Source organism: Streptomyces sp. N35 (genome assembly GCF_016464295.1).
Lineage (GTDB): Bacteria > Actinomycetota > Actinomycetes > Streptomycetales > Streptomycetaceae > Streptomyces.
The window spans coordinates 2,936-60,606 of sequence record NZ_JAEIMH010000018.1; the positions used below are offsets into that span (position 1 = coordinate 2,936).

Here is a 57,671-nt window from a genome sequence, read left to right on the forward strand (position 1 = left end):
GGGCCCCCCCCCCCGCCCACACGCCGGGGGGAGCCCAGGGGGCCCCCGCCGGCCCCGGCCCGCGCGGGCGAAGCCCGAGGCCGGGACATGGGGGCGGTACGGGCAGGGGCCCGCGTTCCTGGAGTCGCTGGCGTCCGGCGGGGCGCCACGGGCCGTGTGGAACGCGCTGCCCGGGCCCCACTGGAGCGAGGAGCTCGCGCGGGCCGTCGCCGCCACGCTCGCCTCAGGACGTGGCGCGCTGGTCGTCGTACCCGACGGCAAGACCGCGAGCCGGGTGGATGCCGCGCTGACCGCGGTGCTCGGCGAGGGGCGGCATGCGCTGCTCACGGCGGACGCGGGGCCGCAGAAGCGGTACGCGGAGTGGCTGGCCGTGCGCCGCGGCTCGGTGCGGGCCGTGGTGGGCACGCGCGCCGCGATGTTCGCGCCGGTGCAGAACCTGGGCCTGGTGGCGATCTGGGACGACGGCGACGGCAACCACAGCGAGCTGCACGCGCCGCAGCCGCATGCCCGCGATGTGCTGCTGCTTCGGGCCGCCCACGACAAGTGCGCGTTTCTGCTGGGCAGTTGGAGCTGCACCGTGGAGGCGGCGCAGCTGGTCGAGAGCGGCTGGGCCAAGCCGCTGGTCGCCGACCGCGAGCAGGTGCGGATCGCCGCGCCCCTGGTGCGGACCGTCGGGGACGGGGACGTCGCGCGGGACGCTGCGGCCCGTGCGGCGCGGCTTCCGTCGCTCGCGTGGCAGATCGCCAAGGAGGGGCTCACGCGCGGACCCGTGCTCGTGCAGGTGCCCCGGCGGGGCTATGTGCCCCGCCTCGCGTGTGAACGGTGCCGGGAGCCGGCCCGCTGCAAGGAGTGCGCCGGGCCGCTCGAGGCGCAGGACACGGGGCCGCTGCACTGCGCGTGGTGCGGGCGGACCGAGGGCGAGTGGCACTGTCCCGAGTGCGGGTCGTTCAGGCTGCGGGCGCAGATCGTGGGAGCGCGGCGTACCGCCGAGGAGCTGGGGCGGGCCTTTCCCGCCGTGCCGGTGCGGACGTCGGGGCGCGAGCACATTCTGGAGTCCGTACCGGACCAGCCGTCCCTTGTCGTCTCGACGCCCGGCGCCGAGCCGGTCGCCGAGGGCGGTTACGCGGCGGCGCTGCTGCTCGACGGGTGGACCATGCTCGGGCGGCCCGATCTGCGGGCCGCCGAGGACGCGTTGCGCCGGTGGATCGGGGCCTCTTCGCTCGTACGGGGGCAGGGCGACGGCGGCACGGTCGTGGTCGTCGGCGAGCCGACGCAGCGCCCCGTACAGGCGCTGGTGCGGTGGGACCCGGTCGGGCATGCGGTGCGGGAGCTTGCCGAGCGGGCCGAGCTGGGCTTTCCGCCGGTCTCGCGGATGGCCGCGGTATCGGGGCGGCCCGAGGCGGTGGCGGAGTTTCTCGCGGGGGCCGAACTGCCCGCCGACGCCGAGGTATTGGGCCCCGTGCCGCTCCCGGTGACGGATCCGTCGCGGCCCAAGCGCACGGGGGCGGCCCCGGTGGGGGAGCAGTGGGAGCGGGCTCTGGTCCGGGTGCGCCCGGGGAGCGGTGCGGCCCTGGCCGCCGCCCTGAAGGCCGCTCAGGCCGGGCGGATGGCTCGCGGGGCCGGGGTTTCGGGCGGTGAGTCCGGGGTGCGGATCCGGATCGATCCGCCGGATATTGGGTGAGGGGTGGGTGGTTGGGCTGTCGGTGGTCGGTGGCTGGGCTGCTGGGCTGCTGGGGGTCGGCAAGCGGGGCCGGGGCCTGCGCCCGGGCGGCCGGCGGACGGGTCCAGCGGCGGGCGGCCGGGTAGCGAGGTAGGCGTACGGGCCACGGTCTGCGCCCGGGTGGCGGGGCAGATGGACGGCGCCAAGGGCTGCGCCCAGGTGGCGGGGGACGTCGGACGGGGCCAGGGTCTGCGGCAGGTGTAGGCGGGCGGGGCCAGTGTCTGCGGCCGGCGAGAGTGCAGGCAGGCCAGTGTCTGCGGCCGGCGAGAGTGCAGGCGGGCGGGGCAGGCTCTGCGGCGGTCAAAGTGCAGGCGGACCGGACCGGGGCCCGCGGGCCGCTGATGCCGGGACTGCCTAGCGTGCGCCGGGAGGCTTGCTGCCCGCGGCTTCCTGGGCGGCCATCACTTCATCACCGTGGGCGAAGGCCCAGGCGCCGACCGCGTCGATCGGCGCCAGCAAGGTCCGTCCAAGCGCGGTGAGTTCATACGCGACGTGCGGCGGTGCTCCGGGGTGTTCCCGCCGGTCGACAAGACCGTTGAACTGCAGCCGCCGCAAGGTCTCGGTGAGGACCTTCGAGCTGATCCCCCCGATCTGTTCCCGCAGCGCGACCGGACGCTTCGGGCCGTCGCGCAGGGCCCAGAGCACCACGGCGTTCCAGGTGTTGGCGAACAGGTCGAAGGCGAGCCGGGCGCGGCAGTCGGCGAGGAAGGCATCGGTGGTCACGTACCAAATGGTGCCCGAGCCGCTCTCTAGCGTCGGTACGGAAGGCCGAATACGGAAGGCCGAATCCGGTGGCGAGAGGGAATGTGTGATGAGAATCGGCGTGCTGGGGACGGGGAACATGGCGGACGCGCTCGCCACTCAATGGGCACGCGCCGGGCATGAACTCACCCTCGGGGGACGCGACCCGGCCAAGGCGCGGCGGCTTGCCGAGCGCATCGGAGGCGGCGCGCAGGGTGCCGGTCTGCGCGGGGCCGCCCAGTCCGGTGACGTGGTGCTTGCCGCGCTGCCCTTCGGCGCAGGGGCAGAGGTCGTACGGGCCGTGCGGGCGGAGTTGGCGGACAAGGTCCTCGTCGACTGCTCCAACCCGGTCGGCCCGGGCTTCCGGCTGCTCACGGAACGAGGGCCGTCAGCGGCACAGTTGCTGGCCGAGGCGGCGCCGGGAGCCCGTGTGGTCAAGGCTTTCAACCTGTGCCACGAGGACGTGTGGCGGATGCGGCCGCCGGTCTTCGACGGTCGCCCGCTGGCCGTACCGGTGTGCGGTGACGACGATGAGGCGCTCACGTCCGTACGCGAGTTGGTGCGGGACGTGGGCTGTGCACCCGTGGCCGGTGGCGGGCTCGAGCGGGCGGGTCTCCTGGAGGCGGCCGCGGCCCTGTTCATCGGGCTGTGGGTGGGGGAGGGGGCGGACGTCCAGGCGATCGCGCCGCCGCTGGCGTACGCGGCCGGATGAGAGCGTACGCGGCCGGATGAGGGCGTACGCGGCATGGTGATGGGCTGAGCGGTGGGCTGGCCCTGTGCGGCCGGCCGGATGACGCCCACACCTTCCGCAAGGCAGCCCTCCGCAAGGCAGCAGAAATGCCCCCGCTCCGGGCGCTGGGCGCCAGGAGCGGGGGCATCTCGGCTCGGCCTGCGGACAAGGCAGCAGTGTCGGGGTTCCGCTGCCGTGGCGTCAGCCCGTGGTTGCGCGGGCCCGGGAAGGCGCCCGGGCGGGGGTCCTCGCGCAGCACCGGGCCCGCGGGGGTCTCCCGCAGGACAGGGCTGCCCGCCGTCGGCTGGGTCGGCATGGAGCGGGCGGCGGGTACGGACGGCAGGCCCGCGCCGATGCCCACCGGACGTGCGCCGGTGTCCGTGGCGCGCTCGGCCTCGGCGGCGGCCTGTGCCGTGGCCCGCCGGGCTCCGTAACGGCGGTGCACCGCCTGCTTGGTGACCCCGAGCGCGGAGCCCACCGCGTCCCAGGAGAATCCGAGCGAGCGGTCGAAGTCCACCGCCGCCGTGACCAGGGTCTCGACGCTGTCGCGCAGCTCCTGGGCGAGGCGGACGGTGGGGGCGGGGGCACGCCCGTACACGACGAAGCCCGTGGAAGGACCGGAGCGGCGCGGGCGGTAGACGTTCCCCAACTGGGCGGTGAGGGTGCGCAGTGCGTCCACCTGCCGGCGGACCCGCTCGATGTCCCGCACCAGGAGGTGCAGGCTGGCCCGTGCCTGGGCGTCGTGGGTTGCGTGGTCGGCCATGAACAAGCCTCTCGAACCGGCGATGAAAAGGGTCGGGCCGCGCTCGCGGCCCCTGTCTGGTCAACTCTTTCTTGACCAACGCGTCAGCCTGGGATCTGGTCACGGTGGAGGGGCGTATGCGCATATGCGAGGGGCGCGCGGCTGTGCGCACGCCCCAGGGTGCCCGGCCGCGCCGCGCCACCGGGAGGCGGACACCGCACCCGGGGCGTACGCCGGACGCCCGCCGCCTCATAGACTGGTGCGCTGCTCTTCACGTCCCCGCTCGAGAGGCCCTCAGCCACCGATGAAGCTGGTCTTCGCAGGCACCCCCGAGGTCGCCGTTCCCGCTCTTGACGCCCTGATCGCCTCCGGACGGCACGAGGTGGCCGCCGTCGTCACCAGGCCGGACGCCCCCGCGGGGCGCGGCCGCCGGCTCGTCGCGAGTCCCGTCGCGGAGCGCGCCGAAGAGGCGGGCATCGAGGTGCTCAAGCCGAACCGGCCGCGTGACGAGGAGTTCCTCGCCCGGCTGCGCGAGATCGGCCCCGACTGCTGCCCGGTCGTGGCCTATGGCGCGCTGCTGCCCAAGGTGGCCCTGGACGTGCCCACGCGCGGCTGGGTCAATCTGCACTTCTCGCTGCTGCCCGCCTGGCGCGGTGCCGCGCCCGTGCAGCACGCGATCATGGCCGGGGATCAGATCACCGGTGCCTCGACCTTCCTGATCGAGGAGGGCCTGGATTCGGGCCCGGTGTTCGGCACGATCACCGAGGAGGTCCGGCCCACGGACACCAGCGGTGACCTGCTGACCCGGCTCGCCTTCGCAGGCTCCGGGCTGCTCGAGGCGACCATGGACGGCATCGAGGACGGCACCCTCGTGGCCGTGCCCCAGCCCGCCGACGGCATCTCGCTCGCGCCGAAGATCACTGTCGAGGACGCGCAGATCGACTGGGCCGCCCCCGCGATGCGGGTCGACCGCGTGGTCCGCGGCTGCACGCCCGCCCCCGGTGCCTGGACCGTCTTCCGCGGCGAGCGCCTCAAGCTGATCGCCGCCGCCCTCGTGCCCGAGCGCACGGACCTCGCGCCCGGCGCCCTCGAAGCCGGCAAGAACAACGTGTACGTCGGCACCGGCTCGCACGCCGTCGAGCTCCTGTGGGTCCAGCCGCAGGGCAAGAAGCCGATGAAGGCGGCGGACTGGGCGCGCGGCGTGCGCATCACGGCGGGGGAGCGCGTGGGCGCCTGACCTGTCGTATCGGCTCATGGCCCGGCTCCGCGCAACGGCGCCGGGCCGCGCCGTGGCCCCGCCCTTACGCTGGTAGGGCCTGTCCACCCGCTGCCTCGCAGGTCCGCACCGGCCGCGCCGGCCGACCTGCTCGTCGGGCCGGGGCCCGGGGGTTGTCCCCCTGGGAAAACACAGCATCCAGAATCCGGAGCACCTTTCGTGAACGACCAGCCCCGCCGTCACCCCCCGCGCAAGCACCGCAGGCCCCAGAAGGACCCGGTGCGCATCCTCGCGTTCGAGGCGCTGCGGGCGGTGGACGAGCGGGACGCGTACGCGAATCTCGTCCTGCCGCCGCTCCTTCGCAAGGCGCGCGAGAAGAACGCGGACTTCGACGCACGGGACGCCGCGCTCGCGACCGAGCTGGTGTACGGGACGCTGCGCCGGCAGGGCACGTACGACGCGATCATCGCGTCCTGCGTGGACCGGCCGCTGCGCGAGGTCGACCCGCCGGTGCTCGATGTGCTGAGCCTCGGCGCGCACCAGCTGCTCGGGACCCGTATCCCGACGCATGCCGCGGTGTCGGCGACGGTGGAGCTGGCGCGTGTCGTGCTCGGCGACGGGCGCGCGAAGTTCGTCAACGCCGTCCTCCGCAAGGTCGCCGCCGACGACCTCGACGGCTGGGTCGCCAGGGTCGCCCCGCCCTACGACGAGGATCCCGAGGACCACCTGGCGATCGTCCACTCGCATCCGCGCTGGGTGGTCGGCGCGCTGTGGGACGCGCTCGGCGGCGGCCGTGCGGGTATCGAGGACCTCCTCGAAGCCGACAACGAGCGGCCCGAGGTGACCCTCGTGGCGCGTCCCGGCCGCATCACCGGTACCGAACTGCTCGACGCGCTGCCCGCCGACTCCGCGCTGCCCGGCCGCTGGTCTCCGTACGCCGTACGGCTCACCGAAGGCGGCGAGCCGGGGGCGCTCGATCCCGTACGCGAAGGACGGGCCGGAGTGCAGGACGAGGGCAGCCAGTTGGTGGCCCTCGCGCTGGCCAACGCGCCCGTCGAAGGCTCCGACAAGCGCTGGCTCGACGGGTGCGCGGGGCCCGGCGGCAAGGCCGCGATGCTGGCCGGACTCGCGTCCGAGCGCGGCGCGTTCCTGCTCGCGTCGGAAAAGCAGCCGCACCGCGCCGGGCTCGTCGCCCAGGCGCTGGCCGGCAACCCCGGCCCGTACCAGGTCATCGCCGCGGACGGCACCCGTCCGCCGTGGCGTCCCGGCACCTTCGACCGGGTCCTGATGGACGTCCCCTGTACGGGACTCGGCGCCCTGCGCCGCCGCCCCGAGGCGCGCTGGCGCCGCCGTCCCGAGGACCTCGACGGCTTCGCCCCGCTCCAACGGGGGCTGCTGACCGAGGCGTTGGCGGCGGTCCGTGTCGGCGGCGTCGTCGGTTACGCGACGTGCTCGCCGCACATCGCGGAGACCCGCGCGGTCGTCGACGACGTGATGAAGCGCGTCCCGGGCACCGAACTCCTCGACGCCCGCTCGCTGTTGCCGGACGTCCCGGCCCTGGGCGAGGGCCCGGACATCCAGCTGTGGCCGCACCTGCACGGCACGGACGCGATGTATCTGGCGCTGATCCGGCGTACGGGCTGAGGTCGTGAGGTGGCCGGGGGCGTGAGCGCGCGGCTCACGCCCCCTGCGTTGTCAGTGGCGGCACCTACGTTGCCCGCATGGCGAACTCGTACACGACCTTGTGGACCAACGACCTGTGCCGTGAGCTCCAGCGCGAGGGCTACGCGGGGGAGCGGCTCTCCGTGCTCTTCGGCGGGCCGCATCAGTCGCTGCCCAGCTTTCGCAGCGCGGGCGTGCAGCCCGGCGACCGTATCCATCCGATACGGCTCTTCCGGCGGAAGCTGTACGTGCTCGGTGCTCTCGACGTCGCGCGGCTCATGCCGTACGAGGACACCGGGTCGCTTCTGGACGACGACGACTACGCCAAGGTGATGCGCTGGCGTCCGCTGAAGGCGGGCTGTGTCGGCGAAGTGGTGTTCGGGCCGCCGGGTGCGCCGTTGAGCTTCGGCACGGCGATACCCGGCGACCTCCTGGAGCGGCTGACGTACACCTCCAGGCGCGGCGAGCGCACGCTGCGCAACGTCGTGGACGGCGAGCTGCTGCACCACATCGGCGTGCACGGTGTCTATCGCCTGGCGCCGGCGTCGGCGCACGAACTCGACCGACTGGTGCGAGCTGCGGCCGACTTCACCGTGGCGGCCTGAACTCCCGGTGCGATGAGGTGCGTTGAGGTGCGATGAGCTGCGGTGTCGCGTGGACTCTCAGTCCCGCAGGGCCGGCTCCTCCTGAGCGACGGGGACAGGAGGGTCCTCGCGGGCCAGCCGGTGCGGCCACCACACCTTCGGGCCCACGTCCAGGAACAGGGACGTCACCAGGACCGACCGTACGACGAAGGTGTCCAGGAGGACGCCGAGGGCGACCGCGAAGCCGATCTCGGCGAAGGCCACCATCGGGAGCGTCGCCAGGGCCGCGAACGTGCCGGCCAGGACCAGGCCCGCCGAGGTGATGACCGCGCCGGTCGCGGACAGGCCCGTCAGAACGCCCGCACGGGTGCCCTTGCGCAGCGCTTCCTCGCGGATGCGGGTGGTCAGGAAGATGTTGTAGTCGATGCCGAGCGCCACCAGGAAGACGAAGACGAAGAGCGGGAAGTCCGTGGTCTCGCCCGCGTAGTCGAAGAGGTACCGGAAGGCGAGCGCGCTGATGCCCAGCGCCGCCGCGAAGGACAGGACGACCGTCGCGATCAGGATCAGCGGGGCGATCAGGGCCCGCAGCAGGACGATCAGGACCAGGAAGACGACGAGCAGGACCAGCGGGATGATCAGGATGTTGTCGTGCGTGGTCGCCTCGTCCATGTCCAACAGCGCCGCCGTGTTGCCGCCGACCTTCGCGTCCGCGTCCGGTACGGCGTGCACCGCGTCGCGGACGCGTTCCACCGTGTTCTTTGCCTCGGGGCTGTCGGACGGCGAGTCCATGGTGGCTTCGAGCAGGATGCGGCCCTCGTGTTCGGCCTTGGCGCCCGGCGCGGGCCGGACGGACTGAGCGACGACCCCGTCGGTGCCGGCGATCGCGCGGCCCACCGCCTCGCCCTGCCCGGCGGACGCCACGATGTACAGCGGGTCGCCTGATCCGGCCGCGAAGTGTTCCTCCAGGACGCGCTGGCCGACGATCGAACTCGGGGTGTCCGTGAACGCGTCCGCGTTGCTGAGGCCCTCGGCGCGCAGCTGCATCAGTCCGAGCGAGAACGCCGCGAGCACGACGGCCGTCGCGGCCCAGATCGCCCGGGGGCGTACGGCGATACGGCGGCCGATACGGGCCCACAGGCCGGTCTCGGTCGGTTCGGCGGTGTCGTAGTGCGGGATCACCGGCCAGAAGATCCACCGGCCGAAGATCACGAGCAGTGCGGGGAACAGCGTCAGCATGGCCAGCAGCGCGACGGCCACGCCGATCGCGGCGACCGGGCCGAGGCCGCTGGTCGAGTTCATGTCGGCGAAGAGCAGCACCAGCATGCCGAGCATCACGGTCGCGCCGGAGGCGAGCACGGCGGGCCCGGCGCGGTGCAGGGCAAGGGCCATGGCTTCATGGCGGTCGTCGTGCCGGTGGAGCTCCTCGCGGTAGCGGGCGACGAGCAGCAGTGCGTAGTCCGTGCCCGCGCCGAAGACGAGGACCGTGAGGATGCCCGCGCTCTGGCCGTTGACCGTGAGACCCGCGTTCTCGGCGAGGAGATAGACGATGGCCTGCGCCGTGAACAGCGCGCCCACGACGGACACGAGCGGGACGAGCAGCAGGGACGGGCTGCGGTACGTGATCAGGAGCATCACGATCACCACGCCCATCGCGGCGAACAGGAGCGTGGAATCGATGCCTTCGAAGGCCTCGGAGAAGTCGGCGGTGGTGCCGCCCGGGCCCGTCACATAGACCTCGAGACCGCCCGAGCCCTCGCCCGCGACCTCGCGGAGCTCGTCGACCGCCGGTGCGATCCGCTCCCAGCCCTTCTCGTCCATCGTGATGGGGACGAAGACCTGCGCGGCCGCCTTGTCGTCGGAGTCGACCGGGTCCTGGGTCTCCGCGCCGCGGATCCCGTGCGCGGTCAGCCCCTTGAACGCCGCCACATCGTCGGCGATCTTCGTCCGGTCGGCTTCGGTGAGCCCTCCCTCGCGTACGTAGAGGATCACCGTCGGCAGCTGCTCGGGCCGGAAGTCCTCGGAGAGCTGGAGGACTTGGGTGGATTCGGCGTCGCCCGGCAGCCAGGACGCGTTGTCGTTGTCCTGGGCGTCGGTGAGCTTCTGGGCCAGCGGGGACATCAGGACGATGGCCACCAGCCAGAGCACGACGACGACCCACTTCGAGCGTCGGCCGCACACGAGCCAGGCGACACCCCGTCGTTCGCCTGTGCCCTTCGGTACTTCCCGGATTCCCTTCGGAGCTTCCCCGGTGGTGCCCGCTGTCTCCGCGTCCGGCACGACGCACCCCCCAAATAGGTGCCCACCCCACATAACGACCACGGTCGCCGGGCGCCAGAATGGCACGTCCGTCCGTGATCCCGGGAGGAATTCGGGGCTACGGGTCCAAGGCCCCGTACCGCGGACAGCAACGCTCCTTGGGCATGGCAGTCTTGGGGCATGGCCGTTCAGATCAGTCCCAGCATCCTGTCCGCCGACTTCGCGCGCCTTGCCGACGAGGCGAAGGCCGTCGAAGGGGCCGACTGGCTCCATGTCGACGTCATGGACAACCACTTCGTCCCGAACCTCACGCTCGGCGTCCCGATCGTAGAGTCCCTGAGCCGTGCGACGGACACTCCGCTGGACTGCCACCTGATGATCGAGGACCCCGATCGCTGGGCGCCCCAGTACGTAGAAGCGGGGGCCTCCTCCGTCACGTTCCACGTCGAGGCAGCCGCGGCCCCTGTACGGCTGGCACGCGAGATCCGTGCCAAGGGCGCCCGCGCCTCGATGGCGCTGAAGCCGGCCACGCCCATCGAGCCGTACGAGGATCTGCTGCCCGAGCTGGACATGCTGCTGATCATGACCGTGGAGCCGGGCTTCGGCGGTCAGGCCTTCCTCGACATCATGCTGCCGAAGATCCGCCGCACCCGTGAGCTGATCGCGAAGCACGGTCTGGAGCTGTGGCTGCAGATCGACGGCGGGGTCGCCGAGTCCACGATCGAGCGGTGCGCCGAGGCCGGCGCGGACGTGTTCGTGGCAGGGTCGGCCGTGTACGGCAAGGAGGACCCGGCCGCCGCGGTGGCCGCTCTGCGCGCCAAGGCCGAGGGCGCCACCGCTTCGGCGGCCTGGGCCTGCGGTCACTGAATCGACGGGTATCGCCCGGACCATCAGGAGATGAACGGGCGGGTTCGGTGGCGAACGGGGCCCTTCAGGACTGATCAAGCACCGCCGGATCTGCAAGGATGAACGGCGAGTCGCCCAGTTGAACGTGTGAACAGCAGTGAGGAGATCGCCGTGACGGGCATGTCAGCGGGGAGGCCAGCCCTGCGGATGGGACCCGCTGAGCTGGTGCAGGCGGCGGCCATGGCCCGCCGCTTCTACCTGGAGGGCAAATCCAAGATCCAGATCGCGGAGGAGTTCGGCGTCAGCCGCTTCAAGGTCGCGAGGGTCCTGGAGACCGCTCTGGAGAGGGATCTCGTACGGATCGAGATCCGGGTTCCGGCGGAGCTGGACGCGGAGCGCTCCGACAAGCTGCGGGCCCGCTACGGCCTGCGGCACGCGGTCGTCGTCGAGTCGCCCGCCGAGTCGGAGGAGCAGTCGCCCGACCCGGAGAACCTCGGGGAGGTCGCCGCCGACCTGCTCGGTGAGCTGGTGAACGAGGGGGATGTGCTCGGTCTCGCCTGGGGCCGGTCCACCATCAACATGGCCGCCGCGCTCGACCGGCTGCCGCCGTGCACGGTGGTGCAGCTGACGGGTGTGTACGACGCCGGGACCGCCGAGCGGGGCTCCGTCGAGGCGGTCAGACGGGCCGCGCAGGTCTCCGGTGGTGACGCCCACCCGATCTACGCGCCGATGCTGCTGCCGGACGCGGCCACCGCCGCCGCGCTGCGCAACCAGACGGGGATCGCGCGGGCCTTCGAGTACTTCGACAAGGTCACCGTCGCGTGTGTGTCCATCGGCTCCTGGGAGCCGGGCATCTCCACGGTGCACGACATGCTCAGCGACGAGGAGCGCGCGCACTACGCGTCGCTCGGTGTCGCCGCCGAGATGTCCGCGCATCTCTTCGACGTCGACGGCCGCCGCGTGGGGCGTGACCTGGGAGAGCGCTGCATCACGGTCGAGGCCGACCGGCTGCGCCGTATCCCCGAGGTCGTGGCGATCGCGGGCGGTCAGCGCAAGGCCGCGGCCATCGACGCGGTGCTCCGCTCCGGCCTGGTGACCAGCCTGGTCACGGACACCGCCGCGGCCGACTACCTGCTGTCCGCGGGCTCCGCGCCCAAGCCCGCGCTCGACCGCGCGGACCCGGACGGCGAGTAGGCTCTGGGGCGCCGCGAGCGGGTCTTGAGGGCGGCACGAGCAGGTCTTGGGGCGCCGCGAGTGGATCGTGCGCTGCGTTGCGTTGCCAGGAGCGGATCCTGCGGCGCTACGCGTAGATTCTGCGGGCGTTCCCGGCGCCGACCAGGTCCCTGACCCGGTCGGGGGGGGGGCCCCGGCCGGCGCCCCGGGCCCCCCCCGCCCCCCCCCCCCCCCCCCGGCCGCAGGCCGGCGGGCCACCCGCCACGCGGAACAGGTGCGCGCCGACGAGATACAGCTCGGGCAGCCCGTAGGCGTCCGTCGAGAACAGCAGCTTCCCGAACGGTGTGAGCTCCAGCATCTCCGCGAGGACCGCCGTCGCACGTGCTCCGGTGTGGCTGAGGGTGAGCCCCAGGTCCGCGTACACGTGCGGATAGACCTGTGCCAGATAGCCCGCCTGCCGGTGGTACGGGTAGCAGTGCAGCAGCACGAGGGTGCACCTGGTCGGGCGTACCGCCTCGATGAACTCCGTGAGCAGCAGGGGATCCGCACGGTGCAGGCGCAGGTCGGGGTCGCCGAAGCCGGTGTGCAGCTGGAGCGGGCGGCCGGTGCGGGCCGCCGACCAGAGCAGATGCCGCAGGAGGACGGGGTCGGTGACCCGGGCCCCGCCCGTGGGCAGCCAGCGGGCGAGCGCGTCCTCGACGGCGCGGCGCCCGGGCGGCTCCGGCGGCAGGTCGAGGCCGTGCCGGTAGGCGACGACGGACTTGAATCCGGCCGCCGTGCGCGCCGCTTGCGTGATCCGTCCGTCCAGTACGGCCAGGAACTCCGCGGGGTCCTTCGCGGCCGCGGCGGTACGTTCCGCGAGGTGTTCGAGGCGCACGATCTCGCGTGCCGTCGCACCGCTCAGCCCGGCCAGCTCCTGCGGAGTGGTGAGGTCGCCGGGCAGGCCCGTGTCGACGTAGAACTCCGCGATGCCCGCGGCACCCAGGAACCGGCGCGCGACTTCCTCGGCGCCGAGCTTCGTCCGTTCCTGGAGATAGACGTCCGGGTCGCAGTGCGGGTCGAGTCCGAGCAGCGGTGGGCAGAACCGGCGGACGGCGAAGCCGAGTTGGGTGTCGAAGAAGCTGGTGCCGGGCGGGGCCGGGTCCGGGGATTCGGTCAGATACGCCTCGAAGCCGGCACGGGTGAGGTCCTCGCGGACGATTCCGTGGCAGTGGTGGTCGACGAGCTGCGGCATCAGTAGCGGTTCCTCGTCGCCTCGGCGAGCTCCTGCGCCGGTACCCCGTCGAAGAGTTTCGCCTCCGCCGTCCGTACGGCGATCACCGCATCGGACAGCGCGTCCCCCAGGGCCTCGCGCAGCACGGTGGAGGACGAGAAGGCGGCGACGGCCTCGGTGAGGGAGGTCGGCAGCCGGTCCTTGTCCTGGCGTACCGGGTCGCCGGACACCGGTGCGGGCAGGGCGAGTTGGGCGTCAAGACCGGCGAGGCCCGCGGCGATCACCGCGCCCACGACGAGATAGGGGTTGGCCGCCGGGTCGAAGCATTTGATCTCGGCGTTGGCGGCCCCGGGGAAGCCGGGCCGGCCCGGGGCGCTCGGATCGGCGGGCTCGCCTGTCGCGCTCGGATCACCTCGCTCACCCGGCTGTCCGGCGATGAACCGCAGCGCGGCCTCGCGGTTCTCCAGGCCCCAGCAGCGGTATGCGCCTGCCCACCGGGAGGGCCGCAGACGCAGATAGCTCGCGGGGGAGGGCGCGCCGAGGGCCAGCAGGCCGGGCAGCGCGTACAGGACGCCCGAGAGGAAGGCCTCGCACTGGGATGTCATCCCGAACGGGCCGCCGCCGTCGCCGCACAGATTCCGTCCGTCCCGCCACAGGCTCAGATGCAGATGGCGGCCGTTGCCGACGGAGTCCGCGTCGATGGCCGGCCCGAAGGACGCGGTGAGTCCGTGCCGCAGGGACACGGCGCGGATCGTCTCGCGTACGAGCACGGCCTCGTCCGCCGCGCCCACCGGATCCGTCGGCGCGAGCGAGACTTCGAACTGGCCCTGTGAGTACTCGGGATGCAGCTGCAGGACGTCGAGTCCCTGGGCGCGCAGGGCGGTGTGGAGGTCGTCGAGGTATGCGGCCAGTTCCACGACGCGCGCCATTCCGTAGGCCGGTCCGGTGCAGGCGGGGGCGCCGTCGCGCGAGACCACCCACTCCGTCTCGTATCCCATGCGCAGCTCGATGCCCTGCTCGGCGGCCCGGCGCACCATCCGCCGCGCGAACAGGCGTTGGCACGCCTCGTACGGGCGGCCGTCCTGGTGGTAGCGGTCGACCGGCGCCCAGGCCCAACCCGGCTGCCCCGCAAGGACGGTGAGCCGGTCCGGGTCGGGACGCAGCCGCAGGTCACCGTCGGGGCCGCCGATGTGCCGGCTTGTGGTCGCCGAGTCGTCCACGAGGTAGACGTCGAAGACCGGCGACATGCCGACCCCGTGCTCGGCGGCCTGGTGGAAGCGGGACAGCGGCACGGTCTTCACCCTGGTGATGCCCGCGACGTCCACCCAGGTCAGGGCCACGGCGTGGACGCCGGCCTGTTCGAGGTCCGCGTAGCGGACGGCGACTGGCTCGCCGACGCGCTCCGAGTGGGCGCCTTGCCGGCCGTACCCGTGGTCGGTCGGCCCGCCGTACTTCTCGGATCCGCCGTACTTCTCGGATCCGCCGTACTTCTCGGATCCGCCGTGCGCTGCGAACTCGTCCGGCCCGACGAGCTCGTCGTTGAGCGCGTTCGCGTGCCGCCAGGCCTCGTCCGGTGTCCATCCGCCCATGTCGCCGCCTCCCCCGTCAGCGCCGCAGCGCAAGCACCGCATCCACGGTGTCCGCCTCCGCGGCCGTCTTGTCCTCCCGGTACCGCACCACCCGGGCGAAGCGCAGTGTCACGCCTTCCGGGTAGCGGGTCGAACGCTGTACGCCGTCGAAGGCCACCTCGACCACCAGCTCGGGCCGCACCTTCACCGCCCAGCCGTCGTCCTCGACCGCCAGCTCCTGCAGCCGCTCGGTCTGCCAGGCGAGGACCGCGTCGGTGAGCCCCTTGAAGGTCTTGCCGAGCATCGCGAACGAACCGTCCGCACGTCGCGCCCCCAGATGCAGATTCGACAGCTTCCCCGTGCGCCGTCCGTGGCCCCACTCCGCTGCCAGCACCACGAGGTCGAGCGTGTGCACCGGCTTCACCTTCACCCAGGACGCCCCGCGCCGCCCGGCGCTGTACGGGGCGTCGAGGCCCTTGACGACCACGCCCTCGTGCCCGCGCGCCAGAGTCTCGTCCGCGAACGCCCGTGCCTCTTCCCGCAGTTGTACGTCGTCAGGGTCGGTCACCTCGTACCGGCGGACGCGCCGCGGCTCGGGCGAGATACGGACCAGCTCGGCGTGGCGATCGCGGGCGGGCAGATCGAGCAGATCGCGGCCGTCGACGCTCAGAAGGTCGAAGAACACGGGGAAGAGGGGCAACTCGGCCTGGGCGCCCGGGACGTCGAGCTTGGAGCCCACGCGGCCCGCGATGTCCTGGAAGGGCAGCGGGCGTCCCTCGGGGCCGAGTGCGATGACCTCGCCGTCCAGGACGGCCCGCGTGGCCGTCAACTCCTGAGCCGCCGCGACGACTTCGGGCAGCCGGTCGGTGATCTCGTCGAGCGTGCGGGTGAACACCCGTACGCTGTCGCCGTCGCGATGGACCTGGACCCGGATGCCGTCCAGCTTCTCCTCGACCGCGCAGGCGCCCACCATGTCGATCGCCTCGTCCACGTCCTTGGCGGTCTTGGCCAGCATCGGCAGGACCGGCCGGCCCACGTCGAGCCGGAAGGCGTCGAGTGCGGCCACACCGTCCGCGATCAGGGCCTGGGCGACCGTGTCGAGACGGCCCGCGAGCATCACGGCGCGGCGTACGGCAGCGGGCTTCGCGCCGTACGCGGCGGCGAGACCGTCCACGGCCAGGGCGTCGAGGGCGCCCTGGCGCAGCTCGCCGCCGATCAGGCCGAACAGGAACCGCTGCTCGTCCTCGGTGGCGGCGGTGAGCAGCTCGTGCAGCAGCCGTTTGCGCTCGGCCTGGGCGCCCTTGCCCGCGACGGCGGCGATGCGGTCGAAGGTGGCGTGCACTCCCTGCACGGTGAGGGTCGGGGTGGCGGCCGGTTCCCGCTTCTCGCGGAACGCCGTCCAGCCCACGTTGATCTTCCGCTGAGGCAGTCGCCCCGCGAGATACGAGACGACCAGCGGCGCCTCCTCGGGGGCCATCCGCCCGAACAGCTCGGCCAGCAGCGCGGTCTTCTCCTTGCGTGCGGCAGTGGCGGCGATCTCCCGTGAGGTCCTGGCCACGTCGGCGAGCAGCATGTCTTCATCGTGGACCACGGGCGCGGGGGACGCAGGGGTTTCGCCCCCGGACAGGGGTGGGCTGCCGGCCCACGGTCCCTCGGCCGCCGAACGGCGCACCGCAGCCAGGCGTGGCAGCATCGGCCGCATGTACCCCAGGCGCCGCCCCGCAGCCCTCCGTCTGCTCGTCGGTGCGTTGTGCGCGCTGCTCCTCGTGGGCTGCTCATCGGACACGGGCTCCGGGCCGGACACGGCCTCCCGGCAGTCCGCGACGCGTTCACAGCAGAACGAGGTCCCCGCCTGGGCCAAGGGCTTCCGTGCCGTCGCCGAGGCGTCCCTGCCCGCCGAGGCACGGCAGACGCTGCGCCTGATCGATGCCGGCGGCCCCTTCCCGTACGACAAGGACGGCGCGTACTTCGGCAACTACGAGCGGATCCTGCCGCGCCACAACCGCGGCTACTACCGCGAGTACACGGTCCGCACACCCCGCGCACGCGATCGCGGCGCGCGCCGTATCGTGACCGGCCGGGGCGGGGAGTTCTTCTACACGGACGATCACTACGACACGTTCAAGGCGGTCCTGCGATGACACGCGGCTCCAGCGCAACTGGTGGCGGGTTCGACGAGCCGGCCGGCGGTTCCGCCGGCCCGGGCGAGATGTCCGGTGTCCAGAGCGAGATGTCCGGCGGCCACAGCGGGGACCCCAGTGGCCGGAGCGGGGATCCGGGCGGTCCCGCGGGCTGTCCTCCAGGCCAGTGGGCCGGCCGGCCCGAGCCCCTGGCGGCGCTCGTCGAGTCGGCGCGCGGCTCAGCCGTCCCGCTCCACGTTCTCGACCTGTCCGGTGTCACGGACAGGTCCGCGTTCCTGGCCGTCTGCGCCCGGGCCCTGGCCTTTCCCTCCTGGTTCGGCCACAACTGGGACGCCCTGGCCGACTCCCTGAGCGATCTGGCCCCGGGCACGGTCGTGGTGGTCTCGGGCTGGCGCGCGTATGCCGAGGCGCGGCCCGGGGAGTGGGAGACGGCGCGGGAGATCCTCGCCGAGGCCGTACCCCTCACGGCCCTCCTCACGTTGGAGTGAAGCCGGTGCGGGTCCGCGAAGCCCTACGCTTCCCGGGACGACCGCACTCCGAGGAGCGATCACGTGCCCGACCATGTCCCGTCCTACCCGTACTCCGAAGCGACCAGCCCCGACCAGGCGCCAAGGACCCATGAACTGCTCAAGCCCGCGCTGTGGCTGCTCGGGACCTGGCGGGGGAGGGGGCGCGGCACCTACCCGACGCTCGCCGAGGACTTCACGTATGCGCAGGAAGTGACCTTCTCGCACGACGGCCGGCCCTTCCTGCGGTACGAGGCGAGGGCCTGGCTGATCGACGGGCAGGACGGGCCGCTGCGTCCCGCCGCCCGGGAGAGCGGCTGGTGGCGGGTGCAGCCGGACGGGCGGGTCGAGGCGCTGATCACGCAGCCCACCGGGATCACGGAGATCATGGTCGGCAGTGTCGGCGAAGGGCTCGCCGAACTCGCCTCGCACACCGTGGCGCTGACTCCCACGGCCAAGGAGGTGACCGCGACGCGTCGCCGCTACACCCTCACCGAGGGCGCGACCCTGGACTTCGTCCATGACCTCGCGGCCGTCGGGCAGCCGCTCCAGCATCACCTCGGAGCGCAGCTGAACCGGGCGGGCTGATCTCCGGTGATCGTGCGTCCGATGCCCACCGAGGTTCACGGTACTGACAACTGACGCCCCGTCAGTTACGGTCTGGCGCATGTTCTTCTCGCTGGGGCTCCCGACGCACAGGGTGGACGCAGGCGCCGATCTGATCGGCGCCGATGCCGTCATGGAGATGGCGCGCGCCGCCGAGGTCGCGGGTTTCGACGCGGTCTTCGTGACCGACCACCCTTTCCCCGGCGACGCCTGGCTCGCGCGCGGAGGGCACCACACCCTCGACCCGATGGTGACGCTGTCCTTCGCGGCCGCCGCGACCCGTGAACTGCGCCTGCACACCAACCTGTTCGTGCCCGCGTACCGCAATCCCTTCGTCTCGGCGAAGATGATCTCGACCCTGGACGCACTCTCCGGCGGCCGGGTCATCCTCGGGGTGGGGGCGGGCTACCTGGAGCCGGAGTTCGAGGCTCTGGGCGCGGACTTCGCCGAGCGCAACGACCGGCTCGACGAAGCGCTGCGCGCCATGCGGGCCGCGTGGACCGGGGAGCCGGTGCTCCTCGAAGGCTCCGGATACGCGGCCGCAGGCAACACCATGCTGCCCAGGCCCGCACAGGAGCGGATACCCGTGTGGATCGGCGGCAACAGCAGACGGGCGATCCGCCGCGTCGTGGACCTCGGCGACGGCTGGCTCCCCATGCCGGCCCCGGTCAAGGCCTCCAAGGCCCTGCGCACGCCCGGCATCGAGAACCTCGCCGACCTGCGGGACCGGCTCGACTACCTGCGGGAGTACGCGGAGTCGGTGGGCCGTACCGATCCGGTCGATGTCACGTTCATGCCGCGGGGGCTGAGCATGTTCTCCGGCGGGGCGCTCGATGCCGACGCGATCGTCGAGGATCTGGCCGAACAGGCCGAGGCCGGCGTCACCGGGGTCACGGTCGTGCTGCCCGCGGGGACGCGGGCGGAATTCCTGGAGCAGACAGCGTTGTTCGGTGAGCGCGTCGTCGCGAACGTGAAGTGAGGCCGGATTCCGTACGCGAAGGGAGCCCGGCGGGACTCGCAGCCGCCACCCGGCAGGGCTCACAGCGGGCCGAACAGCCAGTTTCCCGGGGCGTCACCGTCGTTGCTGGTGAAGTAGTCCTCGACGGCGGCTTGGACCTCCTCCGGCTCCAGCGTGCCGTTTCCGTCGGCGTCGAGCCGGTCGAAGGCGGCGTCGCTCGCCTCGTGCGGTGCGTCGAAGGCCACGCGGAGCATCAGCCGGTACTCGTCGCGGTCGATCAGCCCGTTGCCGTCGAGGTCGCACAGATCGAGCCAGGCGGTGACCATCGCCGAGAAGTCAGCGAGGAGTTCGGACCGGCGCGTGGCCACCGCGTGCCGGACCGCCCGGTCGTAGGTGGCCGCGTCGATACGGCCGTCCCCGTCCTCGTCGGCCCGGGCGAGATGGTGGTCCCAGATGGCGGCGAGGAGAGCGCGCAGCCGGTCGGTGCGCACGGTCTCGCCGGCCCGGCCGAATCCCTCGCGCAGCCGGTCGGCCAGCCGCGGCAGATCCTCCTCGGACATCAGTCCGTCGCCGTCTGCGTCCAGCATCGTGAACATGCGGTGCAGTTTGGCCGAGAGTACCGGGGCGGACGTTTCCATCGCGGTCATGTGAATCCTTCCGTCGAGGAGAGCTGTCGATTCAGCGTGCATTCCAGGTGTCTTTGGTTCCATCACTCGTGCGAGTGACCGGTGTGCTGATGTGCAACAGGTTCAACAGCGCCGCATTCCAGGTCGGTTGAACGGAGAAACGATTCTGGGCTTCTCTTGATGTATGCCCTACGCCACTCATGCGCGCCGCATCGCACCGGGCACGGTGCGGCGTGCCGAAACCGTCCAGCCCGGTATGAGCGGACCCAACGCACTGTTCGTCGGCAGAGTCGGCGACTGGACGTGGGAGACCGTGAGCGAGGTCTGCGACGTCGACGCCTTCCGCGCCCGGGACGCCGGCGGACGGCCCTCCTATCTGGCCTTCACGTATTACCGGGTGATGGCCACACCGGGGACGCACCCCGGATTACTGCAATTCGGCGACCGGCTCGACGTGGTGTCGCAGGTGTTCGGGGCCGGCGGGCAATCCGTACTCACCGTGCACCGTATTCACCCGGCTTCCCCGGGTGGCAGGCCGCTGGACGACGGGCCGCTCACTCCCGAGGAGATTTACGAGCGGCGCAGACCGGACTGTATTTACGTCGAGAACTTCAACAGCTGGATTTCCCGCGGGGATTCCGGCGCGAACACCGAACTCGTACGGTCCTGCCCGCCGGGTTTCGCTTTCCGGCATCTGCCCAAACTGTCCGCCCGGCACTCGCCGCGCACCGCTTTGCGTGCCGCGCGCCGCCTGCGCCGTGTCGGCGACCCCGAGGCTGAGGGCCGCATCCCGATCAGCCCGCCCCTGACCCATCTGCAGCCGGTCGACCTGACCCGCGACGTCAACGGCGCCGGACTGCTCTACTTCGCGTCCTACTTCTCGGTGGCCGATGCCGCGCTGCTCGGCCTGTGGCGCCATCTGGGGCGCAGTGACCGGCAGTTCCTCCACCGCGCGGTCACCGACGCACGGATGTGCTTCGTCGCCAACACCGACCCCGAGACCGTGCTCCGTACCCGTCTGCAGGCATGGAGCCCGGCCGGCGACCGCCGTGACGAACTCGTCGACATCGTCATCGAGGACGCCCGTGACGCCCGGCTGCTCGCCGTCTGCTCCCTGCGCCTGGCCACCCCGCCGCGCGCCACGTGACCCGGGCCGTCCGCCCCCGCTGCCCGACCCGCCACCCGTGACCCGAACGGCCATGTCCGCATGGCCACTTCACGAGAGCTGAGGACTCATGTCACCGATCGCACCCGGCACCAAGACCGCAGTGATGTTCCCCGGGCAGGGCGCCTACCTGCCCGGCTCCCTGTCCGATGTGCAGCGGGACGACCGCGCCGCGCAGGTGGTGGGGGAGGTGCTCGAAGAAGTCGACAAGGCGGCCGCGGCCGCGGGCACCGCCGCGGTGTCGCCGCTGCTCACCGAGCGCTCCGCGCCCGCCGTCGACACCCTCGTCCAGGGCGACCCCGAGCGCCTCCATCTCGCCATCTACGCGGCCTCCTTGGCCTCGTACAAAGTGCTGACCGGGCCGCTCGGCCTGTCGCCCGACGTGGTGTTCGGGCACAGCGTCGGCGAGTTGACCGCCCTGGTCGCCGGAGGTGCCCTGTCGATCGCCGACGGGGCGCGGCTGCTCGCGGCCCGCGACGCGGCGTTCCGGGACGCCCCGCCCGTGCCGGGCGGGATCTACCCCGTGCCGCGCGGCGCCGGGCGGCCCGCCCGCCTGGTCGAGGGCTGCGGCCTGGCCCGTACGCGGATCGCCGCCGACAACGCGCCCCGCCAGGCGGTCGTCTCGGGACCCGACGACGAGCTCGATGCCCTCGCGCGCGTGCTCGACGCCCTGGGCCTTCGGCACTTCCGGCTGCGCTCGGCCCACCCGTTCCACAGCCCGCTGCTGGCCCCTGTCGTGGCCCGGTTCCGGCCCGCCGTGTCCGAGGTGGAGGTGTCGGTGCCGCACCTTCCCGTGTACTCGCCCACGTGCGGCGGCTATTACCGCGACGTCGACGAGATCCGGGACGCGGTGGTGCACCATCTCGTCCAGCCCGTCGCGTTCCGTCAGGCTGTGACCACGCTGTACGGCGACGGCATCGACCGTTTCGTCGAGACGGGCCCCAAGTCGATCCTCGCGGACCTCGTCGCGCAGTGCCTGCCCGACGCGTCGGCCGTTGCGCCGTTGAGGTCACGCGTCGGATTCACCGGCCTGCGCGCCGCGTTGGCGGGGGACTCCTCAGGGCCGGTCCTGTCGGCCGTGGCCGACGCGGTCGGCGACGTGGCCGTGGAGGACGAGCCGGACGCGTCCGCGACCACGGTCAAGGCAGAGGTCACGAAGCCGAAGCCGAAGCCGAAGGCGGGCGGCTTGCCGGACCGCGGCACCCTCATCGAGGAACTACGCGCCCTGTACGCCGAGGAGTTGGAGTATCCCCTGGACGTCATGGCACCCGACGCCGACCTGGAGGCCGACCTCGCCGTCGACTCCGTCAAGCAGATCGAGCTGTTCTCGCGCGCCCTCGACCGCTACGGACTCCCGCAGCCCGAGGCCGCGCTCCGGGTGACCACGTACACGACGCTGGAACGGGTGGCCGGGCTGCTCGGCGACATCGCGGGCGGGCTGCGGTGACCGGGGTTCCCGGGCCGTTCGCCGGCCGTACCGTCCTGGTCACGGGAGGAGCACGCGGGGTCGGCCGGTACATCACCGAGGAGTTCGCCCGGCGCGGCGCGCATGTCATCGTCAACTGCTTTCACAGCGAACGCGCCGCACAGGGCCTGGTCGCCGACCTCGGCGCACGCGGCTTGTCCGCCGAAGTGATCAAGGCGTCCGCCGCCAAGGCCGACCATGTGGCGCGCATGATGGCTCAGGTGGAGCGCGAGCACGGCGGGCTCGACGTCCTGGTGAACAACGCGGCCCGCGGAGCGTTCGTCCCGCTCGCCGAGCTGGAGGAGGAGGACTGGCAGCGCGCGATCGACCTCAACCTCCATGCCGTACGGCACTGTTCGCTCGCCGCTCTGCCCCTGCTCGCCCGCCGCCCCGGAAGCAGCGTGGTCAACGTCTCCAGCCATGGCTCGCGGCATGTCGTACCGCACTACGGTCTGGTCGGTGCGACCAAGGCGGCCATGGAGAGCCTGAGCCGGTATCTCGCCGTGGAGTTCGCACCCCGTGGAGTGCGCGTGAATGTCGCCGGGTGCCAGGTGATGGACAACCGCGTGGGCGACATGTTCCCCGACTCCGACGCGATGAAGCGGGCCACGCTCGATGCGACCCCCTGGGGCCGGCTGCCCACCGAGACCGACCTCGCCCGCGCCGTAGTGCTTCTGGCCAGCCCCGAGGCGGGCTTCGTCACCGGCCAGACCCTGCTCGCCGACGGTGGTCTGGCCTGCGGGGCGGCGCTCCACGCGCCCCCGCCGGTACGAGAGGGGGAGGCCCTCGACGAGGTGTCACCCGTACCGAGCGAGAAGCCGGCAGACCCGCCACGCGAACTCGCCGTCTCCGTAAGGGAGTCCGTGCCGGCCATCGCCGTGGTCGGCACCGGCCTCCTCCTGCCCGAGGCCGACTCGCCCGACGCCTTCTGGGACGTGCTGCGGCGGGGCGAGCCCGTCTTCGCGGGCCAGGAGCGGCGCTATCCCATGGAGCACTTCCACTCGGCCGATCCCGCCGCGGACGACTCCACCTACACCTCGCTCGCCGGGATGATCGACCGGCCGAGGCTGCATCCGAGGGCCGCCGAGATCGACGGGGCCACCGAGGTCGAACAGTGGCTGCGGCATACGGTGCTGCAGGCGCTCGACGGACGGGCCGTCGCCCGGGATCGGCGCGTGGGCCTGTACTTCGCGGGCTGGCCCGACGGCACCCGCGAGCTGGAGGAGGGCGCGCTGCGCCGACTCCTGGAGAAGCAAGCCGAGTCGGCGGGGGTCGACCCGCAGGAGCTGCGCACCGCGTTCGCCCGGATGCTGCCCAACGCCGCCTCGCCGGAAGGCTTTCTGCCCGAGCGGCTGCTGCGCCGGGCCCTCACCGGACTCGTACCGGAAGAGGCCGACTACATGACAGTCGACGCGGCCTGCTCCTCGGGTCTGTACGCGATCGACCTGGCCGCCCGCGCCCTGCGCGCGGGGGAGAGCGACCTCGCCCTGGCCGGCGGCCTGTCCCTGTGCACGGTCCGGTATCTGATCCTGTTCTCCAAGGTGACCGGCCTGAGCCGCAGCGGTGAGGTACGTGCCTTCGACGAGAAGGCCGACGGGACCCTGTTCTCCGACGCCGTCGCCACCGTCGCGCTCAAACGTCTGGACGATGCCGAACGGGACGGCGACCCGGTGCTCGCCGTGCTCGACGGATTCGGTGCCTCGTCCGACGGCAAGGGCAAGGGGATCTACGCGCCCAACCCGCGCGGCCAGCGACTCGCCCTGTCCCGCGCCTACCCGGACGGCGCCGACGAGGTGTCCTGGGTGGTGGGCCACGCCACCGGCACACCGGCCGGCGACCGGGCCGAACTCGACGCCCTGTCCGCCGAGTTCGGGCGGGATGACGGCAATGAAGTGCTCTGTACCGGCAACAAGTCGGTGTTCGGGCACGGCGGCTGGACCAGCGGGCTCGTCTCGGTGGTGCACGCCGTGCAAGGCCTGCGCCACGGCGTCGTGCCGGCCCAGGCCCGCTACGACACCCCGGGCGCCGACGGCCTTCCGGCCGGGGTCGAGGTGCCGTGCCAGGACCAGCCGTTGCCGCCCGCGCGCCGGGTCGGCGTCTCCGCGTTCGGCTTCGGCGGAATCAACGCCCACCAAGTGCTCGCCGCCCCGTCCGGCCGCCCGCCCCGCACGTACACCCGCCCGGAGCGGGCGACCGAGCCCTTGGTGCTCGTCGGCTGGAGCGCGCTGCTGCCGGGCACGGCCGACTCGAACGCGGCCCTGGACGCCATGTCCGGCGCCGGACATCCCCCAACCTTCGGCGACGTCTACCCCACGCCGGACTTCTCCGCCGTACGCATGCCGCCGCGCAGCGCACGTGCCGTGGACCGTACACAGCTCATGGCGCTCCAGCTGGTGGACCGCCTCGCGGCCGAACACGGCCGGCTGTGGGAGCCGGTCGCCGCGTCGACCTGTGTCATCGCCGCGCACGCCGGACCCACCCGGCTCTCCCAGGAATTGTCCGTACGCTGCTTCGCCAGCGCGTTGGACAGCGCGTTCACGGACGCCACACCACGCGCCTCGCGCTGGTGGCGCGAGCACCGGAGCCGGCTCATGTCCCGGGTCGCGAAGGTCAGTGAGGACTCGCTGCCCGGGCTGCTGCCCAATGTGATCGCGGGGCGCGTCGCCAACCAGCACGATCTGCACGGACCGGCCTTCGCCACCGACCGGGGCCGGGCCTCCGGATGCAGCGCGCTCGGCGTCGCGCGACGCTATCTGAGGGACGGCGACTGCGCGTTGGCGCTCGTGCTCGGCGCCCACGGCAATACGCTGCCCGGCTCCGGTGTGCTGTTCGACCGGCCCGACGACCGCATGGCCGAAGGAGGCTTCCTCCTCGCCGTCACCACGGCCGACCGGGCCGAGGAACACGGCTGGCCGGTGCTCGCGCAGGTTCCGGAGTCACCGCGGTGGACCGCCGCGAACGAGGACTTCTGCTACGGGGGCGCCGACGATCTGGCCGTGCTGCTGCGCGGTCTGCTGCGGGCCGAATCCGCGGCGGATGCGGCGGCTGTGGCGGATGCGGCCGATGTGGCTGAGGCTGTGGCGGACGGTGTCGTATCGGAGGAGGTAGTGCCGGACAAGCAGGAGACGCAGCCGGGCAGTACGGCTCGTGTCGCCTCTGCCTCCGCCTCTGCCTCTGCCTCCGCACCGAGCTCTGCCTCCGTACGGAGTTCTGCCTCCGCACCGAGCTCTGCCTCCGCACCGAGCTCTGCCTCCGCACCGAGCTCCGCCGCCGCACGGAGCTCTGCCTTCGCACCGAGCTCCGCCGCCGCACCGCGCTCCGGCCCGGACCTCCTCAGGTTCGAGCTGACGGCCGAGCCGGCCGATGCCGCCACCGCGTCCGGTGGCGCCGTGCCCGCGCTGCCGGACGGCTGTCTCGTCATCGTGGACGACGCCGACGTGGCCGAGGCGCTCGGCCCGGCGGTACGGAACGCGGGCGCGACCCTCGCCGTCACCGACGACCGCGCTCCGAGGGAACTGCGGCTGGACGTCGACGTGGAATCCGTGGCCGCACTCGTCGAGCGTGCCGGGCACCCCGCGCATCTGCGGGTGTTCGCCTCGCCCGCGCGGACCGCCTGGCCCGGCCGGCCCGCGCCGGCCCTGATCGCGGCGCAGGAGGCCACGTTCCTCGCGCTGCAGCAGCTGGCGAAGATGCTGGAGCGCGGCGGTTCCGCCGTCGTCTGCCTGCTCGATCCGCAGCAGCGCGGAGTGGCGCATCCGCACGGTGCGCTGTTCACCGGCATGGTCAAGAGCGTGCTGTGGGATCTGCCCGGCGCATGGCTGCACGTCCTGACCACCGACGCCGAACCCGTCGCCACCTTGGAGCAGATCCGCGCCGCGGCACTGAACCGCCCGCAGATCCCGGTGAGTTATCTCCGGTACGGCGTACGGCACACGGAGACTCTGCGCCCGGGACCGCCCGACGTGGCCGGCCCCGAACCGCTCGACACGAACAGCGTCATCGTCGCGGTCGGCGGGGCGCGCGGCATCACGGCGAGCATCCTCGACCGTCTGGCGTCCCGGCACCGCTGCCACATCTGGCTGCTCGGCTCCAGCGATGTCGACGCCCTCACCCCTGAGATGCGTGCCGAGCCGGACGAGGAGTTCACGGCCCGCAGGCGGGGCTTCATCGCCGAACAGCTGCGCTCCGCGCGGAAGGTGACACCCCGCGAGGCCGTGCGGCGCTTCGACCGGCTCGCTTCGGCGCGGGAGGCGGTTCGCACCGTCGACCGGCTGCGTGCCCGGTGCGGGGCCGACACCGTGCACTATGTACGCGCCGACATCACCGACCCGGCGCAGGTGCGGGCCGCGGCCCGGCGGATCGCCGGGGCCCATGACCGCATCGACCTGCTCGTCAACGCGGCCGGACTGCACGAGGCGGGTGACTTCGCCACCAAATCCCTGGACGTGTTCCGCCGGATCCGGGATGTGAAACTGCTCGGCTACCACGCGCTGCGGGAGGCGTTCGACGGCGTGCCGGTGCGGCACTGGTGCAACTTCGGCTCCATCACCGGCGTCATCGGCCTGCCCGGTGAGATCGACTACGCGGCCGCCAACGACCTGCTCGGCGCCGCGGCACGGGCCGGCGGACACGACGCGGACCGCGAGGAGTTCACTGTCGCCTGGACCCTGTGGGGCCAGAGCGGCATGGCCACCCGGGCCTTGGTCGGCGACGCCGTCAAGCGCCGTGGCCATCTCTCGGCCGTCACCGACGACGAAGGCGCGGAACACTTCCGGCGGGTCCTGAGCCACTCCGGCCCCCGTCCGCCCGGCGTGGTACAACTCGGCGCGGCGGAACGGTCGTTCATGGCCTCGGCCATGCCGCGCCTCGCCACGGCGCCGTTCGCCGATGACCCACCCGGTGCCTACCTGGGCACACCGGTCCGGCGCGGAGTGGGCGCCGCCGAGTGGGAGCTCACCTTCGACGACCATCAGGCGCGTCTGGTCTCCGAACATCCGGTCACCGGCCTGCCCACCCTGCCCGGCACCTTGGTCCTCGCCCTGATCGCCGAGGCCGCGGCCCGGCTGGTCCCGGGCGCCAAGCCCGACGTCGTACGCGATGTGCGCTACCACCGGTTCGTACGGGTGCGTCCCGGCGGCCCCGTGCGCCACCGGGTGCGCGCCGAACTCACCGGCCCCGCCACCGTGTTGGTGACCATCACGTCGACGACCACGGCACCCGACGGGCGGGTGCTGCGCCGCGACGCCCTGCACACCCGCGCGTACGTGGACCTGAACAGCGCGCCCGCGGCGACCGCGCCCCCCGCGGCGGTCGGCGGTGAGCCCGCCCACGACCCGTACTACGAACCGGGCAGCCCGATTCCGCTGCGCGGCTCCTTCATCAACACCACCGACCACACCTCGAGTCCCGGCGGCGGCCGCAGCCTGTGGCTGCCGCGGACCGCCCCTGACGCACGGTTCTACGGACGTATGGCCCTGCCCGCGCTGCTCATCGACGCCCTGGCCCGCACCCATATGCTCCGCCCGGCCGGCACCCGCGAGGTGGCGATCAGCGCGCCGGTCGGGTTGGACCGTCTCGAGGTGTACCAGCACGGCAACGACCTCGACCTGCACCGTGCACACCCCGACGGCGTACGCCTGGTGGAGGACCGGAGCACCGGCCGCTATCACGCGCTGAGTTGTGACGGAGAGCCCATCCTGTCCTTCGAGGGCATGCGGATCTACAGCGTCGGCGCCGTCGACGTGCAGACGACCGCACCGCACAGCTCCGGCTGACCCGGGAACCGGCCGGACAACGGCAGTTCATGGACGGCGTACCGCGTCCCGCCCGCGACAAGGGCGCGTACGCCGTCCACCGCCCGGGCCCGCCGCAGCGCGTCGAGCAACGGCACCTGCGCCGTCTTCGCGTACGCCTCCTTCGCCGTCCACAGCCGCGTCAGCGCCCGCGCGTCCCGTCCGCACTCGTCCTCGTCGGCCACGAGCAGCGGGGCGATCGCGCGGGCCCGGCGCGTATCGAACACCGCCTCCACGTCGATCCCGCAGCGCACCCCGCGCGCCAGCGCAACCGCGGCCACGGCGCCGCACCCGCTGAGTGACACGCTCCACCCGTCGAGCGACGGCCGTCCGACCGCGTCGGTGTGCAGCGGCACGCTCTCGGGGGACATCCCGAGCACCTCGCCAAGGACCTGCCGTACCGCCGTACGGCGTTCCACGAACGCGATCCGGTCACCCCGCCGCACATAGCGCGCGGCCCGCGCCCGCTCTCCGGCGTCGAGCACATCGGGGCCCCGCACATGCCCCGTGCCCACGCCGGCGAACACCCGGATGCGCGCGTCCCCCGGTCCGTGACGCTCCCACAGCGGCGTCAACTCCATTGCCGGGCGGACGAACAGGTCGCTGTCTCGGCCTCGTACTGCAGCAGTCCCCGTACGGCGCGGTGGTCCTTGTACGGTGCGAGCGCCCGCAGGATCGCGCGTGAGGTGTCGCCGACCGTGCGCGAACGCAGCCCCGCCCGCGTGGTGAGGAACACCTGGCTCGCGGCGCAGGCCTCCTCCACCTGCCCGGACAGGAAGAGGAGCTGAGCACGCCTGCCCAGGGTGAGGGCCAGGGACCGCCGGTCGTGCGGGGCCCGTACGTCCGCCGAGCGCCGCAGCGCCCGCAGGGAGGGCGCCAGATGTCCCAGGCGCCGATGGGCCTCGGCACGCTGGAACACGAACGCGCTCACCGGGTAGGAGCGAAAGGGCCGCCCGTCGTCCTCGTCGTCGGCCGGCAGCAGCACCTCGGCCTGGTCGAGCGCGCGGAAAGCGGCCCGGTCCTCCTGCAGCGCGGCGTGCACCACGGCGAGTTGTGTCAGCGCGTAGGCCCGCACCGCCGCAGGGGCCCGGCCCGCGCTCGCGTCGACGGCCGCCCGCGCGGCCTGCAGTGCCGTGCCGCGATGGCCGATGACCAGCGCCTGGGCGGACAGGGCCCGCAGGCCGATCGCCCACGAGGTACGGTCCCCGGCCTCGTTGGCCAGCTCCAACGAGGTGGTGAACCCGTGTTGGGCGAGGCCGTGCGCCCCCATGTCGGCATGCATGAGGCCGAAGACGAACAGCAGTTGGCTGCCCACCTCGCGCAGTGCACGCTGGACATCGGGCGCCGCGGGCGCCCGCAGCCACACCTCGAGGGTGTGGGACAGATAGTCGCTGAGTGCGCTGCGCGCGTAGCTGCCGCCGTGGGTCTGCATCGCACGGACGAAGTGGCGAACCGCATCGCCGAGCAGCCCGACCTCCGCCTCGCCGATCCGCCGCGGCGCGCGGCACGGCTCGGCCGCGGAGGATCGGACCGTCAGCTCCCGCCACTTGGGGAGCTGGGCCAGATCCCGGTAGGGCAGGCCGTCTCCGTCGGGCAGCAGCAGCGGCCGCGCATCCGTGTCGCCCGACCGCTGCGCCGGTACGTGGGCGAATCCGAGAGCGTCCGGAGTGACCGTACGGCCCAGGCGCCGGGTGAACGCCTCGGCGACCAGCTCGGGCACGGGAGCCTTCGGCTGGGCCCCGGCGAGCCAGTGCGCGACCGAGGTCCGGTCGTATCCGTACCGCAGACCGACCTCGGCTCCCGCGGTGTTCACGGCTCGCGCGCAGGCCTCCTGGGTCCAGCCGGCCTCACTCAGTAATCCTCGCAAGCGATGGTTGGGCGCACGGCGGCGGACCATTCCTGTCTCCCGTCTGCGGGCCTGTCGACCGGACGGGCCGAGTATGCCCACGGCAAGATCGTCCAAGCGAGGGCGCCGGGTCGCTCACGGGTTCGAGGTCGTTCAACACGTTCAACGCCATGGACCGGATTTCGGCTTCCACGATCGGATCGTTCATCGCTGCTCCGTCCTGCTGCGTCGGGGACCTGACACGACAAGGCTCGTTGAGGACTGAGCAGTTCGCTATCGGGAAGGGCCGACCGGATTCAGCCGCCGGAACCGTCGCATCCGATTTCAACGTGTTCAACATCCGCGGCGCGGCAGCCCATGGCGGCTCCCTTCGAGGCCGTGTTCCACTCGAGGCAGCGGCGTTCTTCCCCTCTTCCCACGCCCAGTCCGTGCCGGCGGCTCTTCGGCTGCCTCATAGGCAAGGAGCTGTTCATGTCCGATCAGCAGTTCCGTGCTGCCCTCGAAGCGGCGTACCGCATCGGCGGCAAGGACCCCACCGACACCTTTCTCGCGGCGCTCGCGGAGCTGAGCCCCGCGCTCGGCCGCCACATCGTCACGTACATCTACGGCGATCTGCATCAGCGGCCCCAGTTCAGCACGGCGGAGCGCGAGTTGATGACGCTGGTGGTGCTGGCGACGCTGGGCGGTTGCGAACGGGAAATCGCCCTGCACGCCGGCGTCGGACTCGACGCCGGTCTCGCCGCTGACCAGATCGTCGAGGCCTTCGTGCACGTCGGCGCCTACGCGGGCACCCCGCGCGCGGTCAACGCCGTACTCGCCGTCCGCCGAACACTCGCCGAGCGCGGACTGCTGCCCGTGCCGGACCCGGCCGGCCCGCCGCTCTGAGGAGAGCCGACCCGCCCTTCCAGCAGAGAGAAGACGCGCCCGATGACCCCTCGCGCAGCCTTCCTGTTTCCCGGACAAGGTGCCTATCTGCCCGGGATCCTCACCCGGACAGCTCCCGAAGTACCGTCGGTCCAGGGAGTGTTGGAGGAGATCGACGAAGCCGCAGGCACCGATCCGGCGTCCGGTGTCACCCATCTCCTCACCGACACCGGCGCGCCCCCGCCCCCCGTGCCCCTCGCGCGGAGCCCTCTGCAACTCGACCTGGCCCTGTTCGCCGGTGCCCTGGCCGCGTACCACGTCATCCGCGCCATGGGCGTGCGGCCCGATGTGCTGGCCGGGCACAGCTTCGGGGAGCTCGCCGCGCTGACCGCGTCCGGAGCGCTGACGCTCCAGGACGCGACGCGGTTCATCGTCACGAGGGACGTGGCCTTCCGTAAGGCCGCCCCGCCGGCCGGCGGCATGCTCGCCGTGCCGCTCGACGGCCGGCGCACCGCCCATCTGGTCGGGCTCCTCGACGACCCCACGCTGACGCTGGCAGTGGAGAACGGCCCGGACGACTGCGTCGTGTCCGGGCCCGCCGACGCCCTGGCCCGAGCGGTCCGGGTGAGCCGGGCCCTGGGCATCGACACCGCTGAGGTCCCCGCCGCGTACCCCTTCCACAACCCGGTACTGCGCGACGTGGCGGACGAACTCGCCCACCGCACCGCCGAATGGACGGTCTCCGAACCCCGTACAGCCGTGTTCTCGGCCGCCCTCGGAGGCCGGATCACCACAGAGTCCGAGGTCCGGCTGCTCGCCGCCCAGCACCTCGTGCGCCCTGTCCTGTTCTACGACGGACTCCGGCAGCTGCACCGGGACGGCATCCGGACCTTTGTCGAGTGCGGACCCCGCACCCTGCTCACCCGGCTGGTCAAGGCGGCCCTGCCGCCGGGCGTGACGACGGTGGCGCCCCTGGACCGGCGCCGCACGCCGGCAGAGGTGGCCGCGGCCCTCGACGGGGCGTCGCTGCCCGCTGCGTGGCCGGCCGGCGGTGCCACATCATGACGGGCCTGTACGAGGGGCAGCCTGCCCACGCGCCGCCGGACACGGACCCGGTGGCGGTCGTCGGTATGGGCGTCGTCGTACCGGGCGCCGACAGCCCCGAAGCGCTGTGGCGTCAACTCCAGGCGCCATCACCCGTGTTCACGGAACCCGGCCCTCGCTTCGACCTCGCACAGTTCTGGTCCGACGACCCTGCCGCCGCCGACCGCAGTTACTCCCCGCTCGGCGGGTACCTGCACGATTTCGTACCGTCCCCCCAACTCGCCCCGTGGGCCCCGGGGGAGCGCGATCCGGCCGCGGTGTGGTTGCGGCATGTGCTGGTGCAGGCCCGTTCCGCACTGCCCTCCGCGCACCGCACGGACGGCGGAGCGGACGGCGGGCCACGCACCGGCGTGTACATCGGAGCCTGGCCCGGCGGGCTCCCCGGACCGGCCGAGACGCATGTCCTGGAAGCGACCGTCGCAGCCGTGGGCCGCGCGCTGGGCGCACAGGACGCGCAGGCCGTGCGGGCGGCGCTGTCCGCCCACTACCGGCATGCGCATCCGGACGGTGCACGGACGCGTCCGACAGCGATCGTCCGCAGCGCGCTGGAAGGGATCGTCGACGATCCCACCGAGCTCATGGTGGTGGACACCGCGTGCTCCTCCGCGCTGTACGCGATCGATCTGGGGACCAAGGCGCTCCTGTCAGGAGCCTGCGACGTGGCGTACTGCGGCGGTGTTCTCGCCCTGGCGCCGGCCAACGGCGTCTTCTTCGGCAAACTGCGCGGCCTGTCCCCGACCGGCCGCGTCCGCTCCATGGACCGGACGGCGGACGGCACCCTGTTCAGCGACGGCGCCGGCATGGTCGTCCTGAAAAGGCTGTCCCGCGCACGTGCGGACGGCGACCGGGTGCTCGCTCTCCTGGCCGGCTTCGGCGGGGCCACGGACGGCCGCGGCACCTCTGTCTTCGCGCCGAACCCGGCCGGTCAGCGGCGCGCCGTCGAACGCGCCCGCGCCGTCAACGCGCTGGGTCCGTACGACATCCGGTGGGTCATCGCGCACGCCACCGGCACCCCCGCCGGTGACCTGGCCGAGCTGCGGATGCTCTCCGCACTCGCACCCGCGGACGGTCACGTCTGCACCAGCAACAAAGGGGTCGTGGGCCACACCGGCTGGGCGGCCGGCGCAGTCTCGCTCATCCACGCGATCCTGGCGCTGCACCACCAGGAGATTCCCCCTCAGCACTCCTTCGGCGGCTTGCCGGACGCCGTCGCCGACGCCCGACTGACCATCCCGGATGAGCCGCTGACCTTTCGTCCCGGCCCACGTGACGCTCGTACGGTGGGTGTTTCGGCCTTCGGTTTCGGCGGGACGAACGGTCACCTCCTGGTCCGTGAACCACCCCCGGCCGACCGGCCCACGCCCCTGCGGCTGCGCTCGTCGTCGCCACGGAGCGATGATGCGGCCGTGCTCGTCGGATGGAGCGCTCTGCTTCCCGGCGCACCCGGCCGTCGCGAGGTCGAGGCGTGGCTGCGCGGAACGGGCAAGGCGCCCCAGACGGTCTTCCCCCGTCCGTACCCGCTGCCGGACTTCACCGCCGTGCGCATGCCGCCGAGGACGATGCGCGGCATCGACCCCTGTCATCTCATGGCGATCGAGTCGGCGAACCAGCTGGCCGCCGAGTACGGCGCACTCTGGGACGGCCTACGGGAACGTACGGGCGTCATCGGCGCATACACCGGCCTTCCCCTGTCCCTCGCCCGGCTGTCCCTGCGCTGCTACGCGGACGACACCCTCGCCGCCCTGGAACGGGCGGGCCTGCCGCCCCGGGTGCTCCGGGCGGCGCGTGAGTGGAGCGACGCGGTGCGGAGCACCGTGCCGCCGCCGAGCGAGGACAGTCAGGCGGGGGTGATGCCGGGCGTCATGGCCTCGCGGATCGCGGCGCACGTGGACCTGCACGGCCCTTCCCTGACCGTCGACGCGGGTCCCGACTCCGCCCGGGCCGCACTCCACGTGGCCGAGCGGCTGCTGGCCACCGGCGAACTGGAGCTCGCGCTCGTGTCCGCGGTCGCCCCGCAGCCCCTGTCGCTGCCCGCCGACGGGGCCCGCGGCCAGGCTGAAGGAGCGTTCCTCCTCGCCGTCACGTCGGCGCGTACCGCCCGCGCACACGGCTGGGACGCCCTGGCACGTGTGGATCGGGCACCGGAGCAGGGCGGACTCCCGGCCGGAGCGGAGGCCTACGAAGGGCTGGGCGCGGCCATCGCGCTGCTCGGCGCCGCCACGCACGTTGGCTGATCACACGAAGATCCCCGGCAACCCCTGGGTGATCCGCCCGGGCGGCGGATCGTTCAGGTCATGGGAGAATGAAGTACGTGCGTTTTGCCTCGGCACACCTGCTCGAGGTCCCCTCCGATCGACTGGGATGTTCTGCACGTGCGTTTCCTCAATGACATCAAGCCGCCGTACGACCTCACGTACGACGATGTGTTCATGGTGCCGAGCCGCTCCGCCGTCGGCTCCCGGCAGGGTGTGGACCTCTCGTCCCCGGACGGCACGGGCACCACGATTCCGCTGGTCGTCGCCAACATGACCGCGATCGCCGGGCGCCGTATGGCCGAGACCATCGCCCGCCGCGGCGGGCTCGTGGTCATCCCGCAGGACATTCCGATCGAGGTCGTCACCGACGTCATCTCCTGGGTCAAGACGCGCCACCACGTGCTCGACACCCCGATCATCCTGGCTCCGACCCAGACCGTCGCCGACGCCCTCGCGCTCCTCACCAAGCGCGCGCACAACGCCGGTGTCGTCGTCGACGAGGACAACAAGCCCATCGGTGTCGTCACCGACCAGGACCTGACCGGCGTGGACCGCTTCACCCAGCTGTCCGAGGTCATGTCCAAGGATCTGCTGCTCCTCGACGCGGACATCGACCCGCGCGAGGCCTTCAACAAGCTGGACAACGCCAACCGGCGCTACGCCCCGGCCGTGGACAAGGACGGCAAGCTCGCCGGCATCCTGACCCGCAAGGGCGCGCTGCGCGCGACCCTGTACTCGCCGGCCGTCGACGCCAAGGGCGGGCTGCGGATCGCCGCGGCCGTCGGCATCAACGGTGACGTCGCGGGCAAGGCCAAGCAGCTGCTCGACGCCGGTGCGGACACGCTCGTCATCGACACCGCGCACGGCCACCAGGAGTCGATGATCGAGGCGATCAAGAAGGTGCGGGCGCTCGACCCGCAGGTTCCGATCGTCGCGGGCAACATCGTCGCCGCCGAAGGCGTCAAGGACCTCATCGATGCCGGCGCCGACATCATCAAGGTCGGTGTCGGTCCCGGCGCCATGTGCACCACCCGCATGATGACCGGTGTGGGCCGCCCGCAGTTCTCCGCGGTGCTCGAGTGCGCCGCCGAGGCCAAGAAGTACGGCAAGCACGTCTGGGCCGACGGCGGCGTCCGTCACCCGCGTGACGTCGCCATGGCGCTGGCCGCCGGTGCGTCCAACGTCATGATCGGCTCCTGGTTCGCCGGTACGTACGAGTCGCCGGGCGACCTGCACGAGGACGCGCACGGCAAGCTCTACAAGGAGTCCTTCGGCATGGCCTCCGCGCGTGCCGTGAAGAACCGTACGTCCGAGGAGTCCGCCTACGACCGTGCCCGCAAGGCGCTGTTCGAAGAGGGCATCTCCACCTCGCGCATGTACCTGGACCCGCAGCGTCCGGGCGTCGAGGATCTGATCGACTCGATCATCGCCGGTGTCCGCTCCTCCTGCACCTACGCCGGTGCGGGCTCCCTCGCGGAGTTCGAGGAGAAGGCCGTCGTCGGCATCCAGTCGGCCGCCGGTTACGCGGAGGGCAAGCCGCTGCACGCCAGCTGGAGCTAGTCCGCGGGCTCCGGTCCGGTGGGAGCCCGACCCGTAGCACCTCTGTTCACGGGCCCGATCGTCTCCGTACGGTCAGGGCCGTGGTACGTCCAGCTCTCGCCGCAGGCCGCGCGCTCGCCGTGCTCGACTACTTCGCGGCGCACCCCGAACAGTCGTACACGCTGAGCGAGTTGAGCGACGCGCTCGACATCAACCTCGCCTCGCTGCTCTCCGTGCTCCAGGCGCTCACCGACGCCGGCTATCTCGCGCGCCATCCGCGGCGCAAGACGTACGGCCTCGGGATGTCGGTGGTGGCGGTGGGGCACGCGGCCCTGACCCGGCACCGGGTCGTCGACCGGGCCCGCGGCGAACTACGGTCCCTGGCCGCCGCGTCGGGTGCCCAGTACGTGGTCAGCGCGGTCGCGGGCGACAGCATCGTGATCCTGGCCGTCGAGGGGCGGGGGCGGGCGCCCGACGTGTGGGCGGGGATGCGGCTGCCGTTGCTGCCTCCGGTCGGCCAGGTGTTCCTCGCCTGGTCGGGCGCGGGTTCGGGGGAGATACGGCGCTGGCTCGACCGTACGTCCGTGGGCGCTCCGCTGACCGGCCATCTGGACACGGCGATGGCGGTGGTACGGGAGCGGGGCTGGTCCGCGAACCGTGACACCCTCGCGCGGCGGGCCCTGGGCGAGGCCCTGGCCCAGCTGGCGGACGCGCCGAGAAGTGAGGAACTACGCTCCCACGTGGCCCAGTTGGTGGTGTCGCTCGGCGACGACTACGAGCTGCTGACGGTGGAGCCGGGGGAGCGGTACCGGCTGACGACCCTGTCGGCGCCTGTCTTCGATCAGCACGGTGCGGTGGCGCTCGCGCTCACGGCGACCGGCCTGCCGGAAATCGACGGCGTACGGGTCCGTGAACTGGCCGGACAACTCACCGTGGTGGCGGGCGTGTTGGGTGCGGAGATCGGCGGGAGGCCACCGGTACTGTCGGCCGGGTGAAGATCATCGCCTGCCGCGCCGAGGACGTCGTACTCCTCGATGAGCACCTGCCGTCCGCCAGTGCCGACTCCCATCACTCCGCCCGCTTCGGGCGGCAGGAGGCGGGAGAGTCGACTTATCTGCTCGCCTGGCGGGACGAGATCCCGGCCGGGCATGCCGAGGTGCGCTGGAACGGGTGCGCGGCGCCGGAAGTGCGGACAGTGGTCGGCGCCTGCCCGGAGATCAACGGGCTTGCGGTGGCGGGGCACTTGAGGTCACAGGGCATCGGCAGCGCCCTCGTCCGCGCCGCCGAGGACCTGGCCCGCGAACGCGGCCTGCCCGCGATCGGTCTCGGTGTCGACGAGACCAATGCGCGGGCGGCGGCGCTGTACGAACGGCTCGGGTACCGGCCCGTCGTGCGGTACGTGGACCGCTGGGCCTATGTGGACCGGGGCGGGCTGCGGGTGGAGTGCGCGGATTCCTGCACGTTCCTGGTCAAGGATCTCCGGCCCTGAAAGGTTCGCGCTGACGTCCACCGTCGGGAGTTCCTCGCCGGTCAGGGTGCATCCGGGCAGCGGACCCTTGAGCGGCTCCGAACCGTCGAGGACGGAGCCGGCCCCATGGGATTCACCTGCCGGTACCGGGCGCCCACCCCCTCAGAGCCGCCGTGACCCCCTCCGCGATCAGCCGGTGCCCCTCATCGCCGGGATGGACGCCGTCGACGAGATGCTCCGCGCCGATCAGCCGCGCGCCCGGGAGTATCCGAAGGTGCTTGTCGGGCGTGTCCGTCACCGCGCGCTCCTGGGCGGCCCGAAGGCCGCTGAGGGTCGCGCCGAGGGCATTGGGGGAGTGCTCGGCGTCCGGGCGTACGACCGGCGAGACGACCAGGACCGGGACGTCCGGGTGGGCGGCCCGCACGAGGCCCAGGAACGCGCGCGTCGTCTCGTACAGGAGCTCGGCCGAACTCGGCGTACGGCTCCAGCAGTTGGTGCCGAAGGCCAGGGTGATCACAGCGGCGGGCAGGGAGGCGAGCTGCTGTGCCGAGGCGAGTTCACCGCGTGCGGCTCCCGCGTAGCCGAGGTTGACGGCGTCCAGGCCGAGCGCCCGTCCGACGCGGGCCGGCCAGGCGAGATGGGGGCGCGAGGTGGTCCAGCCCTCACTGATCGAGTCGCCGTGGACCAGCCAGCGCGGGCGGGCGGGAGCCGGACGCAGCGAACCGCCCACCGGGCGGATCTCGTGCACCACCGGCCGCAGCACCTCCGGCAGATGGAGCGTGAACTCCCCGTCCAGCGCGGCCTCCAGGCGTACGACCTGGTCCTGCCCCGCCTGCGCGGCGGCCTCCGCCACCACCTTCTCGCCGCTCAGCAGCGTGAACACGGGCGCGATGGCGCGATACGAGTCGGCGAGCAGCGGCGGCCCACCGGAGTACCCCACCTCCACCGCCGAGCAGCCCTGGGCCACGAACTCGCACCGCACCCCGGCCGGCACCGTCGCCCGCTCCCAGGTGTCCAGGGGCAGACGGTCCCGGTCGGCGGGATCCGCGCGTACGGGAGCGCCGTCCCCGGAGAGCCAACTCACCCCGCGCAGCCACTCGTTCACTTCGCACCGCCGATCGTCGGATACGGGAACTTCACGCCCACCCCGCCGTCCACCACCAGCGTCTGACCCGTGACGTACGAAGACAGCGGGGAGGCGAGGAAGAGCAGCGCGGAGGCGATGTCGGAGGTCTCGGCGACCCGGCCGAGCGGGGCGTTGGCCGCGTTGCGGGCGCGGCCCTCCGCCCCCAGCAGACCGGCCACGCGCGGGGTCCAGACGACGCCCGGCGCCACGGCGTTGACGCGGACACCGCGCGCGCCGTACTCCACCGCCGCCGAGCGGACCAGGGAGACAAGACCCGCCTTCGCCGCGCCGTACGCCGCGTGCAGCGGCGCCGCGGTCAGGCCGGAGACCGAGGCCACGAACGCCAGCGGTCCGCCGCCCGACGCGGCCACCGCCTCGGCCCCGTACTCGATGGCGAGCCGGGCGTGGCGCAGCACGATGTCGAAGTGCCAGTCCCACTCCTCGTCGTCCAGGTCCGCGAGCGCCTTGTAACGGGCCATGCCCACGATGTCCACGACACCGTGCACGGCTCCCAACTCCCTTATGGAATCGGCGAAGAGCTCACGGACGGCGTCCCGCCGGGTCACATCCGCCGTACAGGCGAGCGAGCCCGTCTCGGCCGCGACCGCCTCGGCCCGTTCCTTGTCGATGTCCACGCAGACCACGCGCGCGCCCGATGCGGTGAGCGCGTGCGCGGTCTGCCGTCCGATGCCGTTGCCCGCCCCGAGCAGGACGAAGCCACGGCCGTCCAGGCGCGAAAGCGCCGGATAGTCGGGAACGGGGGAGTCGTCGAGAGGACTCCCGGGCCCCGGGCCCGCCCCCGCGGTCGCTCCCGCCCCCGCGCTCGCCCCCGCGCTCGCTCCCGCCCCCGCGCTCGCCCCCGCGCTCGCCCCCGCACCGGCACCGGCGCCGGCGCCGCTCATGCCGGCCGCCCTGGCTGGTAGGCGGCGAGCTCCGGAATGACTTCCTTGCCCAGGATCTCGATGGTCCGCAAGATCTCCTGGTGCTCCAGGTAGCCCCACTGGACGTAGCAGATCAGCTGGTCGATACCGAGGTCCGCGTAGTGCTTGGCCTTGCGGATCACGGTCTCCGCGTCGCCGATCAGGATCATGTCGCCGTCGTTGAACTCCCGCACCGGGACGTTCCCTTCGAGGATCGGCGTCAGGAACGGGAAGGTCCGCTCGCGCTCCTCGGGCGAGAGATGGGGCAGCTCCCAGTCGAGCGTGAACTGGGCCAGGTTGCTGTACCACCAGGCCACCGAGTCCCAGACGCGCTGCGACGGCTTGTCCGCGACATGGACGAGGGTGTACGCGCTGACGCGGTTCGTCGTGACGTCCGTGAGCGGGGTGGGGTGCAGGGCCGCCTGGCGGTACGCCCCGACCTGCTGGGCCATCTTCTCCAGCGGCTGCATGATCGAGAACGAGAGCAGGCCCATCCCGGCCTGGCCCGCCACCTCCGCCGAACCCGCCGAGGTCGCCGCCATCCAGGCCGGCGGATGCGGATCCTGTACGGGCTTCGGCGTGACCATGCGGCGCGGGAACGAGAAGCGCGGGGAGTCGTAGGAGAAGTACTCCTCGCGCCACATCCCCGTGACGATCTCGATCGCCTCGCGCCAGTCCGCCCGCGACTGCTCGCGGTCCACGCCGAACGCCGTCTGCTCCATCGGCGTCGAGCGCCCGGTGCCCCACTCGACCCGGCCGCCGGACAGGATGTCGACCGCCGCGACCTTCTCGGCGATGCGCTGCGGGGGCGTGAACCCGAAGGGCGTCAGGGTCACGCCGAAGCCGAGGCGTATCCGCTCGGTCAGCGCCGCCAGGTGGCCGAGCAGCACCTCCGGCGCCGGACAGTGCGAGCGGCCCTCGCGGAAGTGGTGCTCGACCGCCCAGACGGTGCGGAAGCCCACCCGGTCCGCGAGGCGTATCTGCTCGACGGCCTCGCGGTAGGCGCGCTGCTCGGCCTCGCGCTGGCCGTAGGGGTGCGGCCCGTTCCAGGGCTTGGGCACATCGATCTCGTACAGGACATCCAGATCCATCCGGGCCACTCCTCCATCTTTTCGAGATGCCGGTTTTCGAAATGCCGAAAGATGCCGCGCTCGGGCGGCGAGGAGGATGAGCGAGCCCGGCGGATGTGTCAATGCTCACAGCGGCACGGGCTGTCGAGTGGCGGCGCGCAACGAACTGCCGTATTCCGGACGGAAACGCCGGAATCTTTCCCTCCGGTCGTCGATTCGCTGCGTTACGCAAGTGAATGCGTCACCCCGTATGGTCTTGCGGTCCCCCACAGCCCACCGAGGAGTCCCAAGGTGTCCGTCGCGCCGCCCCCTGCCACCGGCCAGTCCCTGATCGGCAGTCTGATGCGCCGTAAGCCGGTCGAGCGTCTGGTCGCCGAAGGAGGTCATGGCGAAGGCGGCGGACTGCGCCGCACCATGGGCATGTGGCAGCTGACGATGATCAGCATCGGTGCCACCCTCGGCACCGGCATCTTCGTGGTGCTCGGCGAGGCGGTGCCCAAGGCCGGCCCCGCCGTCACGCTGTCCTTCGTGATCGCCGGGCTGACGGCGCTGTTCTCGGCCCTCTCGTACGCCGAGCTGGCCGGCACCATCCCCGTCGCCGGCTCCTCGTACTCCTATGCGTACGCAACGCTGGGCGAAGTCATCGCCTGGATCTGCGGCTGGTGTCTGATCCTCGAGTACGGCGTCTCGATCGCGGCGGTGGCCGTCGGCTGGGGCGAGTACCTCAACGAATTCCTCGACGGCACCATCGGCGTGACGATCCCGGACGCGCTCGCCTCGCCGCCCGGCGACGGTGGCGTGATCAATCTGCCTTCGCTGATCCTCGTCCTGCTCGCGGGTGTCGTCCTGCTCGGCGGCTCCAAGGAGTCCGCCCGGGTCAACGCCATCATGGTCGGCGTGAAGATCGCGGCCCTGCTGCTCTTCTGCGCGGTCGGCCTGACCGGCTTCCAGTCCGGCAACTACGAGGACTTCATGCCGCTGGGCATGGCCGGTGTCAGCGGCGCTGCCGCGACCCTGTTCTTCTCGTACATCGGCTTCGACGCCGCCTCCACCGCCGGCGAGGAGGCGAAGAACCCCCAGCGCGATCTGCCCCGCGCGATCCTGCTCTCGCTCGGCATCGTCACCGCCCTGTACGTCCTGGTCGCCTTCGTGGCCATCGGCGCGCGGCCCTGGGAGGGCTTCACCGACACCGAGGCCACCCTCGCCGCGATCATGAACGAGGTCACCGGCCAGACCTTCTGGGGCACGGTCCTCGCGGGCGGAGCGGTGATCGCCATCGCGTCCGTCGTGCTCGCGGTGCTCTACGGACAGACCCGCATCCTCTTCGCGATGTCCCGCGACGGACTGGTCCCCAAGTCCTTCGCCAAGATCCACGCGCGCACCGGCGTCCCGCGGATCAACACGATCTGGGTCTCGCTGTTCTGCGGTGTGCTCGCCGCCGCCATCCCGCTCGGCGAACTGGCCGACGCCACCAGCATCGGCACGCTCTTCGCCTTCGCCCTGGTCAATGTCTCGGTCCTGGTGCTTCGCCGGACCCGGCCGAATCTCCACCGCACCTTCCGGGTGCCCTTCGCTCCGCTGTTCCCGCTGATCGGCTTCGGTCTGTGCGTGTGGATGATGGTGTCGCTGCGGGCCATCACCTGGACGGTGTTCGGCCTGTGGATGGCCGTCGGCCTCGCGATCTACTTCGCGTACGGCCGCAGCCGCTCGCGTCTGGCCGTGGAGGCGGCCGGCGCCCCTGCGACCGAGGAGAAGTGACCCGCCCGCCGTGCTGAACGAGCTCGATGAACGCATCGTCCACGCCCTGGCCGAGGACGCCCGGCGCTCCTTCGCCGACATCGGCCAGCTGGTCGGCCTGTCCGCGCCCGCGGTGAAGCGGCGGGTCGACCGGCTGCGGGCGAGCGGTGCGATCACCGGGTTCACGGTGCGGGTCGACCCGTCGGCGCTCGGCTGGCAGACCGAGGGCTTCGTCGAGATCTACTGCCGCAGCCAGACCTCTCCCGACGCGATCCGCGCGGGACTCGAGCGCTATCCGGAGATCGCCTCCGCGTCGACCGTGACGGGGGAGGCGGATGCGGTGGTGCAGATCTTCGCCGCCGATATGCGGCACTTCGAGCAGGTCCTCGAGAAGATCGCGGGGGAGCCGTTCGTGGAGCGCACGAAGTCGGTGCTCGTGCTGTCGCCGCTGCTGCGTCGGTACTCCTCGGGGGCGCCGCGGTAGGGGCGGCGGACTTCAGGTCGCCTCCGGTACGGGTGGGCACAGCTGGGGAAACTTGTGCGCAACGAATCGCCGCCAGAGCCCCCTTTCGCGCAACAAACAGCACGGCAATGCGCAATGGACGCGTCTTGTCGCGGTCCGGCGCGTGAACGTACCTTCAAGGCGTCCCCACAGCACCTTCCGTACCACCGAGGTCCGCCCATGCCGCCGTTGCGCACCGCCCTGCTCCAGAACTCCGGAACTCCCGGCGATGTGCAGGCCAATCTGGCGCTCCTCGCCGAGACCGCGGAGCGCGCCGCCGCCGTCGGCGCGGGTCTGCTGATCTGTCCGGAGATGTTCCTGACCGGGTACGCGATCGGCGAGGACGTCTCACGTCTCGCCGAGCCCGCCGACGGTCCCTGCGCGCAGACCGTCGCCGCGACCGCCGCCCGCCACGGCCTCGCGATCGTCTACGGCTACCCCGAACGCGACGGCGAGCACGTTTATAACGCCGCGCGCCTCGTCGGTCCGGACGGCACCGCGCTCGCCGACTACCGCAAGACCCATCTGTTCGGCGGCTTCGAGCAGCAGCACTTCACCGCGGGCGACAAAACCGTCGTGCAGGCCGAACTCGGCGGCCTGCGGGTCGGGATCATGATCTGTTACGACGTGGAGTTCCCCGAGAACGTCCGGGCGCACGCGCTCGCCGGCACGGACCTCCTCCTGGTGCCGACCGCGCAGATGCACCCCTTCCAGTTCGTCGCCGAATCGCTCGTACCGGTGCGGGCCTTCGAGAACCAGATGTACGTGGCGTATGTGAACAGGGCCGGCGCGGAAGGCGAGTTCGAGTTCGTGGGCCTGTCCACGCTCGTCGGTCCCGACGGCATCGCCCGCACCCGGGGCGGGCGCGGCCCGGAGCTCCTCTTCGCCGATGTGGACCCGGAGTTCCTCGCCGCCTCGCGCGCCGAGAACCCCTATCTGCGTGACCGGCGCCCGGGCCTCTACGGCTCCCTGATCTGACCCTGCCTCGCCTGCTCCGACCCCTGCCTCCCCTCTGCAGCACCCTTCCCCGCAAGGAGTCCGTACCCCATGACGTCCACGGTGCCCACCGCCGTCCAGCACACCTCGGCGACGCAGCCGCCGATCACGATGTTCGGTCCGGACTTCCCGTACGCGTACGACGACTTCCTCGCGCACCCGGCGGGTCTCGGCCAGATACCGGCGACCGAGCACGGACAGGAGGTCGCCGTCATAGGCGGCGGTCTGTCCGGCATCATCGCCGCGTACGAGCTGATGAAGATGGGCCTCAAGCCCGTCGTCTACGAGGCCGACCAGATCGGCGGACGGCTGCGCACGGTCGGGTTCGAGGGCTGCGACCCCGAACTCACCGCCGAGATGGGCGCGATGCGCTTCCCGCCCTCCTCGACCGCGCTGCAGCACTACATCGACCTGGTGGGCCTGGAGACGAAGCCGTTCCCCAACCCCCTTGCGGAGTCCACCCCTTCGACGGTCGTCGACCTCAAGGGCGAGTCGCACTACGCCACTTCGGTGGACGATCTGCCGCAGGTCTACCGGGACGTGATGAACGCCTGGAACGCCTGTCTGGAGGAGGGCGCCGACTTCTCCGCCATGAACCGCGCCCTGCGCGAGCGCGACATCCCCACGATCCGCAGGATCTGGGCGCAGCTGGTCGAGAAGCTCGACAACCAGACCTTCTACGGCTTCCTCTGCGACTCCGAGTCCTTCAAGTCCTTCCGGCACCGCGAGATCTTCGGCCAGGTCGGCTTCGGTACCGGCGGCTGGGACACCGACTTCCCCAACTCCATCCTGGAGATCCTGCGGGTCGTCTACACCGAGGCCGACGACCACCACCGCGGCATCGTCGGCGGCAGCCAGCAGCTGCCGCTCAGGCTCTGGGAGCGCACCCCCGAGAAGATCCTCCACTGGGGCTACGGGACCTCGCTGAGCTCCCTGCACGAGGGCGGCGAGCCGCGTCCCGCCGTGACCCGGCTGCACCGCACCGCCGGCAACCGGGTCACCGTGACGGACGCGAGCGGCGACATCCGTACCTACCGTGCCGCGGTCTTCACCGCGCAGTCCTGGATGCTGCTCTCGAAGATCGCCTGCGATGACTCGCTCTTCCCGATCGACCACTGGACGGCGATCGAGCGCACGCACTACATGGAGTCCTCGAAGCTGTTCGTGCCGGTCGACCGGCCGTTCTGGCTGGACAAGGCCGTCGACGGCCAAGGCAACGCGACGGGACGCGACGTCATGTCGATGACCCTCACCGACCGTATGACGCGCGGTACTTACCTGCTCGACAACGGCCCCGACAAGCCCGCCGTCATCTGCCTCTCGTACACCTGGTGCGACGACAGCCTCAAGTGGCTGCCGCTGTCCGCGAACGAGCGGATGGAGGTCATGCTGAAGTCGCTCGGCGAGATCTACCCGAACGTCGACATCCGCGGCCACATCATCGGCAACCCGGTCACCGTCTCCTGGGAGAACGAGCCCTACTTCATGGGCGCGTTCAAGGCCAACCTGCCGGGCCACTACCGCTATCAGCGGCGTCTGTTCACGCACTTCATGCAGGACCGCCTGCCGGACGACAAGCGCGGGCTCTTCCTGGCCGGCGACGACATCTCGTGGACGGCCGGCTGGGCCGAAGGCGCCGTACAGACCGCGCTCAACGCCGTGTGGGGCGTCATGCACCAGTTCGGCGGCGCCACCGACCCGGCCAACCCCGGGCCCGGCGACCTCTTCGACGAGATCGCGCCGGTGGAGCTGCCCGAGGACTGACCGGGTCCCGGCGAAGGATCAGATCCCGGACGCGGCCACGGCTTCGTACACCGCGGCCGCCCGGTCCTTCAGCTCCTCGCCGTCGCGGGCACCGTTCTGCAGATCGAAGAAGTAGGTGCCCGGGACGACCCGCGCATGCGCGGCGAGGTCCTCGACGAGCTGATCGAGGCTGCCCTGGAAAGGCTCGCGGTCGTCACCCTCGTACGGCTTGTCGAGAAGGCGGGCGTTGACGCGGACGGTCACGTCGACCGGCCGCTCGCGCCCGTGCTCGGCTGCCATGTCCCGCACCCCCTGCCAGGCCGCGGCCAGTTGGGGTGCGCCCATCGCGATCGGCATCCAGCCGTCCGCGCGCCGCACCAGGCGCCGCGTCGCGCGCGGGCTGAACGCCGGGAGGTGGACAGGGATGGGACGGACCGGTTTGGGGCCGACCTCGGACGGCACGATCTGCGTCAGCTCACCTTCGTAGGAGACCGGATCGGGGCCCCAGACGGCGGCGCATACATCGAGCAGCTCGTCGAGAACCTGTCCGCGCCGGGAGAACGGGGCGACGCCCTGGGCCGCGTACTCGTCATGTGCCCAGCCGGTGCCCAGGCCCGCCACCACCCGGCCGCCGCTCGCACGGTCCAGTGTGGCGAGCGCGCGGGCCAGTTCGAACGGGACGTGCAGCGGGGCGACCAGGACGCTGGTGCCCAGCTTTACGCGTTCGGTCACCGCGGCCGCGAGGCTGAGGGAGACCAGTGGTTCGGCGACCGAACGGTACGCGTCGGGCCAGGGCAGTCCTTCGATTCCGGCCAGGCCCTGCCGCATGGGTGTCGGGAACAGCACCCGCTCGAACACCCAGACACTCTCGTAACCGATGTCCTCCGCGGCCCGTGCCACCGCGGGGATGTCGCGGCCGATGTCGAACTGCTTCATCTGCGGGAGCGAAAGACCGAGCCGGATCGCCATACCTGACCTCCTGGTGGATGTGCCGCTCACAACGCGGCGGCCGTACCGCCTATTTCACCGGACGCCGTCGTCCGAGGTCAGCGCCACGGGGTCAGCAGACACCGCCCCACCAGACCGACACCCGCATCCATCCGCTGGGTGAACTCCTCGGCCAGCTCCGGCAGTTCACGCAGCCCCCACAGCACCCGTGCCGCCGACCATGCCGCGTCCCGCGCGCGCTCCAGACTCCAGGAGCCGAGCAGATGCGTCAGCGGATCGGCCACCTGGAGCAGATCGGGACCGGGCATCAGCTCCTCGCGGATGCGCTCCTCCAGCGCCACGAGGATCTCGCCGACACGGTCGAACTCGTCCTCGATCATGCGGGGTTCGCAGTCGAGGCTACGACAGGTGTCCACGACGGCCAGGGCGAGATCGTGGCCGATGTGCGCATTGATGCCCGAGAGCGCGAACTGCAGCGGTCGTACGCCGCGATGGCCCCGGTACTGGAACAGCGGCCGCCAGCACGCGGGTGGACGGCTGCCTTCCGCCGCGGCGTCGACGACGTCCAAGTAGCGTCCGGCGAAACGGATATCGAGCGTCTGTGCGGCTACGACGTCGGGGAACTCGCCACCGCGCAGACGCGTGTCGATCTCCTCGGTCACCGCCAGATACACCCGGTTGAAGACGGCCACGCCATCCGTCTGCGGCCACCGGGCGTCCAGGGCGCGCATCCGCGCCGCGACGGCCGTGACATGGGGGGTGTCTGCTGTGAACTGACCGGTCTGCGCCATGCACGCAGCGTCCCAGCCGTAGGCTGCGGGGAGGTCCGCCGGGCCGGGAGCTTCGCCGGATCGGGGGAACGGGGCGCCCGCGGGCCGGGTAAGGGAACAGAAATGGTGGGGGGAAGAGCGACGTGCAAGGCGTACGCGCGCAGCGCCGGGCCGAACGCGCCGAGCGCAGACGGACACATCTGCGCCATGGCATGGCCGCCGCGGCCTCGCTGGTCGTGGTGATCGGCACGGTCACCGGCGTGCTGGCCGACGGCGGGGGAACGGCGGACGAGGCCGGGCCCAAGGAGACCCGGGTGCCGAGGCTGGAGCCGCTGCCCGCGGTCCCCACACCTTCCGCGTCCGCGAGCCCGTCGAAGTCCCCGAAGCCGTCCACGTCGCCGTCGAAGAAGCCGCGAACGAAGGCACCCAAGGGGAAGGCGCAGTCCTCCGTGTCCAGCGGGCTCTATCTGCACGGCCAGTCCCAGGTGCTCGACTGGGTGCGGGCCAACCGTGACGACCCCCGCCGGCCCCAGATTGAGGCGCAGATAGCCGACCGTCCGGCCGCCGTCTGGTTCGCCGACTACAGCCCCGACACGATCACCTCCCGGGTACGGGCCGTGACCTCGGGCGCCTCGGCACGCGGCCAGGTGCCCACGGTGGTGGCGTACGGCATCCCGGACCGGGACTGCGGCGGGCACTCGCAGGGCGGGGCGCCCGATCTGGGGGCGTATGACGCGTGGATCCAGAAGTTCGCGGCGGGGCTCGGCTCATCCGACGTGATCGTGATACTCGAACCCGACTCGCTGGCCCAGTTCGAGTGTCTCGACGCGGGGCAGCGCAGTGCGCGCTTCGCCTCGCTGGCACGCGCGGGCCGCACCCTGAAGGCGGCCAATCCCCGGGCGCGGGTCTACTACGACGCGGGCCACTCCGGCTGGAACTCCGCGGCGAAACAGGCCTCCGCGCTGCGGCAGGCGGGCGCCGCCTCGGCGGCCTCGTCGGACGGCATCTTCACGAACGTCTCGAACTTCCACCGCACGGACGACGAAGTCGCCTACGCGCAGTCCGTCCTGAACGCGCTCGGCGGCCCGTCCGGTCTCGGCGCCGTGATCGACACCAGCCGCAATGGCAACGGACCGCCGCCCGCCGGCGAGTGGTGCGATCCGGCGGGCCGCAAACTCGGCCGCCCGCCGACGCTCTCCACCGGCCGGTCCCGGATCGACGCGTATCTCTGGATCAAGCTGCCGGGGGAGTCCGACGGCTGCAAGGGCAAACCCGGCACATTCACGCCGAGTTACGCGTACGACCTGGTGACCGGCGGCTGATCAGCTCTTCCGGTCCGCAGCTGATCAGCTCGTCCGGTCCGGAGCGGGGCTCTCGCCCTCGTACCGCGAAGTGCCCTCGTCGAGCAGCGGTTCGCGGCTCTCCTTCATGTACGCGGGGGCGAACGCCCGCAGTACGTGGTACCCGGTGATGACGACCAGCGTGCCCAGGGCGATCCCGCTGAGCTCGAAGGTGTCCGTGAACTTCAGGCTGACCCCGCCGGTGCCGATGATGATGCCCGCCGCGGCCGGCACGAGATTGAGCGGATTGCGCAGATCGACCCGGGAGTTGATCCAGATCTGCGCACCGAGCAGACCGATCATGCCGTAGAGGATCACGGTGATGCCGCCGAGCACACCGCCCGGGATCGCGGCGACGATCGCGCCGACCTTGGGGCACAGTCCGAAGAGCAGGGCGAAGAGCGCCGCGGCCCAGTAGGCGGCCGTCGAGTAGACGCGGGTCGCGGCCATGACGCCGATGTTCTCCGCGTACGTGGTGTTCGGCGGGCCGCCGACGGCGGTGGAGAGCATCGACGCGGCGCCGTCCGCGGAGATCGCGGTGCCCAGCTTGTCGTCGAGGTTGTCGCCGGTCATCTCGCCGACCGCCTTGACGTGCCCGGCGTTCTCGGCGATCAGGGCGATCACCACGGGCAGCGCCACAAGGATCGCGGACCATTCGAAGGACGGGCCGTGGAAGCTCGGCAGGCCGATCCAGTCCGCCTTGCCGACCGCCGACAGATCGAGCCGCCAATGGTCGGTGGGCGCGCCGCCGCCGACCACCGAGTTGATCTTCCCGAAGACTCGGTCGAAGCCCCAGGAGATCGCGTATCCGAAGATCAGGCCGAGGAAGATCGCGATACGGGCCCAGAAACCGCGCAGGCACACCACGGCCAAACCGGTGAACAGCATCGTCAGGAGGGCCACCCACTGGTCCTGCGGCCAGTACGTCGACGCGGTCACCGGCGCCAGGTTGAACCCGATCAGCATGACCACCGCGCCGGTCACCACCGGCGGCATCGCGGCATGGATGATCCGCGCCCCGAACTTCCGTACGGCGAGGCCCACCAGGAACAGTGCGGCACCCACCACGAGCACCGCTCCCGTGACCGTGGCGCTGCTGCCGCCCTGCGCCCGGATGACGGCCGCGACACCCACGAACGACAGCGAACAGCCCAGGTAGCTGGGCACCTTGCCGCGGGTCGCGAGCAGGAAGATGACCGTCGCGACACCCGACATCATGATCGCGAGGTTGGGGTCGAGACCCATCAGGACGGGCGCGACGAACGATGCCCCGAACATCGCCACCACATGCTGCGCACCCAGACCGAAGGTGCGCGGCCAGGTGAGCCGTTCGTCGGGGCGGACCACCGCGCCGGGCGCCGGGGTGCGCCCGTCGCCGTGCAGGGTCCAGCGGACGCCGAGATTCATGGTGGGTGGTCTCTTTCCTCGCGCGGAGCCGTGATGATCTCCGCAATGCTAAGGCGCCGCACATGTGTGCTCTTCTCGACGATGTGTCGGGAACGACGCAGGTGGCGGGGTGCGCGACCGTTCGCAACGACCGAACGAAGGAAACGTTGCGTAATTGGCTGGATCCGGTGAGTGGCGAAAATACTTTTCAGAGGTGTGGACCGCTGGGGCTGCTCGTCAGGGCGCCCTTGGCCCGCTTCGGCGCCTGAACGGATCTCGCCACCTTTCACAGGCTCCCCACATCTCCCACCCCCGGCACTCCACTATGTGATCCGACAGAGCGGGACACACAGGGGCGACTGCCACACCTGGCCTCCCGCAGTGGGAAAGGGACATGTCGTACGGGAGTCGGCACGCCCCTTCCGGGGAGGGATCCATTCCGCAATGAACCGCAAGCTGCGCAGAGCCGCACTCGCCCTGACCACGGCGTCGCTGGCCCTGGCAACCGTCACACCCCTCGAAGCCGCGGCCGCCGACCCCGTACCGCGCATCGATCTGAAGATCCTGGTCGTGAGCGACGGCGGCCCCGCGACGGCCGCGATCGCCGCCGAACTCGACGGCGCCGGCACGCCCTACACGCTCGTGGACCTCGGCCGCGCCGACCGTCCTGCCATCAATGCCGCCTTCCTTTCGGACACCGTCTCCGGGCGGCCCCGCGCCAAGTTCCAGGCGGTCGTGCTGCCGAACGACAACCCGTTCGGTGAGGGCTCGGCCGAGATGGCCGCGCTCGCCACGTACGAGAAGAAGTTCGCGATCCCGCAGGTCGACGCCTACACCTACGCCCGTCCCGAGGTGGGACTCGACTACCCGGTGAACGGTGGCTACAGCGGATCGCTGGACGGCGCGAAGGCACAGGTGACCGCCGCAGGCAAGGCCGGTCCTTTCGGCTATCTCGACGGCGCCGTGCCCTTCGAGGACAACTCGCCGACGGTGGGCGAGAGTTACGCCTTCGCGGCCAAGCCCCTCGCGGGCGCCGACTTCACCTCGTACGTCGAGGTGCCGCTGCCGCAGAGCCAGGAGCGCGGCACCATCGTCGGCGAGTACCGGCACGACGGCCGGCGCGAACTGGTCGTGTCCTTCGTCTACAACCAGCACCAGCAGCAGTACCGGCTGCTCGCGCGCGGCATCGTGGGGTGGATGACCCAGGGCGTCCATCTGGGCCTGAACCGCAACTACTTCGCCGTGCACGTCGACGACGTCTTCGGCGCCGACGACCGCTGGGACAGCGCGCTCAACTGCACCCCCGGCGACGTCGACTGCCAGCCGGGGCAGGGCGTACCGCGGCCGATCCGGATGACGGCCGACGACGCGCGGTACGCGGCCCAGTGGTCCACGGAGCGGAAGTTCACGCTCGACATGGTCTACAACGGCGGCGGCAGCGTCCGGTACAAGGCGGAGAACGGCGGCAGCGACCCCCTCGCCCAGCAGCTGCTCGCCGACAAGGCCCGCTACCGCTGGGTCAACCACACCTACGACCACCCCTATCTCGGGTGCGTACAGGACGTCTCCGTGGTGCCCTGGGTGTGCGCCAAGAACGCCGACGGCAGCGTCAAGTACGTGACCCGGTCGGTGATCGCCGCGCAGATCCGCGACAACCGGAACTGGGCGGTGAACGCCGGACTGTCGCTGCAGAGCGACGAGTTGGTGACCGGCGAGCACTCCGGCCTCAAGACGCTCCCGCAGCAGCCCGCGGACAATCCGAACCTCGCGGGCGCCCTCTCGGACACCGGCATCCGCAGCCTCGCGTCGGACAACTCGCGCGAACGGCAGCAGCGCACCCTCGGACCCGCCACGACCGTGCCGCGCTATCCGATGAACGTCTTCTACAACGCGGCCCGCGCCGCCGAGCAGATCGACGAGTACAACTGGATCTACACCCGCAAGGCGGACGGCGGCAGCGGCATCTGCGAAACCGCCGCCAACACCACCTGCCTGGAAGCGCCGTTGGACCCCGTCACCGGGTACACGGACTACATCGTGCCGCTGGAGACACGGATCGCGTTGTCCCACGCACTCGCCAACGACCCGCGCCCGCACTTCATCCACCAGTCGAACCTGGCCGAGGACCGCATCGCCTACCCGGTCCTGAACGCGATCATCGCCGCGTACGAAGGCCTCTACGCGGACAGCGCACCGCTGGTGAACCTGCGCCAGAAGGACATCGGCGCGGAACTGACCGAGCGCGCGGCCTGGGACACGGCCGTGCGGGCGGGCCGGATCACCGCCTACCGGATCGGCAACACCGTCACCGTGCAGGCCCCGGCCGGGGTGAAGACCACCGCGACCATGCCGGCCGGCACCCGGCAGAACCTGCTCCTTGGCACCGCCCCGTTCGGCACGGCCTACGCGGGCTCGCTGTCCGGACGCGTCTCACCGGCCCTGCTGCAGACCCAGATCACCCTCACCGTGCCGGGGACGGCGACCACCGCCCTGACCACGGAAGCGGCCCGGCCCGTGGCCGAACCGGCCGGTGAGCTGCCGGCGCCCAAGGGCGTCCGCCGGCACGTTCCGTACGGCGTGACGCGCTGACGACGCCGCCCGTGAGGGCGGCACCGCCTCTACGAACTGCCCGTACGACCTGTAGGAACCGGCCGTACGACCCGTACGACCTGTACGAACCGGCCGTACGACCCGTACGACCCGTACGAGTCGCTCGATCCGTTCCGACGCACCAGCGGTCCTGGTGCCGGGAGACCCGCCGCTCCCGGCACCGGCCGTATCGCACGCCTGCCGCAACGAGGCCGCCAGGCCCGTGGGCGACAGACCCCGGGGGAGCAGAACCATGCCACCGTCACACCTGCCGTACTCCGGTACGGCACGGGTCACCTTGCTGACCGAAGGCACCTATCCGCACAGCCATGGCGGCGTGAGCGTCTGGTGCGACCAACTCGTCCGCGGCATGCCGGACTTCGAGTTCCGCGTCACGGCCGTCACCGGCACGGGACGCGAGCCACTGCTGTGGGAGCTGCCCTCCCACGTAGCCGAGCCCGTCACCGTCCCGCTCTGGGGCCCCGCCCCCGCCGGACGGGCGCCGCGCGGGCGCCGGCTGCGACAGATCCTCTCCACGTACGAGCTGTTCCTGACCGCGCTGCTCGACCCGGCCGTCGAACGGTACTTCGGGCTCGCGCTCCACGGCCTGGCCGCGGTGGCCCGCGAGGGACGGCTCGGGCCCGCACTGCGCACCGAACAGGCCCTGCGGGTCCTGGCCGACGTCTGGAACCGGACGGACCTGCCCGTCTCCGCCGCACGGCCCACGCTGCACGACGCCCTCACCGCCACCGAACTCCTGGAGCACGCCCTGCGCCCGCTCGCCGCCGAGCCGCCCCGCGACGGGGTGGCGCACGCGGTCAGCGGGGGCCTCGCGGTGCTGCCCGGGCTGGTGGGCCGGCAGCTGTACGGAGTGCCGCTGCTCCTGACCGAGCACGGGGTGTACCAGCGCGAGCGCTACCTCGGCTATCGCAGCGGTGCCTATGCCTGGCCGGTGAAGTGCCTGATGCTCGGCTTCTTCCGGCTGCTGGCCGAGGAGTCCTACCGGGCCGCCGCGCTCATCACCCCGGGCAACCGCTACAACCGCCTGTGGGAGGGGCGCGGCGGGGCCGCACCCGGAGCGATCCGCACCGTCTACAACGGCGTGGACCCGGCGGCCTTCCCGCCCGCGGGCCCCGAGCCCGCCGTGCCCACGCTCAGCTGGGCCGGCCGGATCGACCCGATCAAGGACCTGGAGACACTGATCAGGTCCTTCGCGCTGGTACGGGCCGAACTCCCGCAGGCGCGGCTGCGGTTGTTCGGCGGCACCCCGCGGGGCTCGGAGGGATACCGGGAGAAGTGCACGGCGCTCGCCGCCGAGCTCGGACTCGGCGAATCCGTCTCGTTCGAGGGGCGCGTCGACGACATCCTGGAGGCCTACGCGGCCGGCAACGTGGTGATGCTGTCCAGCATCAGCGAGGGCTTCCCGTTCACCCTGATCGAGGCGATGTCCTGCGGCCGCGCCACCGTCTCCACCGATGTGGGCGGCGTACGCGAGGCCGTCGGCGACAGCGGACTCGTCGTCCCGCCGAGGGAGCCCGCCGCGATGGCGCGCGCGGCGCTCGAGCTGCTGCGCGATCCCGCGAGGCGGGCCGCGCTGGGGGAGAGCGCCCGGCTGCGGGTGATCGAGCAGTTCACGCTGCGCCGCACCATCGAGGCCTTCCGCGCCGTCTACCAGGAACTCGCCGCGCCGGACAGCGCGTGGAGCGCCGGCCAGGCCTCCGAAGGAGCCCTCGCGTGAGCGGCCCGCTGCGCCTGCTGCCCGGCGACGGGGACGATCTGCCGGCGCTGCCGCGCGAGCGCACCGGACCGGTCCGTCCCGCCTGGGCCGCCGATCCGGTCGACGAACTCGCCGAACGCCTCGTCGAGCAGATCGCCGTCGCCACCCACCCCGACGAGGTGGCCGCACTCCTCGAATCGGACGGCCTCACCGCCGAACGGGTCGAGCGGCAGTACGGACGGTCCGACCTGTTCGCCCTCGCCGAGGACCTCTACGACCGTGTGCCACGCCACCACCCCTCGCCGCCTGCCGGCACCGACCCATGGCGCGCGGACCCGTTGCGTTGCGCCGTGCGCGGACTCGTCTTCGCCCTGCCGGGGCTCGCCTACGTGCTCGCCGTCCCGCTGCGGCACGGGCGCCAGGACCTGACCGGGCTCGTCGCGGCCGCCCTCCTCGCCTGGGCCGTGAACCAGGGGCTCAGCCACCGCGCCCATCTGCGGCTCGCGACCGAGGGGCGGGCCGGCGCGGCGCGCACCCTGCGCGTCGGCGCACCGGCCGGCGCGCTGGTGAGCGCAGGACTCGGCACCGCCCTGTCCGGACCGACCCTCGCGGGCGCCTTCGCCGCGGGACAGTCCGTGTACCTGGCCGCGGCGAGCGCGCTGCTGGTCCTCGGGCGCGAACGGGCGCTGCTGCTCAGCCTGTTGCCCCTGGCGGCGGGTGCGGGAGCGACGCTCATATGGATGCTGCCGGTGGCCGCCGTCCTCGTGGTGCTGTTCGGCACCGTGGCACTGAGCGTCGGTGCCGCCTGGGGCGCCCTGCGTGCGGCGCTGCGCACCGGCGAGAAGACACCGTGCACCGTGCCGGTGTTCTCCTCCCTGCCGTACGGCCTGTTCGGGCTCGCGGCCGGCGTGCTCGTCGTCCTGGCCGGCGCGCTCGACGCCCTTACGGTCGTGGTGCTCACCCTCAGCATGGGCTTCGCCGAATGGGTGCTCTACCGCTACCGGTCGCTGACGGTGGCCGCGCTGCGGTCCACCACCGACCTGCGCGGATTCGCGCGCGGCTCCGGCCGGGCGCTCGCCCTGTGCCTGGGCGGGTACGTCGGCCTCCTCGGGTGCGCGGCACTGATCGCGGGGACCGGGCCCTTCGCCTTGATCGGCCTGGGCGCCGTGTTCTGGACGGCGCTGCTGCTGCAGGCGTTCTCCGTGTCCTGGTTCCCGGCCCTCGTCACGCTCGCCGCGGCAGGCACGCAGGCCGCGGCGTGGCACGTCGAACTCCCCGGCGCACCAGTGCAGTTGATAAGTACCGCCCTGGCCGCGGCCGTCCTGACGGTCGGCGCCCTCCGGCTGCTCGCCCGCCCCAGCGCCCACCGCTGAATCCAGCGTCCACCGCCGAATCCAGCGTCCACCGCCGAACCCGGCGCCGGGGCCCCGCACCGGCCGGGCGTCCGGACCACTATCCCGTACTCATCCCAGGAGCAACGACCGTGACCTCACCCGCACTTGTCGCCGTCACCGGCGCCGAAGGCTTCATCGGCTCGCACCTCACCGAAGCGCTCGTCGCCGCCGGGCACCGGGTCCGTGCGATGGCCCAGTACAACTCCTTCTCCTCGTACGGATGGCTGGAAACCCTCGCGCCCGACGTGCTCGACCAGGTCGACATCGTCCTCGGTGACGTCCGCGACCCCGGCTCGGTGCAAGCCCTCACCGAAGGCACCGAGGCCGTTTACCACTTGGCGGCGCTGATCGCGATCCCGTACTCCTACCAGGCGCCGCACAGCTACGTGGACACCAACGTCACCGGCACGCTCAACGTCCTGGAAGCGGTACGGCGCCAGGAGATCCCGCGCCTCGTGCACACCTCGACCAGCGAGACGTACGGCACCGCGCAGACCGTGCCGATCACCGAGGACCACCCCATCAACACCCAGTCCCCGTACGCCGCTTCGAAGGCGGGCGGCGACCGGCTCGCCGACAGCTACCACGCGAGCTTCGCCACCCCGGTCGTCACCCTGCGGCCGTTCAACACCTTCGGGCCGCGCCAGTCGATGCGCGCCGTGATCCCCACGGTCATCGGCCAGGTAGCCGCCGGGGCGGGGACCGTCACCCTGGGAGACCTGCGGCCCACCAGGGACTTCCTGTACGTGAAGGACACGGCGCAGGCGTTCCTCGCCGTGGGCACCGCGCCCGCCGAGCAGGTGGTCGGCCGCACCTTCAACGCCGGTACGGGCGAGGAGATCTCGGTCGGTGACCTCACCCGGCTCATCGGCAAGCTGATGGACACCGAACTCGACGTACGCGAGGACGCCGAGCGCATCCGGCCCGCGAACTCCGAGGTCATGCGCCTCGTCGCCGACGCCTCCCGGCTGCGCGCCGCCACCGGCTGGGAACCGGGCCACACCCTGCAGTCCGGGCTCGCAGACACCATCGACTTCTTCCGCGACCCCGCGCACCTCGCCCGCTACAAGACCGGCATCTACAACATCTGACCGCGCCGGGCCCCGACGGGGCGCGGCAGTCCACCACCAGCACGACCGACAGGGGGAGACCCATGCACGCAGTGATCCTCGCCGGGGGCAAGGGCGTCAGGCTGCGCCCGTACACCACCGCGCTGCCCAAACCGCTCGTCCCGATCGGCGACCAGCACGCAATCCTCGAGATCGTGCTCCGCCAGCTCGCCGCCGCCGGATTCACCAGCTGCACCGTGGCCATCGGCCACCTCGGGCACATCATCCGCGCCTACGTGGGCGACGGGAGCCAGTGGGGGCTGCGCATCGACTACGCGGCCGAGGACAGCCCGCTGGGCACCATGGGGCCGCTGCTGCCGATGCTCGACCAACTGCCCGAGCACTTCCTCGTGATGAACGGCGACATCCTCACCGACCTCGACTACGGGGACGTGCTCCACCGGCACGCCGCCTCCGGCGCACCGCTCACCGTCGCCACGTACGCCCGCAAGGTAGCCATCGACTTCGGCGTCCTGACCACGGAGTCCGGCCGGATCGTCTCCTTCGCCGAGAAGCCGAGCCTCGACTACCGGGTCTCCATGGGCGTGTACGGCCTGTCCCGGGCGACCCTCGCCGGGTACACGCCGGGCCTGCCGCTCGGCTTCGACGAGCTCGTGCTCGACCTGCTCGCCGCCCGGAGGCCGCCGCACGCCTACGAGTTCAGCGGCTACTGGCTGGACATCGGCCGCCCCGACGACTACGACCGGGCCAACGCGGAGTTCACCACGCACCGCGGTGTGCTCCTCAAGGGGGCGTGATCGCCGCCATGCGCGTACTCATCCTGGGCGCCGGGGGGTTCCTCGGCCGGCACACCGCCGAGCGGCTGCGCGCCCTGCCGGGTGTCCGGCTGCTCGTCGGGGGCCGCTCGCCGGACGCCGACGTGACACTCGACCTGACCGCCGACCCCGCACTCCTCACCGACGCCGTGTACGCCGCGGCGCCCGACGCGGTGGTCAACTGCGCGGGCCTCGTGGCCGGCAGTGCCGTCCGTCTGACCGACCTCAACGCGCGCGGGCCGGCCGCACTGTGCGAGGCCCTGCAGGAGGCGGCGCCCTCGGCGCGGCTCGTGCACTTCGGCTCCGCGGGGGAGTACGGGCCCACCGCGACGCGCGTACCGGTCGCGGAGGACGCGCCGACCAGGCCTCAGACGCCTTATGGCGCAACGAAGTTGGCAGGCACGGTGGCCGTGGCGGCCGCGGGCCTTGACGCCGTGGTGCTGCGGGTCTTCAACCCGGTCGGGCCGGGGGCGCCGACCGCGGGGCTGCCCGGCCGGCTGGCCGCCGAGCTCCTGCGGGCCGGACCCGGAGGAGCCGTACGCGTAGGTGATCTGTCCGCGTACCGGGACTTCGTGGACGCCCGGGACGTGGCCGAGGCCGTCGCGCTCGCCGTGTGCGCGCCGGGACCGCTGCCGGCCGTCCTGAACATCGGCAGCGGACGCGCGACCCCGGTGCGCGAGTTGGCCCACCGGTTCGTCGAGGTGTCCGGGCACTCGGGCCCGCTGGAGGAGACCGGCGACGGCTCGGCCCGTTCGGGCGCCG

Annotated in this window: 45 protein-coding genes and 1 pseudogene (1 of these 46 cut by a window edge); 31 read left to right on the forward strand and 15 right to left on the reverse strand. The window is 72.0% G+C overall.

The window, feature by feature from the left end; all coding sequences use genetic code 11:
* On the forward strand, positions 1-1,681 hold a 1,681-nt coding region (locus JAO81_RS12530), incomplete at its 5' end, for a primosome assembly protein PriA (protein WP_199547896.1).
* A 393-nt stretch (positions 1,682-2,074) separates the two neighbouring features.
* Here JAO81_RS12530 and JAO81_RS12535 read toward each other — a convergent pair.
* Positions 2,075-2,443: a helix-turn-helix domain-containing protein gene (locus JAO81_RS12535; protein ID WP_199547897.1), complete on the reverse strand. Its 369-nt coding sequence runs from the start codon at positions 2,441-2,443 to the stop codon at positions 2,075-2,077.
* 88 nt (positions 2,444-2,531) lie between these two features.
* On the opposite strand from JAO81_RS12535, the gene JAO81_RS12540 reads away from it, so the two are divergent.
* A complete protein-coding gene (locus tag JAO81_RS12540) occupies positions 2,532-3,173 on the forward strand; it encodes an NADPH-dependent F420 reductase (protein ID WP_199547898.1) in 642 nt (213 codons plus the stop codon).
* Between the two features lie 229 nt (positions 3,174-3,402).
* Here JAO81_RS12540 and JAO81_RS12545 read toward each other — a convergent pair.
* Positions 3,403-3,954, reverse strand: a pseudogene (locus JAO81_RS12545) (hypothetical protein); the annotation flags it as partial.
* 283 nt (positions 3,955-4,237) lie between these two features.
* Here JAO81_RS12545 and fmt point away from each other — a divergent pair.
* From fmt to JAO81_RS12560, 3 genes are all read left to right on the forward strand, one after another.
* Positions 4,238-5,170 (forward strand): methionyl-tRNA formyltransferase, encoded by a 933-nt coding sequence (fmt, locus tag JAO81_RS12550; RefSeq protein ID WP_199547899.1) that lies wholly within the window; start codon positions 4,238-4,240, stop codon positions 5,168-5,170.
* Between the two features lie 198 nt (positions 5,171-5,368).
* On the forward strand, positions 5,369-6,793 hold the full coding sequence (locus tag JAO81_RS12555) for an RsmB/NOP family class I SAM-dependent RNA methyltransferase (RefSeq protein WP_199547900.1): 1,425 nt from the start codon (positions 5,369-5,371) through the stop codon (positions 6,791-6,793).
* Between the two features lie 77 nt (positions 6,794-6,870).
* The gene (locus JAO81_RS12560; RefSeq protein WP_233415278.1) at positions 6,871-7,416 is read left to right on the forward strand and encodes a hypothetical protein; all 546 of its coding nucleotides are present in this window, start codon (positions 6,871-6,873) and stop codon (positions 7,414-7,416) included.
* Between the two features lie 57 nt (positions 7,417-7,473).
* Here the strand turns inward: JAO81_RS12560 and JAO81_RS12565 are convergent, their stop codons facing one another.
* Positions 7,474-9,705: an MMPL family transporter gene (locus JAO81_RS12565; protein WP_199547901.1), complete on the reverse strand. Its 2,232-nt coding sequence runs from the start codon at positions 9,703-9,705 to the stop codon at positions 7,474-7,476.
* A gap of 126 nt (positions 9,706-9,831) precedes the next feature.
* Here JAO81_RS12565 and rpe point away from each other — a divergent pair, with 126 nt between their 5' ends.
* Complete coding sequence (gene rpe, locus JAO81_RS12570; protein WP_199547902.1) at positions 9,832-10,518, forward strand: ribulose-phosphate 3-epimerase; 687 nt, start codon at positions 9,832-9,834, stop codon at positions 10,516-10,518.
* Positions 10,519-10,644: 126 nt separating this feature from the next.
* Positions 10,645-11,691, forward strand: a complete 1,047-nt coding sequence (locus JAO81_RS12575; protein ID WP_199547903.1) for a sugar-binding transcriptional regulator — start codon at positions 10,645-10,647, stop codon at positions 11,689-11,691.
* Between the two features lie 106 nt (positions 11,692-11,797).
* Here the strand turns inward: JAO81_RS12575 and JAO81_RS12580 are convergent, their stop codons facing one another.
* Genes JAO81_RS12580 through JAO81_RS12590 form a run of 3 tightly spaced genes read right to left on the reverse strand, consistent with a single transcriptional unit; the run spans position 11,798 to position 16,024 of the window.
* Positions 11,798-12,904, reverse strand: a complete 1,107-nt coding sequence (locus JAO81_RS12580) for an amidohydrolase family protein (protein ID WP_199547904.1) — start codon at positions 12,902-12,904, stop codon at positions 11,798-11,800.
* Positions 12,904-14,472: a glutamine synthetase family protein gene (locus tag JAO81_RS12585; RefSeq protein ID WP_199547905.1), complete on the reverse strand. Its 1,569-nt coding sequence runs from the start codon at positions 14,470-14,472 to the stop codon at positions 12,904-12,906. Before JAO81_RS12585 ends, JAO81_RS12580 begins: the two co-directional genes overlap by 1 nt.
* Positions 14,473-14,488: 16 nt before the next feature.
* Positions 14,489-16,024 carry an ATP-dependent DNA ligase gene (locus JAO81_RS12590; protein ID WP_199547906.1) on the reverse strand — a complete coding sequence of 512 codons (1,536 nt, stop codon included), beginning with the start codon at positions 16,022-16,024 and terminating at the stop codon, positions 14,489-14,491.
* A 127-nt stretch (positions 16,025-16,151) separates the two neighbouring features.
* Between JAO81_RS12590 and JAO81_RS12595 the strand changes: the two genes are divergently transcribed.
* From JAO81_RS12595 to JAO81_RS12610, 4 genes are all read left to right on the forward strand, one after another.
* A complete protein-coding gene (locus JAO81_RS12595) occupies positions 16,152-16,592 on the forward strand; it encodes a ribonuclease domain-containing protein (protein ID WP_199547907.1) in 441 nt (146 codons plus the stop codon).
* Entirely contained in the window at positions 16,589-17,080 is a 492-nt protein-coding gene (locus JAO81_RS12600) for a barstar family protein (protein ID WP_233415280.1), read from the forward strand. Before JAO81_RS12595 ends, JAO81_RS12600 begins: the two co-directional genes overlap by 4 nt.
* Before the next feature lie 63 nt (positions 17,081-17,143).
* Positions 17,144-17,686: an FABP family protein gene (locus JAO81_RS12605; RefSeq protein ID WP_199547908.1), complete on the forward strand. Its 543-nt coding sequence runs from the start codon at positions 17,144-17,146 to the stop codon at positions 17,684-17,686.
* 79 nt (positions 17,687-17,765) lie between these two features.
* Positions 17,766-18,683 (forward strand): LLM class F420-dependent oxidoreductase, encoded by a 918-nt coding sequence (locus tag JAO81_RS12610; RefSeq protein WP_199547909.1) that lies wholly within the window; start codon positions 17,766-17,768, stop codon positions 18,681-18,683.
* Positions 18,684-18,742: 59 nt separating this feature from the next.
* Here JAO81_RS12610 and JAO81_RS12615 read toward each other — a convergent pair whose 3' ends face one another.
* Entirely contained in the window at positions 18,743-19,309 is a 567-nt protein-coding gene (locus tag JAO81_RS12615) for an EF-hand domain-containing protein (RefSeq protein ID WP_199547910.1), read from the reverse strand.
* Positions 19,310-19,472: 163 nt separating this feature from the next.
* Here JAO81_RS12615 and JAO81_RS12620 point away from each other — a divergent pair, with 163 nt between their 5' ends.
* The 3 genes from JAO81_RS12620 to JAO81_RS12630 all read left to right on the forward strand — a co-directional run bounded on the left by JAO81_RS12620 (position 19,473) and on the right by JAO81_RS12630 (position 27,692).
* On the forward strand, positions 19,473-20,435 hold the full coding sequence (locus JAO81_RS12620) for an LnmK family bifunctional acyltransferase/decarboxylase (RefSeq protein WP_199547911.1): 963 nt from the start codon (positions 19,473-19,475) through the stop codon (positions 20,433-20,435).
* An 88-nt stretch (positions 20,436-20,523) separates the two neighbouring features.
* Positions 20,524-21,900: an acyltransferase domain-containing protein gene (locus tag JAO81_RS12625; RefSeq protein ID WP_199547912.1), complete on the forward strand. Its 1,377-nt coding sequence runs from the start codon at positions 20,524-20,526 to the stop codon at positions 21,898-21,900.
* A complete protein-coding gene (locus JAO81_RS12630) occupies positions 21,897-27,692 on the forward strand; it encodes an SDR family oxidoreductase (RefSeq protein ID WP_199547913.1) in 5,796 nt (1,931 codons plus the stop codon). The genes JAO81_RS12625 and JAO81_RS12630 overlap by 4 nt, the downstream gene beginning before the upstream one ends.
* On the opposite strand, the gene JAO81_RS12635 is transcribed toward JAO81_RS12630, so the two are convergent.
* Both JAO81_RS12635 and JAO81_RS12640 read right to left on the reverse strand, forming a co-directional pair.
* Positions 27,638-28,291, reverse strand: a complete 654-nt coding sequence (locus JAO81_RS12635; RefSeq protein ID WP_199547914.1) for a 4'-phosphopantetheinyl transferase superfamily protein — start codon at positions 28,289-28,291, stop codon at positions 27,638-27,640. The two genes, JAO81_RS12630 and JAO81_RS12635, sit on opposite strands and share 55 nt — an antisense overlap.
* Positions 28,282-29,523: a hypothetical protein gene (locus tag JAO81_RS12640; protein ID WP_199547915.1), complete on the reverse strand. Its 1,242-nt coding sequence runs from the start codon at positions 29,521-29,523 to the stop codon at positions 28,282-28,284. Before JAO81_RS12640 ends, JAO81_RS12635 begins: the two co-directional genes overlap by 10 nt.
* 504 nt (positions 29,524-30,027) lie before the next feature.
* Between JAO81_RS12640 and JAO81_RS12645 the strand changes: the two genes are divergently transcribed.
* From JAO81_RS12645 to JAO81_RS12670, 6 genes are all read left to right on the forward strand, one after another.
* On the forward strand, positions 30,028-30,441 hold the full coding sequence (locus JAO81_RS12645; RefSeq protein WP_199547916.1) for a carboxymuconolactone decarboxylase family protein: 414 nt from the start codon (positions 30,028-30,030) through the stop codon (positions 30,439-30,441).
* A 42-nt stretch (positions 30,442-30,483) separates the two neighbouring features.
* Positions 30,484-31,485, forward strand: a complete 1,002-nt coding sequence (locus JAO81_RS12650; protein WP_199547917.1) for an ACP S-malonyltransferase — start codon at positions 30,484-30,486, stop codon at positions 31,483-31,485.
* Positions 31,482-33,758, forward strand: coding sequence for a beta-ketoacyl synthase N-terminal-like domain-containing protein (locus JAO81_RS12655; RefSeq protein ID WP_199547918.1), 2,277 nt, complete (start codon positions 31,482-31,484; stop codon positions 33,756-33,758). Before JAO81_RS12650 ends, JAO81_RS12655 begins: the two co-directional genes overlap by 4 nt.
* A 138-nt stretch (positions 33,759-33,896) precedes the next feature.
* Positions 33,897-35,339 (forward strand): GuaB1 family IMP dehydrogenase-related protein, encoded by a 1,443-nt coding sequence (locus JAO81_RS12660; protein WP_199547919.1) that lies wholly within the window; start codon positions 33,897-33,899, stop codon positions 35,337-35,339.
* Between the two features lie 80 nt (positions 35,340-35,419).
* Entirely contained in the window at positions 35,420-36,313 is an 894-nt protein-coding gene (locus JAO81_RS12665) for an IclR family transcriptional regulator (protein WP_199547920.1), read from the forward strand.
* Positions 36,310-36,807, forward strand: a complete 498-nt coding sequence (locus JAO81_RS12670; protein ID WP_199547921.1) for a GNAT family N-acetyltransferase — start codon at positions 36,310-36,312, stop codon at positions 36,805-36,807. Before JAO81_RS12665 ends, JAO81_RS12670 begins: the two co-directional genes overlap by 4 nt.
* A gap of 112 nt (positions 36,808-36,919) precedes the next feature.
* Here the strand turns inward: JAO81_RS12670 and JAO81_RS12675 are convergent, their stop codons facing one another.
* From JAO81_RS12675 to JAO81_RS12685, 3 genes are read right to left on the reverse strand one after another with little or no spacing between them, the layout of a single operon-like run.
* Positions 36,920-37,891: a GDSL-type esterase/lipase family protein gene (locus tag JAO81_RS12675; RefSeq protein WP_199547922.1), complete on the reverse strand. Its 972-nt coding sequence runs from the start codon at positions 37,889-37,891 to the stop codon at positions 36,920-36,922.
* A complete protein-coding gene (locus tag JAO81_RS12680) occupies positions 37,888-38,814 on the reverse strand; it encodes an SDR family NAD(P)-dependent oxidoreductase (protein WP_199547923.1) in 927 nt (308 codons plus the stop codon). The genes JAO81_RS12675 and JAO81_RS12680 overlap by 4 nt, the downstream gene beginning before the upstream one ends.
* On the reverse strand, positions 38,811-39,923 hold the full coding sequence (locus JAO81_RS12685; RefSeq protein ID WP_199547924.1) for an LLM class flavin-dependent oxidoreductase: 1,113 nt from the start codon (positions 39,921-39,923) through the stop codon (positions 38,811-38,813). The genes JAO81_RS12680 and JAO81_RS12685 overlap by 4 nt, the downstream gene beginning before the upstream one ends.
* 321 nt (positions 39,924-40,244) lie before the next feature.
* Here JAO81_RS12685 and JAO81_RS12690 point away from each other — a divergent pair, with 321 nt between their 5' ends.
* From JAO81_RS12690 to JAO81_RS12705, 4 genes are all read left to right on the forward strand, one after another.
* Entirely contained in the window at positions 40,245-41,660 is a 1,416-nt protein-coding gene (locus JAO81_RS12690; RefSeq protein ID WP_199547975.1) for an amino acid permease, read from the forward strand.
* 10 nt (positions 41,661-41,670) lie between these two features.
* Complete coding sequence (locus JAO81_RS12695; RefSeq protein WP_199547925.1) at positions 41,671-42,123, forward strand: Lrp/AsnC family transcriptional regulator; 453 nt, start codon at positions 41,671-41,673, stop codon at positions 42,121-42,123.
* A 198-nt stretch (positions 42,124-42,321) separates the two neighbouring features.
* Positions 42,322-43,119 carry a carbon-nitrogen hydrolase family protein gene (locus JAO81_RS12700; protein ID WP_199547926.1) on the forward strand — a complete coding sequence of 266 codons (798 nt, stop codon included), beginning with the start codon at positions 42,322-42,324 and terminating at the stop codon, positions 43,117-43,119.
* A 69-nt stretch (positions 43,120-43,188) separates the two neighbouring features.
* The gene (locus JAO81_RS12705) at positions 43,189-44,901 is read left to right on the forward strand and encodes an NAD(P)/FAD-dependent oxidoreductase (RefSeq protein WP_199547927.1); all 1,713 of its coding nucleotides are present in this window, start codon (positions 43,189-43,191) and stop codon (positions 44,899-44,901) included.
* An 18-nt stretch (positions 44,902-44,919) separates the two neighbouring features.
* Here the strand turns inward: JAO81_RS12705 and JAO81_RS12710 are convergent, their stop codons facing one another.
* Positions 44,920-45,849, reverse strand: coding sequence for an LLM class F420-dependent oxidoreductase (locus JAO81_RS12710; protein WP_199547928.1), 930 nt, complete (start codon positions 45,847-45,849; stop codon positions 44,920-44,922).
* 77 nt (positions 45,850-45,926) lie between these two features.
* Entirely contained in the window at positions 45,927-46,619 is a 693-nt protein-coding gene (locus tag JAO81_RS12715; protein WP_199547929.1) for a DUF5995 family protein, read from the reverse strand.
* A gap of 191 nt (positions 46,620-46,810) precedes the next feature.
* Between JAO81_RS12715 and JAO81_RS12720 the strand changes: the two genes are divergently transcribed.
* Entirely contained in the window at positions 46,811-47,920 is a 1,110-nt protein-coding gene (locus JAO81_RS12720) for a glycoside hydrolase family 6 protein (RefSeq protein WP_199547976.1), read from the forward strand.
* A gap of 24 nt (positions 47,921-47,944) precedes the next feature.
* Here the strand turns inward: JAO81_RS12720 and JAO81_RS12725 are convergent, their stop codons facing one another.
* Positions 47,945-49,345, reverse strand: coding sequence for a uracil-xanthine permease family protein (locus JAO81_RS12725; protein ID WP_199547930.1), 1,401 nt, complete (start codon positions 49,343-49,345; stop codon positions 47,945-47,947).
* Positions 49,346-49,768: 423 nt separating this feature from the next.
* Here JAO81_RS12725 and JAO81_RS12730 point away from each other — a divergent pair, with 423 nt between their 5' ends.
* The 6 genes from JAO81_RS12730 to JAO81_RS12755 form a co-directional block, all read left to right on the forward strand.
* Positions 49,769-51,913 (forward strand): hypothetical protein, encoded by a 2,145-nt coding sequence (locus JAO81_RS12730; protein WP_199547931.1) that lies wholly within the window; start codon positions 49,769-49,771, stop codon positions 51,911-51,913.
* Between the two features lie 253 nt (positions 51,914-52,166).
* A complete protein-coding gene (gene pelF, locus JAO81_RS12735) occupies positions 52,167-53,651 on the forward strand; it encodes a GT4 family glycosyltransferase PelF (RefSeq protein WP_199547932.1) in 1,485 nt (494 codons plus the stop codon).
* Positions 53,648-55,003 carry a hypothetical protein gene (locus JAO81_RS12740; RefSeq protein WP_199547933.1) on the forward strand — a complete coding sequence of 452 codons (1,356 nt, stop codon included), beginning with the start codon at positions 53,648-53,650 and terminating at the stop codon, positions 55,001-55,003. Before pelF ends, JAO81_RS12740 begins: the two co-directional genes overlap by 4 nt.
* Before the next feature lie 110 nt (positions 55,004-55,113).
* On the forward strand, positions 55,114-56,115 hold the full coding sequence (locus JAO81_RS12745) for an SDR family NAD(P)-dependent oxidoreductase (protein ID WP_199547934.1): 1,002 nt from the start codon (positions 55,114-55,116) through the stop codon (positions 56,113-56,115).
* A 62-nt stretch (positions 56,116-56,177) separates the two neighbouring features.
* Positions 56,178-56,891 carry a sugar phosphate nucleotidyltransferase gene (locus JAO81_RS12750; protein ID WP_199547935.1) on the forward strand — a complete coding sequence of 238 codons (714 nt, stop codon included), beginning with the start codon at positions 56,178-56,180 and terminating at the stop codon, positions 56,889-56,891.
* 8 nt (positions 56,892-56,899) lie between these two features.
* Positions 56,900-57,671, forward strand: the 5' portion of a protein-coding gene (locus JAO81_RS12755) for an NAD(P)-dependent oxidoreductase (protein ID WP_199547936.1). It continues 131 nt past the right edge of the window; the window shows 772 of its 903 coding nt (coding positions 1-772); its start codon is at positions 56,900-56,902; its stop codon lies off the right edge, out of view.

What these genes read in the sequence shown, in the direction of transcription:
- JAO81_RS12540 (WP_199547898.1), top strand. Translation starts at nt 2,532, where the DNA reads ATGAGAATCGGCGTGCTGGGGACGGGGAACATGGCGGACGCGCTCGCC.
- fmt (WP_199547899.1), top strand. Translation starts at nt 4,238, where the DNA reads ATGAAGCTGGTCTTCGCAGGCACCCCCGAGGTCGCCGTTCCCGCTCTT.
- JAO81_RS12560 (WP_233415278.1), top strand. Translation starts at nt 6,871, where the DNA reads ATGGCGAACTCGTACACGACCTTGTGGACCAACGACCTGTGCCGTGAG.
- JAO81_RS12565 (WP_199547901.1), bottom strand. Translation starts at nt 9,705, where the DNA reads ATGTGGGGTGGGCACCTATTTGGGGGGTGCGTCGTGCCGGACGCGGAG.
- rpe (WP_199547902.1), top strand. Translation starts at nt 9,832, where the DNA reads ATGGCCGTTCAGATCAGTCCCAGCATCCTGTCCGCCGACTTCGCGCGC.
- JAO81_RS12580 (WP_199547904.1), bottom strand. Translation starts at nt 12,904, where the DNA reads ATGCCGCAGCTCGTCGACCACCACTGCCACGGAATCGTCCGCGAGGAC.
- JAO81_RS12585 (WP_199547905.1), bottom strand. Translation starts at nt 14,472, where the DNA reads ATGGGCGGATGGACACCGGACGAGGCCTGGCGGCACGCGAACGCGCTC.
- JAO81_RS12590 (WP_199547906.1), bottom strand. Translation starts at nt 16,024, where the DNA reads ATGCTGCTCGCCGACGTGGCCAGGACCTCACGGGAGATCGCCGCCACT.
- JAO81_RS12595 (WP_199547907.1), top strand. Translation starts at nt 16,152, where the DNA reads ATGTACCCCAGGCGCCGCCCCGCAGCCCTCCGTCTGCTCGTCGGTGCG.
- JAO81_RS12600 (WP_233415280.1), top strand. Translation starts at nt 16,589, where the DNA reads ATGACACGCGGCTCCAGCGCAACTGGTGGCGGGTTCGACGAGCCGGCC.
- JAO81_RS12610 (WP_199547909.1), top strand. Translation starts at nt 17,766, where the DNA reads ATGTTCTTCTCGCTGGGGCTCCCGACGCACAGGGTGGACGCAGGCGCC.
- JAO81_RS12615 (WP_199547910.1), bottom strand. Translation starts at nt 19,309, where the DNA reads ATGACCGCGATGGAAACGTCCGCCCCGGTACTCTCGGCCAAACTGCAC.
- JAO81_RS12620 (WP_199547911.1), top strand. Translation starts at nt 19,473, where the DNA reads ATGCCCTACGCCACTCATGCGCGCCGCATCGCACCGGGCACGGTGCGG.
- JAO81_RS12625 (WP_199547912.1), top strand. Translation starts at nt 20,524, where the DNA reads ATGTCACCGATCGCACCCGGCACCAAGACCGCAGTGATGTTCCCCGGG.
- JAO81_RS12635 (WP_199547914.1), bottom strand. Translation starts at nt 28,291, where the DNA reads ATGGAGTTGACGCCGCTGTGGGAGCGTCACGGACCGGGGGACGCGCGC.
- JAO81_RS12645 (WP_199547916.1), top strand. Translation starts at nt 30,028, where the DNA reads ATGTCCGATCAGCAGTTCCGTGCTGCCCTCGAAGCGGCGTACCGCATC.
- JAO81_RS12650 (WP_199547917.1), top strand. Translation starts at nt 30,484, where the DNA reads ATGACCCCTCGCGCAGCCTTCCTGTTTCCCGGACAAGGTGCCTATCTG.
- JAO81_RS12655 (WP_199547918.1), top strand. Translation starts at nt 31,482, where the DNA reads ATGACGGGCCTGTACGAGGGGCAGCCTGCCCACGCGCCGCCGGACACG.
- JAO81_RS12680 (WP_199547923.1), bottom strand. Translation starts at nt 38,814, where the DNA reads ATGAGCGGCGCCGGCGCCGGTGCCGGTGCGGGGGCGAGCGCGGGGGCG.
- JAO81_RS12685 (WP_199547924.1), bottom strand. Translation starts at nt 39,923, where the DNA reads ATGGATCTGGATGTCCTGTACGAGATCGATGTGCCCAAGCCCTGGAAC.
- JAO81_RS12690 (WP_199547975.1), top strand. Translation starts at nt 40,245, where the DNA reads ATGCGCCGTAAGCCGGTCGAGCGTCTGGTCGCCGAAGGAGGTCATGGC.
- JAO81_RS12700 (WP_199547926.1), top strand. Translation starts at nt 42,322, where the DNA reads ATGCCGCCGTTGCGCACCGCCCTGCTCCAGAACTCCGGAACTCCCGGC.
- JAO81_RS12705 (WP_199547927.1), top strand. Translation starts at nt 43,189, where the DNA reads ATGACGTCCACGGTGCCCACCGCCGTCCAGCACACCTCGGCGACGCAG.
- JAO81_RS12710 (WP_199547928.1), bottom strand. Translation starts at nt 45,849, where the DNA reads ATGGCGATCCGGCTCGGTCTTTCGCTCCCGCAGATGAAGCAGTTCGAC.
- JAO81_RS12715 (WP_199547929.1), bottom strand. Translation starts at nt 46,619, where the DNA reads ATGGCGCAGACCGGTCAGTTCACAGCAGACACCCCCCATGTCACGGCC.
- JAO81_RS12720 (WP_199547976.1), top strand. Translation starts at nt 46,811, where the DNA reads ATGGCCGCCGCGGCCTCGCTGGTCGTGGTGATCGGCACGGTCACCGGC.
- JAO81_RS12725 (WP_199547930.1), bottom strand. Translation starts at nt 49,345, where the DNA reads ATGAATCTCGGCGTCCGCTGGACCCTGCACGGCGACGGGCGCACCCCG.
- JAO81_RS12730 (WP_199547931.1), top strand. Translation starts at nt 49,769, where the DNA reads ATGAACCGCAAGCTGCGCAGAGCCGCACTCGCCCTGACCACGGCGTCG.
- pelF (WP_199547932.1), top strand. Translation starts at nt 52,167, where the DNA reads ATGCCACCGTCACACCTGCCGTACTCCGGTACGGCACGGGTCACCTTG.
- JAO81_RS12750 (WP_199547935.1), top strand. Translation starts at nt 56,178, where the DNA reads ATGCACGCAGTGATCCTCGCCGGGGGCAAGGGCGTCAGGCTGCGCCCG.